Genomic DNA, 57,671 nt, shown 5'->3' on the forward strand with positions numbered 1-57,671 from the left:
AGCTGTCGCCCCCCTCCAAGCTGTCCCCCCCCCCCCCCCCCCCGCTTTGTGCCCCCCCCCCCGGCAACCACACACGCCGGCGGGCGGCCACCCCCGCAGGGATGGCCGCCCGCCGACAGACGTACGCCTTACTGGTTGTACGGACCGTAGTCGTAGTCCTCCAGCGGAACGGCCTGGCCGGAGCCCGTGCCGAACGGCGAGTAGTCGATGTCGTCGTAGCCGACGGCCGAGTACATCGCGGCCTTGGCCTCCTCGGTCGGCTCGACCCGGATGTTGCGGTAGCGGGACAGACCCGTACCGGCCGGGATGAGCTTACCGATGATGACGTTCTCCTTGAGGCCGATCAGGGAGTCGGACTTGGCGTTGATCGCCGCGTCCGTCAGAACCCTGGTCGTCTCCTGGAAGGACGCCGCCGACAGCCACGACTCGGTGGCGAGCGAGGCCTTGGTGATACCCATCAGCTGCGGACGGCCGGAGGCCGGGTGGCCGCCTTCCTGGACCACACGACGGTTCTCGGTCTCGAACTTGCCGCGCTCGACCAGCTCGCCCGGCAGCAGCTCCGCGTCGCCGGACTCGATGATCGTCACCCGGCGGAGCATCTGCCGGATGATGATCTCGATGTGCTTGTCGTGGATCGACACACCCTGCGAGTTGTAGACCTTCTGGACTTCGCCGACCAGGTGGACCTGGACCGCGCGCTGACCGAGGATCCGCAGCACGTCGTGCGGGTTGGTGGCACCCACGGTGAGCTTCTGGCCCACTCCGACGTGGTCGCCCTCGCCCACCAGCAGACGGGCACGCTTCGAGATCGGGAACGCCGTCTCGTCGCTGCCGTCGTCGGGGGTGATGACGATCTTCTTGGTCTTCTCCGTCTCCTCGATGCGGACACGGCCGTCCGCCTCGGAGATCGGGGCGACACCCTTCGGCGTACGAGCCTCGAAGAGCTCGACGACACGGGGCAGACCCTGGGTGATGTCGTCACCGGCCACACCACCGGTGTGGAAGGTACGCATCGTCAGCTGGGTACCGGGCTCACCGATGGACTGGGCGGCGATGATGCCGACCGCCTCACCGATGTCGACCAGCTTGCCGGTGGCCAGCGAGCGGCCGTAGCACATGGCGCAGGTACCGACGGCGGACTCGCAGGTCAGGACCGAGCGGGTCTTGACCTCCTCGATGCCGTGCTTGACCAGCTCGTCGATGAGGACGTCGCCCAGGTCGGTGTTGGCCGGGGCCAGCACCACGCCGTCGACGACGATGTCCTCGGCCAGCGCACGTGCGTACACGCTGGTCTCGACGTTGTCCGCCTTGCGCAGGACGCCGTCGGCGCCGCGCTCGGCGATCGCCAGGCGCAGACCGCGGTCGGTGCCGCAGTCCTCCTCGCGGATGATGACGTCCTGCGAGACGTCGACCAGACGACGGGTGAGGTAACCCGAGTCGGCGGTACGCAGAGCCGTGTCGGCCAGACCCTTACGGGCACCGTGCGTGGAGATGAAGTACTCCAGCACGGACAGGCCCTCACGGAAGGACGCCTTGATGGGACGCGGGATCGTCTCGTTCTTGGCGTTCGACACCAGACCACGCATACCGGCGATCTGACGCATCTGCATCATGTTTCCGCGGGCACCCGAGTCGACCATCATGAAGATGGGGTTCGTCTTCGGGAAGTTCGCGTTCATCGCCTCGGCGACCTCGTTGGTCGCCTTGGTCCAGATCGCGATGAGCTCCTGCGTGCGCTCGTCCTTGGTGATCAGACCGCGCTCGTACTGCTTCTGGACCTTCTCGTCCTGCGCCTCGTAGCCCTTGACGATCTCCTTCTTCGCCTCGGGAACGACGATGTCGGAGATGGCCACGGTGACGCCGGAGCGGGTCGCCCAGAAGAAGCCGGCCGCCTTCAGGTTGTCGAGCGTCGCCGCCACGATGACCTTGGGGTAGCGCTCGGCGAGGTCGTTGACGATCTCGGAGAGCTGCTTCTTGCCGACCTCGTAGTCGACGAACGGGTAGTCCTCGGGCAGCAGCTCGTTGAAGAGCGCGCGGCCCAGGGTCGTCCGCAGCCGGAAGGTGTCACCCTGCTGCCACTCGGGCTCGCCCTCCTCGCGGGCCGGCGGGGTCCAGCCGCGCGGCGGGATGGTGCCCACCGGGAAGCGGATGTCCACGCGGGACTGCAGCGAGAGCTCGCCGGCGTCGAACGCCATGATCGCCTCGGCGACGGACGAGAAGGAGCGCTCCTCGCCCTTGACGTCGCGCAGCTCGCCGTCCGTGGTCAGGAAGAACAGACCGAGGACCATGTCCTGGGTCGGCATCGTGACCGGGCGGCCGTCGGCGGGCTTGAGGATGTTGTTCGAGGACAGCATCAGGATGCGGGCCTCGGCCTGCGCCTCCGCGGAGAGCGGCAGGTGCACGGCCATCTGGTCACCGTCGAAGTCCGCGTTGAACGCGGTGCAGACGAGCGGGTGGATCTGGATGGCCTTGCCCTCGACCAGCTGCGGCTCGAAGGCCTGGATGCCGAGGCGGTGCAGCGTCGGCGCACGGTTCAGCAGAACCGGGTGCTCGGCGATGACCTCTTCCAGGACGTCGTACACGACCGTGCGGCCGCGCTCGACCATCCGCTTGGCGCTCTTGATGTTCTGCGCGTGGTTCAGGTCGACCAGGCGCTTCATCACGAACGGCTTGAAGAGCTCCAGCGCCATGGCCTTCGGCAGACCGCACTGGTGCAGCTTCAGCTGCGGACCGACGACGATGACGGAACGCGCGGAGTAGTCCACACGCTTGCCGAGCAGGTTCTGACGGAATCGGCCCTGCTTGCCCTTCAGCATGTCGCTGAGGGACTTCAGCGGGCGGTTACCGGGACCGGTGACCGGGCGACCACGACGACCGTTGTCGAACAGGGCGTCGACGGCCTCCTGGAGCATGCGCTTCTCGTTGTTCACGATGATCTCGGGGGCGCCGAGGTCGAGAAGCCGCTTCAGGCGGTTGTTGCGGTTGATCACGCGGCGGTACAGGTCGTTCAGGTCGGAGGTCGCGAAGCGGCCACCGTCCAGCTGCACCATCGGACGCAGGTCCGGCGGGATGACCGGCACGCAGTCGAGGACCATGCCCTTGGGGCTGTTGGAGGTCTGCAGGAAGGCAGACACGACCTTCAGCCGCTTCAGCGCACGGGTCTTCTTCTGGCCCTTGCCGGTGCGGATGATCTCGCGGAGGCGCTCGGCCTCCTCGTCCAGGTCGAAGGACTCCAGGCGCTTCTGCAGCGCCGCGGCACCCATCGAACCGTCGAAGTACGTGCCGAAGCGGTCACGCAGCTCGCGGTAGAGGAGCTCGTCGCCCTCCAGGTCCTGGACCTTGAGGTTCTTGAACCGGGTCCACACCTCGTCGAGACGGTCGATCTCGCGCTGCGCACGGTCGCGCAGCTGCTTCATCTCGCGCTCGGCGCCCTCGCGCACCTTGCGGCGCACGTCGGCCTTCGCACCCTCGGCCTCGAGCTCGGCCAGGTCGGTCTCGAGCTTCTTGGCGCGGGCCTCGAGGTCGGCGTCGCGACGGTTCTCGACCTGCTGACGCTCGACGGAGACGTGCGCCTCCAGCGAGGGCAGGTCACGCGTGCGGCGCTCCTCGTCCACGTACGTGATCATGTACGCGGCGAAGTAGATGACCTTCTCGAGGTCCTTCGGGGCCAGGTCGAGCAGGTAGCCCAGGCGCGACGGGACGCCCTTGAAGTACCAGATGTGGGTGACGGGAGCGGCAAGCTCGATGTGACCCATCCGCTCACGACGCACCTTGGCGCGAGTGACCTCGACGCCGCAGCGCTCACAGATGATGCCCTTGAAGCGGACGCGCTTGTACTTGCCGCAGTAGCACTCCCAGTCCCGGGTCGGACCGAAGATCTTCTCGCAGAAGAGTCCGTCCTTCTCGGGCTTGAGCGTGCGGTAGTTGATGGTCTCGGGCTTCTTGACCTCGCCGTGGCTCCACTGACGGATGTCGTCAGCGGTTGCCAGACCGATCCGGAGCTCATCGAAGAAGTTGACGTCGAGCACTATGCGTCAATCCCTCTCAGGGTTGTAAGTCTTAGGGGTCTGAAACGGGGGTCCTGGGGCCGGCCGGGGCTCATCGCTGAGCCCCGGGCCGGACTCCCGTCAGACCTCTTCGACGCTGCTCGGCTCGCGCCGGGACAGGTCGATGCCGAGCTCTTCCGCAGCGCGGAAGACGTCCTCGTCGGTGTCGCGCATCTCGATGGACATGCCGTCCGAGGACAGCACCTCCACGTTGAGGCACAGGGACTGCATCTCCTTGATGAGCACCTTGAAGGACTCGGGGATGCCGGGCTCGGGGATGTTCTCGCCCTTGACGATGGCCTCGTAGACCTTCACGCGGCCGGTCACGTCGTCGGACTTGATGGTCAGCAGCTCCTGGAGGGCGTACGCGGCGCCGTATGCCTCCAGCGCCCACACCTCCATCTCACCGAAGCGCTGGCCACCGAACTGGGCCTTACCACCCAGCGGCTGCTGGGTGATCATCGAGTACGGACCGGTCGACCGGGCGTGGAGCTTGTCGTCGACCAGGTGGTGGAGCTTGAGGATGTACATGTAGCCGACCGAGATCGGCTCCGGGAACGGCTCGCCGGAGCGGCCGTCGAACAGCCTCGCCTTGCCGGACGGGAGCACCATGCGCTCGCCGTCGCGGTTCGGGATGGTGTGCTGCAGCAGACCCGCGAGCTCGTCCTCGCGCGCACCGTCGAAGACGGGGGTCGCGACGTTCGTGCCCGGGTCGACCTGGTCGGCGCCGATGGCCTGCAGGCGCTGCGCCCACTCCTCGCCGAGCCCGGAGACGTCCCAGCCGCGGCTGGCGAGCCAGCCGAGGTGGATCTCCAGGACCTGTCCCGGGTTCATTCGGGACGGGACACCCAGCGGGTTGAGGATGATGTCGACCGGGGTGCCGTCCTCCAGGAACGGCATGTCCTCGATCGGCAGGATCTTGGAGATGACGCCCTTGTTGCCGTGACGGCCGGCGAGCTTGTCACCGTCGGTGATCTTGCGCTTCTGCGCCACGTACACGCGCACCAGCTGGTTCACACCGGGGGGAAGCTCGTCGCCCTCCTCGCGGTCGAAGACGCGGACGCCGATGACCTTGCCGATCTCGCCGTGCGGCACCTTCAGCGAGGTGTCGCGCACCTCGCGCGCCTTCTCACCGAAGATCGCGCGGAGCAGGCGCTCCTCGGGGGTCAGCTCGGTCTCGCCCTTGGGCGTGACCTTGCCGACGAGGATGTCGCCGGCGACGACCTCGGCACCGATACGGATGATGCCGCGCTCGTCGAGGTCGGCGAGGACCTCCTCGGAGACGTTCGGGATGTCCCGGGTGATCTCCTCGGGGCCGAGCTTGGTGTCACGGGCGTCGACCTCGTGCTCCTCGATGTGGATCGAGGAGAGGACGTCGTCCTGCACGAGGCGCTGCGACAGGATGATCGCGTCCTCGTAGTTGTGACCCTCCCACGGCATGAACGCCACGAGCAGGTTCTTGCCGAGCGCCATCTCGCCGTTCTCGGTCGCCGGGCCGTCGGCCAGGACCTGTCCGGCGATGATCCGGGCGCCCTCGTCCACGACAACCTTCTGGTTGACCGAGGTGCCCTGGTTCGAGCGCGAGAACTTCGCGAGGCGGTACGTGGTGTACGTGCCGTCGTCGTTGGCGGTGGTGATGTAGTCCGCGGAGACCTCCTGGACCACACCGTCCTTCTCCGACTTCAGGACGTCACCGGCGTCGACCGCGCAGCGGTACTCCATGCCGGTGCCGACCAGCGGCGCCTCGGACTTGATCAGCGGAACGGCCTGACGCATCATGTTCGCGCCCATGAGGGCACGGTTGGCGTCGTCGTGCTCGAGGAACGGGATCATGGCGGTCGCGACCGACACCATCTGGCGCGGCGAGACGTCCATGTAGTCGACATCGTCGCCCGGGATGTAGTCGATCTCGCCGCCACGGCGGCGGACGAGGACGCGGGACTCCTCGAAGCGCATGTCCTCGGAGAGGATCGCGTTCGCCTGGGCGATGACGAAGCGGTCTTCCTCGTCGGCGGTCAGGTAGTCGACGTCGTCGGTGACGACACCCTCGACGACCTTGCGGTACGGGGTCTCGACGAACCCGAACGCGTTGACCCGGCCGTAGGAGGCGAGCGAGCCGATCAGACCGATGTTCGGGCCTTCGGGGGTCTCGATCGGGCACATGCGGCCGTAGTGCGAGGGGTGCACGTCACGGACCTCGAAGCCGGCCCGCTCACGCGACAGACCACCGGGACCCAGAGCCGAGAGACGACGCTTGTGCGTCAGACCCGACAGCGGGTTGTTCTGGTCCATGAACTGCGAGAGCTGGCTGGTGCCGAAGAACTCCTTGATGGAGGCGACGACCGGCCGGATGTTGATCAGGGTCTGGGGCGTGATCGCCTCGACGTCCTGGGTGGTCATCCGCTCGCGGACGACGCGCTCCATACGAGCCAGACCCGTGCGGACCTGGTTCTGGATGAGCTCGCCGACGTTGCGCAGACGACGGTTGCCGAAGTGGTCGATGTCGTCGGTCTCGACGACGATCGAGGTGCCGTTGTCACCGACGGTCTCGGTCTCACCGGCGTGCAGCTTCACCAGGTACTTGATCGTCGAGATGATGTCCTCGACGGTCAGGACGCCGGCGTCCAGCGGGGCTTCGCCGCCGAGCTTCTTGTTCACCTTGTAGCGGCCGACCTTGGCGAGGTCGTAGCGCTTGGGGTTGAAGTAGAGGTTCTCGAGCAGGGTCTGCGCGGCCTCACGGGTCGGCGGCTCGCCCGGACGCAGCTTGCGGTAGATGTCCAGGAGCGCGTCGTCCTGGCCCTGGGTGTGGTCCTTCTCCAGGGTGGCGCGCATGGACTCGTACTCGCCGAACTCCTCGAGGATCTGCTCGGTCGTCCAGCCGAGAGCCTTCAGGAGAACGGTGACGGACTGCTTGCGCTTGCGGTCGATGCGGACACCGACCATGTCGCGCTTGTCGATCTCCATCTCCAGCCAGGCACCCCGGGAGGGGATCACCTTGGCCGAGAAGATGTCCTTGTCGGACGTCTTGTCGATGGAGGAGTCGAAGTAGACACCCGGCGAGCGGACCAGCTGGGACACCACGACACGCTCGGTGCCGTTGATGACGAAGGTGCCCTTGTTGGTCATGAGCGGGAAGTCGCCCATGAAGACCGTCTGGGACTTGATCTCGCCGGTCTCGTTGTTGGTGAACTCGGCGGTGACGAAGAGCGGGGCCGCGAACGTGAAGTCGCGCTCCTTGCACTCGTCGATGGAGTTCTTGGGAGGCTCGAAGCGGTGGTCGCGGAAGGTCAGCGACATCGACCCGGAGAAGTCCTCGATCGGGGAGATCTCCTCGAAGATCTCCTCCAGACCGGACTTGGTGGGGACGTCCTGTCCGTTGTCCAGAGCCGCCTCGACACGAGCCTTCCACGCGTCGTTGCCGAGCAGCCAGTCGAAGCTCTCGGTTTGCAGCGCAAGAAGGTTCGGAACCTCGAGGGGCTCCTTGATCTTTGCAAAGGAGATGCGCAGCGGGGCGGTGCTGGCGCCGTTGTTCGTATTCGCGGTCGAGGCAGTGCGCGAGGCGGCCAAGAGGGGGTCCTTCCGAGGGCTCGGACTCACTACGCGCGTACCGGTCCCCGGCTGGTGCACCGGGACGGACCTTCCTCATTCGGCCGGAAAAACCAGCTCAGAGGTGATTCGATCATCGGTGCTCAAGCGAGGGCATGCCCCTGGTGACGGGCAGGAGGCAGCTAACAGGCAGCGCAAAGGGTCAGTGTAGCCACTAGGCCCACTGATGTCCAGTGCGGGTTTTTGAAGACCCTCGTTGCTCTCAACCCCTGCTGCAAGCCATGCCCTCGATGCACATCGATACTGCCCTCTTCGCCGCCGATCCATGCCTCGGATCCGGATCGTTGTGACGACGCGTCCTGAGAATTGCGCGCTCCGTGCGGTTCGTCAAGGCCCCCCAGGCCCGAACAAGGTGCTGCCCACGTCACTCGCCGCCCGCCCCGGGGTCCACCGGAGGCACGACGAAGATCACCATACTCGTCGCGACCGGCGGCGCAAGGCAGCCGCTCGGGGACCCCCTGAACGCCGAAGAGCGACCACCCAAGTGGGTGATCGCTCTTCGGTGCGTCGGCGTTACAGCGCTACGTGAGCGGCTGTGTCAGCGCGCGTGAGCCCCTCGCGGGACTCGTGGTGTTACTTGACCTCGACGGAGGCGCCGGCGCCCTTGAGGGACTCGGCGGCCTTCTCGGCGGCGTCCTTGGCGACCTTCTCGAGGACCGGCTTCGGAGCGCCGTCCACGAGGTCCTTGGCCTCCTTCAGACCCAGGGAGGTCAGCTCACGCACGACCTTGATGACCTGGATCTTCTTCTCGCCGGCACCCGTGAGGATGACGTCGAACTCGTCCTGCTCCTCAGCGGCCTCGGCCGGGGCGCCGGCAACCGGGCCACCGGCGACGGCGACCGGGGCGGCGGCGGTGACGTCGAACTTCTCCTCGAAGGCCTTCACGAACTCGGCGAGCTCGATGAGGGTGAGGTTCTCGAACTGCGCGAGCAGCTCTTCCTGGGACAGCTTCGCCATGATGGCGTCCTTCCACTAATTCGGCAGGTGCCGGATGTACTGGTGAGGCGGGCGTACGTTCGGCCCGCTGCGACCGTCGCCCTCAGGCGGCGGTCAATGCGCGAGCCGAATTACTCGGCACCGCCCTGCTCGGCCTGCTTGGCACGAAGCGCCTCCGCGGTGCGGACGAACTTCGAGGGAAGCGCCTGGAAGAGCGCGGCAGTCTGGGACTGCTTGCCCTTCATGGCACCCGCCAGCTTGGCGAGCAGAACCTCGCGGGACTCGAGGTCCGCAAGCTTCTTGATCTCGTCGGCGGACAGCGCCTTGCCGTCAAGGACACCGCCCTTGATGACGAGGTTGGGGTTGTCCTTGGCGAAGTCACGAAGACCCTTCGCCGACGTCACCGGGTCACCGGTGATGAAGGCAACCGCCGTCGGACCGTTGAACAGGTCGTCGAGCTGGTTGATCCCGGCCTCGTTGGCCGCGATCTTGGTCAGCGTGTTCTTCACCACGGCGTACTGGGCGTCTTCACCGAGCGAACGACGCAGCGTCTTGAGCTGCGCCACGGTGAGACCCCGGTACTCGGTCAGCACGGCGGCATTCGAGCTGCGGAACTGGTCCGCGAGCTCGGCTACCGCGGCAGCCTTGTCGGGCCTTGCCATAAGCGTGGCCTCCTTCCGGGTGATGAGGACCGCTCAGAAGAGGCCGACAAAACAAAACGCCCCGGCGCAGGCGCAGGGGCGTGGCTCGACCTTTTGTCCGCAAGCGAACTCCGGGGAGCACATCCACAGTCACCTACGCGGGTCGTCCGCAGTTTCAGCGGATCCTTCGGCCACCGCACTCCCTCACGAGCGCACGGCAACGACCAGCGGTCTTTGGCTTCTCCGGAAGAGTACGCGAACGCATCGCCGTCGAGCAAATCCGCCCGGAAGGCCCCCGTCCGGGCTCCGGTGCCCTCGCTCTCGCGAGGGTCCCGGATCGCCCGGCACGGGTGCCCGGCAGTCGCGTGACCAGGCGCTCAGCCCTCCTGGGCGTCCCGCAGGGTCTCGGCCAGGTCGACGGTGTCCCCGGCGGCCGGCGCGCGCACCGTCACCGGCTTGTTGAAGTCGAGGAAGGTGATCGTCATGTCGAGCGGGCCCTTGTCGGCGGCGCCCCGCATCCGGAACTGCTTGGTGTGCTCGTCCGGGTCGACCCACATGTCCATCGTGAGCTTGTCGATGCCCATGGCCTCGTACTGCTGGAGGCTCTTCTCCCGCGACTTCCGGGTGGCCTTGTCCTCGTCCTTGAGGGAGTCCCGGAACGCGTCGAGGGTGACCGTGCCCTTGTAGTGCGTGGTCTCGACGCCGTCCACCTTCTCGGTGCCGACCTTCTTCACGTCCTTGGAGCCGGTCAGGAAGGTCGATTCCTGTGCCGGGTTCTTCTTGACCTGGTCGTCCATGCCGGAGGCGCCGGCACCGGAGGAGCCGCCGTTCTTGTCCAGGCCACCGAACTTGATCCAGTGCTTGCCGTCCATCTCCTTGGCGGCAGCGGCACCCCCGCCCATGTACAGCGCGCCGTCGACGAACCGGAGCTCCACCTTCCCGGTGTCGGCCCCCGCGTCGAGCGCCGACATCTTCATGCTCATGGCCATCGGCTTCATGCTCATCGACGCCTCGGCCTCGACCCGGCCCTGCTCCGGGACCTTGCCGGTCATCCGGTACCGCAGGGACGTGATGTTCTCGGTGTTCTTCGCGGCCTCGGCCACGGCGGCCGCGGGCGCCATCGACGGCGACCGTCCGGCCTCGCTGTCGCTCTTGGAACAGGCGACGGCGCTCGTGCCGAAGGCGAGGACGGCGAGCGCCACGCCCAGCGTCCGACGTCGTGCGGCTGCGCGTACAGCGGTGTTCATGGTTCCCCCCAGGAAACGTCGAGCAGGTTCACAGCAAGGTCGTGAGCCTATCCCGGCCGCTCACGGCGGTCCCGCGAGTTCTCAGGGGGTCTCGGGGTCGACCAGGTCCGCGAAGTCGACCGTGTCGTCGGCGGGCGGCCGCTCGGGGGTGGCGAAGCGGGTGCCGTAGTCCGCGTAGTACGCCGTGGTCACCAGGGCGCCGGAGGAGGTCTGCCCGCGCTCGGACCGCTTGACCAGCAGGCCCCCGGCGTCGACCCAGATGTCGACCCTCTCCTCGCGGACGCCGGCCCCGGTGAACCACTTCTCGAGGTCGGCGACCTCGGCACGGGTGAGCCCCGGGCGGGGGGCGCCCAGTGCGGCGACGGTCACCGTGCCCGAGTAGTGCGTGGTGCGGGTGCCGCGGACCTGCTCCGTGCCGACCTCGCGGGTGTCGGGAGCCGCCAGCAGCAGTTCGACCGACTGCGCCGGGGTGAAGTTCGCTGAGGCGTCGTAGCCGTACTTGATCCAGTGCCTGCTGCGCCCGGAGACGGTGGCGAACCTGTCGCTCATCCTCGCGTAGTAGGTGTCGGAGACGAAGCGCGCCGGCGTGGACGCGTTGCCCATGTCCCGCATGGTCGCGGCCCAGCTGCCCCCGGTGTACGTGATCGTCAGGGTGCCGGAGAGGCCGTCGGACCAGCCGAGGACGCCCTTGGACCGCGTGGCGACCATGTCTCCCCTGGCCGCCGAGCAGTCGACGCGCGCCGAACCCGCCTCGCGGGTGCGGCTGCGGACCTCGCTCAGCGTTCTGGTGACGGCGGTGCGGGCCGCGGCCTCGCGGGGGTCGTCCGTGCGCGGGGGCTTCTTCCCCGCGGGGTGCGCCGGGCCGCACCCGCTGAGCGCGCCGCTCAGCACACCGATCACGGCCAACGGCAGGCCCGCGCGCCGCAGTACGGTGCTGATCATGTCCCCCCACCCCTGAGCGATGACTGTGATCCGCACGCTAGCGCAGGCCACCGGCACAGATGTCCCGATCGCTTGTCCCGGGGGCCCCGGACCCGGGGACGGAAGACGGACGGGCCCCGCACCTCGAAGGGTGCGGGGCCCGTCCTGGGTTCGCGTGCGCGACGCGGCTACCGGAGTGAGCGGGAGGCTCAGACGGCGGCCGGGTCCTCCTCGACGAGGAGGTTGCGGGTGCGGTTCGGGTCGACGGGAACGCCGGGGCCGATCGTGGTGCTGATCGCGGCCTTCTTGATGTAGCGACCCTTGGCGGCCGACGGCTTCAGACGAAGGATCTCGTCCAGCGCGGCGCCGTAGTTCTCCACCAGCTGGGTGTCGTCGAAGGACGCCTTGCCGATGATGAAGTGCAGGTTCGAGTGCTTGTCGACGCGGAACTCGATCTTGCCGCCCTTGATCTCGGTCACGGCCTTGGCCACGTCCGGGGTCACGGTGCCGGTCTTCGGGTTCGGCATCAGACCACGCGGGCCGAGGACACGGCCCAGGCGGCCGACCTTGCCCATGAGGTCCGGGGTGGCGACGACGGCGTCGAAGTCCAGACGGCCCTTCGCCACCTCGTCGATGAGCTCGTCGGAGCCGACGATGTCGGCGCCCGCGGCGGTCGCGGCCTCGGCACGGTCACCGGTCGCGAAGACCAGGACCCGGGCGGTCTTACCGGTGCCGTGCGGGAGGTTCACGGTGCCACGGACCATCTGGTCGGCCTTGCGCGGGTCGACACCCAGGCGGAAGGCGACCTCGACGGTGCCGTCGAACTTGCTCGTGGAGGTCTCCTTGGCGAGACGGACGGCCTCGAGCGGGGCGTAGAGCTTGTCCCGGTCGATCTTGGCGTCCGCAGCGCGGAGAGACTTGCTGCGCTTGCTCACTACTGCTCCTGTGTTCTCTGAGGAGTCGTGGTCCGGGCCGAGCAGGCCCTTCCACGGTTCAAGACTTACGAGGTGGGGTTCAGCCCTCGACCGTGATGCCCATGGAACGGGCGGTGCCGGCGATGATCTTCGACGCGGCGTCCAGGTCGTTGGCGTTCAGGTCGGGCATCTTCGTGGTGGCGATCTCGCGGACCTGCGCCTGGGTGATCTTGGCGACCTTGGTCTTGTGCGGCTCGCCGGAGCCCTTCTCCACGCCCGCGGCCTTGAGGATCATCTTCGCGGCCGGCGGTGTCTTGGTGATGAAGGTGAAGGAGCGGTCTTCGTAGACCGTGATCTCCACCGGGATCACCCAGCCACGCTGCGACTCGGTCGCGGCGTTGTAGGCCTTGCAGAACTCCATGATGTTGACGCCGTGCTGGCCCAGCGCGGGGCCGACAGGCGGAGCCGGGTTGGCGGCGCCGGCCTGGATCTGGAGCTTGATGAGCCCCGTGACCTTCTTCTTCTTGGGAGGCATTCCGGGTCCTCTTTCGTTTTCGCCTTCCTACGTCCGAGTCGCCCCAGACGGCTGCCCCGACCGGACCAATGATCCGTATGGAGGCATACCGCACAACGATAACGGGTATCTGTGCGCGGCCAAAAACCGAGCAGGTCAGACCGGCTGCGAGCGCCTGTCTGACCTGGTCGGAGGCATCTGTTCCAGAAGGGCTAGTTCTTCTGGATCTGGTCGAAGGAGAGCTCGACCGGGGTCTCGCGGCCGAAGATCTCGACGAGGCCCTTGACCTTCTTCGAGTCGGCGTTGATCTCGTTGATCGTCGCCTGCAGCGTCGCGAACGGGCCGTCGGTGACCGTGACCGAGTCGCCGACCTCGAAGTCCAGCACCTGGACTTCGAGCTTGCGGGCCGGAGCCGGCTTGCCCTCGGCCTCGGCGGCCTCGCGGGCGGCCTTCTCCTCCGCCTCCGGGGCGAGCATCTTGACGATCTCGTCCAGGGTCAGCGGGTACGGGTCGTAGGCGTTGCCCACGAAGCCGGTGACGCCGGGGGTGTTGCGGACGACGCCCCAGGACTCGTTCGTCAGGTCCATGCGCACCAGCACGTAGCCGGGGAGCTTGTTCTGACGGATGGTCTTGCGCTCACCGTTCTTGATCTGCGCGACCTCTTCCTGCGGCACCTCGGCCTGGAAGATGAAGTCCTCGACGTTCAGCGAGACGGCGCGCTGCTCGAGGTTGGTCTTCACGCGGTTCTCGTAACCGGCGTACGTGTGGATGACGTACCACTCGCCGGGCAGGGCGCGGAGTTCCTCGCGCAGAGCGGTGACAGGGTCGACCGGCTCGGCCTCTTCCTCGGCGTCCTCGGTGACGGCCTCGTCGGAGGCGGCGTCGTCCTCGGCGTCCTCGGCGTCCTCGGCGTCCGTGGCGGGCTCGTCGTCCTCGGTGGACTCGTCGGACTCGTCCTCGACGCTCAGAGCCGCTTCCTCGGCGGGCTCGCCCGCCTCGGCGTCGGCAGCCTCGGCCTGGTCCGGGTCCTCGGCGTCCGCCGCCTCAACGATGTCGAGCTCGTCCTCAGCGGACTCGACCGACTCGGTGGCGTCGTTCAGGTTCGGGTCAGACACGGTGGCTGCTTCTTCCTGGATACATGGGGGTGGAACACGCGAAAGGGGCGCCGGTGACGGCGCCCTTCGCTCTTGGCTCAGCCGAAGACGTACTTGGCGGCGTGATCGAGTCCATAGTCAATCACGGTGACCAGACCGATCATGATGATGACGAAGACGATCACTACGGTCGTGTACGTCGTCAGCTGATGGCGGGACGGCCAGACGACCTTGCGGAGCTCCGCGACGATCTGGCGGTAGAAGAGGGCAAGGCGCTTCAGCGGGCCCTTCTTGGCACGCTTGCCGCCCTTGCGGGTCTTCTTGGACTCCGGCGCCTCGTCCTGGGCATCAGGCATGTCGATGGAGCCCACGGCGTCCGTCACTCGTCCTCACCTGATTCCGGGTCGTGGCCGCGCCGCGCCCGGTTGAGCCGCACGGCGGTGCAAAGCAGTACGTACATGCGCACACATCCTGGCGAAGGAGTGTGTAGCAGGGCCGGAGGGACTTGAACCCCCAACCGCTGGTTTTGGAGACCAGTGCTCTACCAATTGAGCTACGACCCTTTGGTTCCCCCAACGTACCGCATCCGCCCGGGTGCTCGGTGTGCACCGGGAGGGCGCGGCCGGTGAAGGCCAACGAGGTGAGAGTGTACGTGCTCGGCGGCCGGTCGTCGAACAGAAAGTGTCCGTACGAGCTTTGTCCGTGGTCGATCCGCGGGTGTTCAGTCTGTGAAACCCGCGTACCCGGGACGTTTCCGGTCTGAAACTATGGGCGCCATGAGCGCTGCAACCCCTCCCACCGAGCGCCGGGTATCCGCCCGGATCGGTGCGATCTCCGAGTCCGCCACCCTCGCCGTGGACGCCAAGGCGAAGGCCCTCAAGGCCGCCGGGCGTCCGGTGATCGGCTTCGGCGCCGGTGAGCCCGACTTCCCGACCCCGGACTACATCGTCGAAGCCGCCGTCGAGGCGTGCAAGAACCCGAAGTACCACCGCTACACGCCGGCGGGCGGTCTGCCCGAGCTGAAGGCCGCGATCGCCGCGAAGACGCTGCGCGACTCCGGCTACGAGCCGGACGTCTCCGAGGTCCTCGTGACCAACGGCGGCAAGCAGGCCATCTACGAGGCCTTCGCCGCGATCCTCGACCCGGGCGACGAGGTCATCGTCCCGGCGCCGTACTGGACGACCTACCCGGAGTCGATCCGGCTCGCCGGTGGCGTGCCGGTCGAGGTGGTCGCCGACGAGACCACCGGCTACCGCGTCTCGGTCGAGCAGCTGGAGGCCGCCCGCACGGAGAAGACCAAGGTCGTCCTCTTCGTCTCGCCCTCGAACCCGACCGGCGCGGTCTACACCGAGGCCGAGACCGAGGCCATCGGCCGCTGGGCCGTCGAGCACGGCCTGTGGGTGCTCACCGACGAGATCTACGAGCACCTGGTCTACGGGGACGCGGTCTCCGTGTCGCTGCCGGCCCTGCTGCCGGAGCTGCGCGACAAGTGCATCGTCGTCAACGGCGTCGCCAAGACCTACGCGATGACCGGCTGGCGCGTGGGCTGGATCATCGGCCCCAAGGACGTCGTCAAGGCCGCGACCAACCTGCAGTCGCACGCCACGTCGAACGTCTCCAACGTGGCCCAGGTCGCCGCGCTGGCCGCCGTGTCGGGCGACCTGGAGGCGGTCGCGAAGATGCGTGAGGCCTTCGACCGGCGCCGCAAGACCATCGTGCGCATGCTGAACGAGATCCACGGCGTGCTCTGCCCGGTGCCCGAGGGTGCTTTCTACGCGTACCCCTCGGTGAAGGCGCTGCTCGGCAAGGAGATCCGCGGCAGGCGCCCGCAGAACACGGTCGATCTCGCCGCGCTCATCCTGGAGGAGGCGGAGGTCGCGGTCGTCCCGGGCGAGGCCTTCGGCACGCCGGGTTACCTGCGTCTGTCGTACGCGCTGGGTGACGACGACCTGGCCGAGGGTGTCTCGCGGATCCAGAAGCTGCTGGCGGAGGCTCGCGACTGACACGGTCGTACGCCGTAAGGGGCGTCGTTCTCCTTTTCGCGCTCCACGCGCGGGTGCGGGCCGTCCTCCTCCGGGAGGGCGGTCCGCTTCTTCGTTCGGGCAAGACCACGATCAGGGAAAACGCTACCGGCGGGGCATTCCCGTACGGCAGGATCCTGGGATGGAGCGTGTACGTGATCTCTCTGAACTGCCCAAGGCCCATCTGCACCTGCACTTCACGGGGTCCATGCGCCCCAGCACGTTGCTCGAGCTGGCCGACAGGCACGGTGTCCGGCTGCCGGACGCGCTGACCGGCGCGGAGCCGCCGCAGCTGCGGGCGACCGACGAGCGGGGCTGGTTCCGTTTCCAGCGGCTGTACGACGCGGCCCGGTCGTGCCTGCAGGATCCCGAGGACATCCGGCGTCTGGTGCGCGAGGCCGCCGAGGAGGACCTGAGGGACGGCTCGGGGTGGCTGGAGATCCAGGTCGACCCGACGTCGTACGCGCCTCGCCTGGGCGGGCTCATCCCGGCCATGGAGGTCATCCTGGACGCGGTGGACTCGGCCGTGCGGGAGACCGGCCTCGGGATGCGGGTCGTGGTGGCCGCGAACCGGATGAAGCACCCGCTGGACGCCCGCACGCTGGCCCGCCTGGCGGTGCGGTACGCGGACCGCGGCATCGTCGGCTTCGGGCTCTCCAACGACGAACGGCGAGGCATGGCGCGGGACTTCGACCGGGCCTTCGCGATCGCGCGCGAGGGCGGGCTGCTGTCGGCGCCGCACGGCGGCGAGCTCGCCGGGCCCTCGTCGGTGCGGGACTGCCTGGACGACCTGCACGCCACGCGGATCGGGCACGGAGTGCGGGCCGCCGACGACCCGCGGCTGATGAAGCGGCTGGCGGACCGCCAGGTGACCTGCGAGGTCTGCCCGGCGTCCAACGTCGCCCTCGGTGTCTACGAGAAGCCCGAGGACGTACCCCTGAGAACTCTGTTCGAAGCCGGGGTCCCGATGGCCCTCGGGGCGGACGACCCGCTCCTGTTCGGCTCGCGTCTCGCCGCCCAGTACGAGATCGCCCGCCGCCACCACGGCTTCAGCGACGCGGAACTGGCCGAGCTGGCCCGGCAGTCCATCCGCGCCTCGGCCGCCCCGGAGGACGTCCGCGCGAAGCTGCTGTCCGGCGTCGACGACTGGCTCGCCTCGTGAGGCCCTTCGGCCCGGTCGGACGGCTCCGTCGCCTCAGAGGCTGACGCCCACCGTCACCGGCTCGTTGACCAGCGTGATCCCGAAGGCGTCACGCACGCCTTCGACGACCTCGCGGGCGAGCGCGAGCAGGTCGTCGGTGGTGGCCCCGCCGCGGTTGGTGAGCGCGAGGGTGTGCTTGGTGGAGATCCGGGCGGGCCCGGTGCCGTAGCCCTTGGTGAAGCCGGCCTTGTCGATCAGCCAGGCCGCGGAGGTCTTGGTGTGGCTGTCCCCGGCCGGGTACGCCGGTGCCATGACGTCGTCGCCGAGCCGCTCCCGCACGCGCGCGTGGAACGCGGCGAACTCCTCGTGGGTGAGGATCGGGTTGGTGAAGAACGATCCGGCCGACCAGGTGTCGTGGTCCTCGGGGTCGAGGACCATCCCCTTGCCCGACCGCAGCTTCAGGACGGTCTCCCGGGCGGCGGCGAGGGGCACGCGGTCGCCCGGCTCGACGCCGAGGGCGCGCGCCGTCTCGGCGTACTTGACCGGCGCGGAGAGCCCGGCCGCGTCCTCGAGCTCGAAGCGGACGCGCAGGACGACGTAGCGCTCGGGGTCCGCCTTGAAGCGGCTGTGGCGGTACGAGAAGGCGCAGTCGGCGTTGGCGAGGGTGACCGTCTCGCGCGTGACGCGGTCGTACGCGACCACCTCGGTGATGGCCGACGACACTTCCTGGCCGTACGCGCCGACGTTCTGGATGGGGGTCGCGCCCGCCGAGCCGGGGATGCCGGCGAGGCACTCGACGCCGGCGAGTCCGGCCTCGACGGTGCGGGCGACCGCGTCCGTCCACACCTCGCCGGCGGCCAGCTCCAGCCGCGTGCCGTCGAGTTCGACGCCGGTCGTGGCGATGCGCAGGGCCGTCCCGGCGAAGCCCTTGTCGCCGATGACCAGGTTCGATCCGCCGCCGATGAGCAGCAGCGGTGTCCCGCTGTCGTCGGCCTCGCGGACGGCGGCGATCACCTCGGCGTCGGTCGTGGCGGTGATCAGCCGGTCGGCGGGGCCGCCGAGCCGGAAGGTGGTCAGGGGGGCGAGCGGAGCGTCGTGGAGTTCCTGCACGGGCTCAAGAGTACGAGAGAGCGGGGGAGCATCCGCCCACCGGTGGGGGCCCGGAGCATGTCCGGCCGCCCCGGGAGCCCCGGTACGGCTGGCACGCCGAAGGGGGCGGTCCGGCCCGTCGGGCCGGACCGCCCCCTTCCGGGCAGTGGACGCTCAGGTCGCGACGGCTTCCCTGGCCGGCTCCCCGGACGGGGCGGGGGTGCCGGGGCCGGCGGGCGGTGCCGCGCGCCGTGCGGACGGGACGGCCAGGGCCGCCATCGCCGCGACGGCCACCACGGCGGCTCCCACCCACAGCGCGGGCCGCAGCCCGTCCACGAAGCTCTGCGCGGACTCGTAACCGCCCTGGGCGGCGAAGATCGAGGACATCACGGCGATGCCGAGGGCGCCGCCGACCTCGCGGAGGGCGTTGTTGGCGCCGGAGGCGATGCCCTGCTCCCCGGGGTGGACGCTGGACATGACCAGGGCCGCGGCCGGGGCGAAGTACAGGGCCATTCCGATGCCGCTGAGGATCAGACCGGGCAGCTGTCCCGAGTAGGAGACGTCGGCGGTGACGACGGCGGCGAGATAGGCGAGCCCGGCGGCCTGCAGGAAGAGCCCGGCGGCGACGACCGGGCGGCCGCCGATGCGGTCGGAGAGGTAACCGGCGATCGGTGCGACGAGCATCGGCATCCCGGTCCAGGGCAGCATCCGCAGTCCGGCCTCGGTGGGCGAGTAGCCGAGGACGCCCTGCATGTACTGGCTGAGCAGGAAGATCGAGCCGAACATCCCGAGGAACATGAGCAGGCTCGCGGCGTTGATCCCGGCGAAGGCGGGCGAGCGGAAGAGCCGCATCGGCAGCATCGGGGCCTTGGCACGGATGCCGTGGTGGACGAATCCGCCCAGCAGCGCGGTGCCCGCGACGAGAGCGAACAGGACGAATCCGCTGGTCCAGCCGTCGACGGGCCCGCGGACCAGCCCGTACACGATTCCGAAGAGGCCGCCGCTGGCGAGGACCGTGCCGGTGATGTCGAGCGGGGCGCCGCTGCCGTACGACTCGGCCAGGCGCAGCCGGGCGAGCGGCAGCAGCGCCAGACCCAGCGGAACGTTCAGCCAGAAGATCCAGTGCCAGGACACGTGTTCGGTGAGACTGCCGCCGATGAGGGGTCCGGAGGCGACGGCGAGGCCGTTCACGGCTCCCCAGATCCCGTACACCATCCCGCGCCTGGCGGCCGGGACCGCGGCCGTCAGCAGGGTCAGCGTCAGCGGCATCATGATCGCGGCTCCGACACCCTGGACCGCGCGGGCGGCGATCAGCGAGTCGATGCCGGGTGCCATGGCCGCGGCGGCGGAGGACGCGGTGAAGACGGTGAGCCCGACGAGGAACAGCCGGCGGCGGCCGAACCGGTCACCGAGCGCCGCGCCGAACATCAGCAGCACGGCGAAGGTGAGCGTGTACGCGCTCACGGTCCATTCGAGGTCGTCCAGCGCTCCCCCGAGGTCCTCGCGGATGGAGGGCAGGGCGGTGGTGACGACGAGGTTGTCCAGGGCCGCCATGAAGCCTGCGACGCTGGTGATGACGAGGGCCCAGGCGGTTCCCCCGCGACGGGCGTTCTGCTGCGACATCTCTCCCCAGAGGATGTTGGATCTTACCGGTTAGTTATTGATGACTAACTTTTCTGTGCAGAAAGGAGCGCCCAGAGCGACCCGTTCGTCTACTTCTCCAGCCGGCCGTTGACCCGCGCCGACGGGTAGATCCCTTCCCAGACCCGGTGCTCCGGCGGGAAGCCCATGGCGTTCAAGCAGTTGATGAGCATCCCGTACGCCATGAAGGCCGTCGTGTCGTCGACGTCGGCGCCGAGCGAGAGATGGACGGTATCCCACAGCCGCATCCAGCCGGCCCGCACCCTCTCCCCGAACTCGCGCTCGCCGGCCTGTTCGGCCGCGGCCACCGCCAGATACATCTGCATCTGCATCATCAGCCGCTCCGGCTGCTCGGCGATGACCCTGCTGTACGCGTTCCCCATGGCCAGCCGGGCCTCTTCGCCGTCGAGTCCCGCGGAGGCCTCCTCGAAGGTGCGGATCGTGTCCTCCACGCACCGCTCGGCGGCCGCGAGGAAGATCGCCTTTTTGCTGGGGAAGAGCCGGAAAAGATACGGCTGCGAGACGCCGACGCGCTTGGCGATCGCCTCCGTCGACGTGCCGTAGTAACCACCGCGGGCGAACTCGCTCGTCGCCGCGCGGATGACGCTCTCGCGCCTCTCCTCCGCGCTCATCCTGACCATGCGAGAAAGTTAGTACTCAATCACTAACTTCGTCAAGAGGGCCGGCGCCCTCTCCGGAACGCCCGCCGACCGACGAGCGTTAATGCAGGCAGGGGGCCAGACACCCGTAAGGGGCGCCCCCCCATGGAGGACGCCCCTTACATCGCGTGGACTCACGGCGGGCCCGGTGCTCGAGCGGCCGACGTCAGGCCGGCGCGGGAGCCCCAGCGTCCGGCGCCAGGGTCGGCACTGGGTCCGGCGCGCGGGGGCCGGGCGGCACTCGGTCCGGCGCGCGGGCTGACGTCCGGCGCTCACACCGGGGCCCTCGCCTGCGTCCGGCGCTTTCGCCAGGATCCGCCGGCGCTCACGCCAGTCGTACGACCGCCCGTGACATCCCGAGCACCTTCTGTCCGGCGCTCATCGCCGTGAGGTCGACGCGGACGGTGTTGTCGTCGAGCTTGGCCGCGACCTTGGCGCTGACCTCGATGGTCGCGCCGTGATCGTCGTTCGGGACGACGACCGGCCTGGTGAAGCGGACGCCGTACTCGACGACCGCGCCCGGGTCGCCCGCCCAGTCGGTGACGACGCGGACGGCCTCGGCCATCGTGAACATGCCGTGCGCGATGACGTCGGGGAGACCGACCTCGACCGCGAACTTCTCGTTCCAGTGGATCGGGTTGAAGTCCCCGGAGGCGCCCGCGTACCGCACGAGCGTGGCACGCGTCACGGGGAAGACCTGGGCCGGCAGCACGGTGCCGACCTCGACGTCCGCGTAAGAGATCTTCGCCGTCATGTCAGCCCTCCTCCGCCGCACGCGCGACGAGCTTCGTGCGAGCCGTCACCACGTGCTCGCCCGTCTCGTCGTGGACCTCGCCGCGGATGTCCACGACGTCGTTGCCCGCGAGGGACTTGATCGACTCGATGGTCGAGGTGACCGTGAGCCGGTCGCCCGCGCGCACCGGCCGGGTGTAGGCGAACTTCTGGTCGCCGTGCACCACGCGGTTCCAGTCGAGGCCCAGTTGGGGGTCCTGGACGACCTGCCCCGCGGCCTTGAAGGTGATCGCGAAGACGAAGGTCGGCGGGGCGATCACATCGGCGTACCCGAGCGCCTTGGCGGCGTCGGGGTCCGTGTACGCGGGGTTGGCGTCCCCCACGGCCTCCGCGAACTCGCGGATCTTCTCCCGGCCGACCTCATAGGGGTCGGTGGGCGGGTAGGACCGCCCCACGAAGGACTGGTCGAGCGCCATGGACTCGGCACCTCCTGGTTTCAGCCGGAACAACGAGTCTCAGCCGAGGCCCACGGGTGGGACGCTCGGCGGGTGAACGACGCGAGGCCGCCCCCGTTGCTGGGGACGGCCTCGTGTACGAGCCTGAAACTATCGCGTTTCGCGGTGCGCGGTGTGCGCGTTGCAACGCGGGCAGTGCTTCTTCATCTCCAGTCGGTCCGGGTTGTTACGCCGGTTCTTCTTGGTGATGTAGTTCCGCTCCTTGCACTCCACGCAGGCCAGCGTGATCTTCGGGCGGACGTCGGTGGCAGCCACAGGAGTGCTCCTTGACGAACGGATGGGACGATTAACGCATAGAAGAGTAGCCGATCGAAGGACCGACCCAACAATCGGCTACTGTCAGTAGCGGTGACCGGACTTGAACCGGTGACACAGCGATTATGAGCCGCTTGCTCTACCGACTGAGCTACACCGCTGAGATGCGATCGGGCCCCGCCTTGCGACGGGAACCTCACACACCAGAGCCCCAATACGGAATCGAACCGTAGACCTTCTCCTTACCATGGAGACGCTCTGCCGACTGAGCTATTGGGGCGAGCGATGAAGACATTACACGGTCGGTCGCCGATCGCCCAAATCCGTTTCGCGGCACCTGCCCCGGGGTGTCTCCCACCCGTCACTCAGGGCGTCTGGCGGCCGTACTCCGGGCGCTCGGCGGGGTGAGTCGCGGCCGTACTCCGGGGGTTCCGCGGCCCCCACGAGCGGCCTCTGAGAAGGGCCGATCGGCTCGGGTACCGCACGGTCGTCGCCGCGAAGGGCGCGCAGTCGTCACCCGGCGATGCTCGTGGGGAGACGGCAGTGACTCCTGAGGCGCGGGAGCCCACGCGGGGCTCTGGAGGCACGTTGGTCCGGGAGTCGGATCGTGTCCTCGTTCGGCCCGGTCGAAGCCTCCCCCTCGGCCCATTCGTCGTATCCGGTCAACACGAGGACCACACCGGTACGACTATTGCGCTCCTCCCGGATACCGGCGGGTCGCGACCCTAGGCTCGACTCACTCTGCGTGACCTTGCGTCCCTGCCGCGCAGACGTCCCCGAGCCCCCAGGAGCGCGATGCACGACAGCCAGCCGCAGCCGCCCCCCTCGTCCTCGTCCTCCTCGGGACATGCCGACGCTGCCGCCCTGCTGCTGTGCGGAGCTCGGCTCACCGACGGCAGGACCGTGGACGTGCGACTCGTCGGCGGACGCATCGAGGCCGTCGGCACCGCGGGAAGCCTCGCTCCGGGCGGAAGTCCCGCCCAGGGCACGCGTGTGGACCTCGACGGCTACCTGCTCCTGCCGGCCCCCGCCGAGGCGCACGCGCACGGCGACACGGCGTTCACGGCCGACGAGGACGGACCGGTCTCGTCCGACTCCGAGCAGGTCCAGCGCCGGGCCACCGAGGCGGCGCTGCTCCAACTCGGGCACGGCGCGACGGCGCTGCGCTCGCACGTGCACGTCGGTGCCGTGCAGGGGCTCGGCGCGCTGACGGCGGTGCTCCGGGCACGCCGGACGCTGCGCGGTCTCACCGAGCTGTCCACGGTCGCGATGCCCCGGCTGCTGACCGGGGTGGCCGGGGCCGACGGTCTCGCGATGCTGCGGGACGCGGTGAAGATGGGCGCTTCGGCGGTGGGCGGCTGCCCGGACACGGACCCGGACCCGACGGGGTACGTGGAGGCGGTGCTGGAGATCGCCTCCGAGCACGGCTGTCCGGTCGACCTGCACACGGACGGCGCCGATCCGGCCCGGCTGGCCCGGCTGGCGGCGATGGCGGGCGGCCTGCGCCCCGGAGTGACCCTCGGCCCGTGCGGCGGCCTCGGGCGGCTGCCCGGCGAGGTGGCGGCGCGCGCGGCGGACCAGCTCGCGGCGGCCGGGGTGACGGTGGTGTGCGTCCCGCAGGGCGGCTGTGGCGGTGTCGACCGGCATGGCACGGCTCCGGTACGGCTGCTGCGGTCGGCCGGTGTGCGGGTCGCGGCGGGCAGCGGCGCCCTGCGCGACGTCTCGAACCCGGTGGGCCGGGGGGACCCGCTGGAGGCGGCGTACCTGCTCGCCTCGCGCTACGGGCTGCGTCCCGAGGACGCCTACGACACGGTCAGTTCCGCCGCCAGGGCCGCCCTCGGCCTGCCCGAGGTGCGCATGGAGGCCGGTTTCCCCGCGGAGCTGCTCGCGGTGCGCGGCGACCGGCTCGCCGGGGCGCTGTCGCTGGCGTACAGCCGGATCGTCGTACACGGCGGGCGCGTGGTGGCGCGGACGAGTGCGGTGCGGGAGTACTGCGGTTCGGCCGTGACGGCGGCGCTGGATCTGCCCCGGCAGGGGCGGGGAGGGCCGTCGTAGCGGTGTCCTCGGCGGGGACGGGGAGGGCCGTCGCAGCGGACCCCCGGCGGGGCAGGGAGGGCCGCGGTCTCCCGGCCGGGCAGGGAGGGCCGTCGCAGCGGTGTCCTCGGCGGGGACGGGGAGGGCCGTCGCAGCGGACCCCCGGCGGGGCAGGGAGGGCTGCGGTCTCCCGGCCGGGCGGGGAGGGCCGTCGCAGCGGTCCCCCGGCGGGGACGGGGAGGGCCGTCGCAGCGGTCCCCGCCGCCCCTGCCGGTGCGCCGGATCGGCGTTCAAGGCCGGCCGGCGGGCGGGTCAGAGCATGCCGCCGCCCAGCATGCCGCCGGCGAAGGGGCTGCCGGGGCCGTGGAGTTCGTCCGCGGGGAGCTCCGTGGCGCCCTTCGGGGCACTCACGTCGCCCGCCTCGCCGAACTTCAGGACCAGGGGCAGCTTCGTGCCGTTCGGCTTGTCGGCGAGGACGGCCAGGTCGACCTTGACCTGCTCGAGGTCACCGTCCTTCAGCTTGAAGTCGACGGCGACCTTCTTGTCCGGGGCGCCCTTGAGGTCCTTGGCCGTGGGGAGTTCGGCACCCGGCGGGAGGTCCCCCTGCAGCGGCCGGAGCCTGTCGAAGAGTTCGGTGAGCAGGTCGCGGAAGCCGGCCTTGGCGACGACGTGTTCGGCACCGTCGCTGCCGCCCTTGTCGCGGAAGGTCACTTCGTCCGTGATGACTCCGCGGACGGCCTTCATGACCTTCTGCTGGGTCTTTGCGTCGACCTCGTCGCCGGACCCCTTCGCGCCCTTGTCCGACTTCTCGAGCTCGCGAGTGTCGACCTTGGCCCACTCGCCTTCCAGGATCTTCTTGAACCCCTTCTCCTCTTCCGGGAGTTCGTCGGCCGTGGGGAAGGGGAAGCCCATTGCGTCGCCGAGGGCCTTCATGTCGGCGCGGTAGTACATGAAGTCGCCGACGACCCTGCACTCGACGAGGACGCCCTTGGAACCCGCGACTCTGACGCTCGTACCGAGGAGATCCTTCTCTCCTGAATCCGCGAGCTTCTTGCGGGACTTGACCGAGACGTCGACGTGCAGCCCGGCGATCAAGTCGGTGAACTCCTCGGGCATCTCCTCGCCCGGTTCGGTGTCGCCCGCCAGCGAGGCCAGCGCCTCAGGGGTCGCGTCCAGGCTCAAGCCGAAGGCGAGCGACTTCTGTTCGCCGAGCCGGTCGACGGCGTGGTCGACCTTCTGTCCGGCGGTGAGATTCTCGACCGTGCCACAGGCGGCCGCCGTGGCGAACAGGACAGCGGCACAGCCGGCCACGGTGACGGTCTTGCGTAGGGCGGTGATGGGGGTCTCCTAACGAGGCCGCACGCCGCCGCACGGCCCCCGGGGCGTCGTACGGCGTGAACAGCGACCTCTGATTCGCAGTGATCACCGCTATGACTCACAAGTCGTCCACAGGGTTGTGCGGCGAACCCGCCCGGCCGGGCGTACGGTCGGAATCATGCGCATTGTCATTGCTGGAGGTCATGGTCAGATCGCGCTGCGGCTGGAGCGCCTGCTCGCCGCGCGCGGCGACGAGGCGGCGGGCATCATCCGCCGCGCGGAGCAGGGCGACGATCTGCGGGAGGCCGGTGCCGAGCCGATCCTGTGCGATCTGGAGACGGCCTCGGTCGAGGAGGTCGCCGGGCACCTGCGGGGCGCGGACGCGGCCGTCTTCGCGGCGGGCGCCGGTCCGGGCAGCACCGTCGCCCGCAAGGACACCGTGGACCGGGCCGCGGCGGTCCTGTTCGCGGACGCGGCGGAGCTGGCGGGTGTACGGCGGTACGTCGTCGTCTCCTCCATGGGCGCGGATGCCGCGCACCAGGGCCACGAAATCTTCGACGCGTACCTGCGCGCCAAGGGCGAGGCCGACGAGTACGTACGCGGCCGGGAGGCCCTGGACTGGACGATCCTGCGTCCCGGCGCCCTGACGGACGACGCGGGGACGGGCCTCGTCCGTCTGGAGGCCTCCACGGGGCGCGGTTCGGTCCCCCGTGAGGATGTCGCGGCGGTGCTGGCGGAGCTGGTGGACACCCCGGCGACGGCCGGCCTCACCCTGGAGCTGATCAGCGGATCGGCACCGGTCTCGGTGGCGGTGAAGTCGGTGGCGGGGAACTAGGAGTCCGGGCCGCGGGAGCTGTGCCCCCGGCCTGGTGTGGCGGGGCAGCCGGTCAGTGGCCGCCGCCCGGGCGGTGGACACTCAGGTCGCCGTAGGCAGACAGAGCGCCGGTCACGTCGCCCGATTGGTGACGCAGCGTGGAGTCCAGGAAGGCGAGAGAGGCAGCGGCGACGACACGCGGGCTCTCGGTGCGGCCCAGGGACCCGACCAGTGAGGGCACCGGGGGCAGGTAGAGAGGGCCGTCCATGAAGGTGATGTGTGCGGCGCCGGGGATGGTGAGCCGGTAGCTCGTCGCGGTGCTGAGCTTGAGGACCTTGCCGAGGCGAGGCAGGTAACGCGGGTCGGTCTCCTCGGTGATGGCCTGGGTCAGCGCGAGCACCGGCTGGTCGAAGGAGCTCGGGGCGGGGTCGTGGGGGTAGCCGTCCAGATCGATGACGGCGTCGAACCGGCGGTCCTGGCGGGCGGCCTGCAGGGCGGCACCGCCCCCCATGGAGTGGCCGGTCGCCGCGACCCGGCCGGTGTCCAGGCGTCCGGTCAGAGAACCCGCGATCTCACCTCGGTCAAGACGGCCCAGCTGGGTGAGGACGAAGCTGAGGTCGGCGGCCCGTATCCCCGACGTCTCGGCGGACCGTTTCTCGTCTTCGTCAGGGTCGCCGGCGGAGGCGATCCTGGTGGTGATCGTCCGGCCGTCGGTGAGGACGACGGCGGCGGAATCGTACGGGTGGTCGAGGGCGGCGACCACATAGCCGTGGCTGGCCAGTTCCTCCGCCCAGGCCGTGTTCTGGGTGCGCACTCCCCCGAGGCCGGCGGAGAACAGCACGACCGGGAACCGTCCGCCCCCGCCGCTCACGGGGGCGTCGAAGACCGCATGGGTGTGGGCGCGCGGGACGCCGTCGACCAGGAAGCCGGGCAGGCCGATGTAGCGCGCGAGTGCGTCGGATACGGTGCGGGCCTCGTCCTCCGTGCGCCCGAGGTACTGGGCCCGTTGCGCGCCCGCGGGACTCCGCTGCGCGGGGTACCAGAGCTGGACCACGACCGTGCGCCGGTCTCCGCGTTCGGCAGTGGCGGTCTCGGGGCGGTGCGGGTCGGTCCACTGCATCACGCGCGTGCCGACCGCGAAGTGGCCCGACGGCTCGGGGAACACGGGTACGGGAAAGGCCCAGGCGGCCGCCGGGCCCACGCTGATCAGGCCTACGCAGGCCAGCGATCCCGGCAACGCCAGCCACCAGCGGGCCCGCCTCGTCGGCCGGCCCGTACGTCGTCGCAGCAGCGGAGACACGGCGAACGGCAACGCGAGGGCAGCGCCTGCCAGTACCGGCAGCATCTGCCAGCGGATCCCCACCGCGCTCAGCACGATCGCGGACAGTACGAAGACCGCTCCCGCCGCGATCGTGACGGGTGGGCGGGCGGCGGGGGGAAGCCAGCGCGCCAGCACCAGCGCGACGGCACCCGCCAAGGCAAGGAGTTCCAGGGGGGACACGTGCAGTCCCGTGATGATCTCGGTCACCCGGTCATCCTCGGCGCGGGGTACGCGCTGCCGCATCGCTCCAGGGTCGCGATCGTGTGCAACCGGAGTCGCATCCGGGGCATGCCGCCAGTACGACCGGAGTCGCATCCAGGGTTCACCGCTTCGACGGACGGGTCGGAAGATCCCCGGCACCGGGCCCGCCGCCTCGACGGACGGGTCAGAAGAGGGGCAGTTGACCGGGGAACCCGGGCACGACGTACCCGTCGAGGGTGGGCTGGGCCGCGCCGAGTTCTGCCGGTCTGCGTGACCCGGGGCACGACACGAGCTCACCGCTCCCCCGGGCTCCGGCCGGGTCGTGCCGCGCGAACCGACCCGCGACGACGGCGATCTCACGACGGCACTCGGGACACTTCCTGCGGCGGGACGACATGCGGTCCAGTGTGCCCGGCGGCCGGCGGAACCGGGCCGCAGGACCGGCCGGGCAGCGGCGGGTCCGGGCGTCCCACGGGAATTCCCGGTCACACCGGGCTCTGCCCCTGAAGGAGTTCGAGAGCATGCTCGCCGGCGGACGGATTTCCGACGCGTACACCCTGGCCGCCTACGGTCTGGCCCGGGCCCGAGGGCTCCTGGACCCCGCCGTCTGACGCTGACGGGCTGCCGCGCGACGCCGGGGGCGCACCATGCCCCGGTGCGGGGGCGGCACGCCGGTCGCTCCCGCGCATGACCAAGGGCCCGTGACCTGCTGTTGAGGCAGGTCACGGGCCCTTGGTTCCCGTGTGGCGGCGCCAGGATTCGAACCTGGGAAGGCTGAGCCGGCAGATTTACAGTCTGCTCCCTTTGGCCGCTCGGGCACACCGCCGGGGTTTGCTGCCGTGAGGACCGCTTTTCGGCGGTGCTCCGTGGCAACGACGTAAACGATACCCGATGCCCGGGGGTGCTTCGCCACCCGATTGATCAGTACTCCGCGGGGAGCGGGTGGCTAGGCTTATGCGGATGCGGCGCGGGGCTGATGCCGGTTCTGCTGCCGCCCTCACGCACCCCGATACAAGGAGCCACAGGACATGGCCGACTCCAGTTTCGACATCGTCTCGAAGGTCGAGCGGCAGGAGGTCGACAACGCCCTCAACCAGGCCGCCAAGGAGATCTCGCAGCGCTACGATTTCAAGAACGTGGGCGCCTCCATCTCCTGGTCCGGCGAGAAGATCCTCATGGAGGCGAACTCCGAGGAGCGGGTCAAGGCCATCCTCGATGTGTTCGAGACCAAGCTGATCAAGCGCGGGATCTCGCTGAAGTCGCTGGACGCCGGTGAGCCCCAGCTCTCCGGCAAGGAGTACAAGATCTTCGCGTCCATCGAGGAGGGCATCTCCCAGGAGAACGCGAAGAAGGTCGCGAAGATCATTCGTGACGAGGGCCCGAAGGGCGTGAAGGCTCAGGTGCAGGGCGACGAGCTCCGCGTCAGCTCCAAGAGCCGGGACGACCTGCAGGCCGTGCAGGCGCTGCTCAAGGGCAAGGACTTCGACTTCGCGCTGCAGTTCGTGAACTACCGGTAGAGCGTTCGGCGCGGGTACGAGCAAGGGTGGGCGCCTCGGGTGCCCGCCCTTCGTGCCGCCGGCCGCGAAGTCAGGGGTGCGCGCTCAGCGCCGCGAGTCCCCGAACAGGATCCGGTAGACCACCAGCAGGACGAACGAGCCGCCGATCGCGGCGGCCCAGGTGGCGCCGTCGTAGAAGTCCTTGGTGATCGGGTGGTCCAGCCAGCGGGCGGATATCCAGCCGCCGGTGAAGGCGCCCGCGACGCCGATGAGGGTCGTCCCGACGAAACCGCCCGGGTCGCGTCCCGGCATCAGGAACTTGGCGATGGCTCCGGCCAGCAGCCCCAGAATGATCCAGCTGATGATGCCCATGCCCTGAACCTGCCTCTCCACGCTGTGCCTGGACTGTGTTCTCGCCTCGGCCAGGCTGGGTTCCCGCGGTCGAGCCGCCGGTCACGCTCATGTTGATGTTCCGTTGCCGGGGAGGACGCCTGCACGGCGTCGGCCGGTTGCACTGATCAGTAGGGTGCGGGTCATGACACGACAGGGGGCCGACGGTCCGGGTGCCGGTGTTGGTGCCGGTGCCGGTGCCGGGCTGCGACGGACGCTCGGTGTCGGGGACGCGGTCGTCATCGGTCTGGGCTCGATGGTGGGTGCCGGAATCTTCGCCGCGCTCGCCCCCGCCGCCCGGGTGGCCGGCTCCGGGCTGCTGATCGGGCTGGCGGTGGCCGCCGTCGTCGCCTACTGCAACGCGATGTCCTCCGCTCGGCTGGCTGCCCTGTACCCCGCCTCGGGCGGTACGTACGTGTACGGACGCGAGCGGCTCGGGGACTTCTGGGGGTATCTCGCGGGCTGGTCGTTCGTGGTCGGGAAGACGGCCTCCTGTGCGGCGATGGCGCTCACCGTGGGCGCGTACGTATGGCCGGGGCAGGCGCACGCGGTGGCGGTCGGTGCCGTGGTCGCGCTGACCGCGGTGAACTACGGCGGGGTGCAGAAGTCGGCCCGGCTGACCCGGGTGATCGTGACGGTGGTCCTCGCGGTCCTCGCTTCCGTGGTGGTCGTCTGTCTCGGCTCCGGTGCCTCCGACACGGGGCGGCTGGACGTCGGGGTCTCCGGCGGGGTGGACGGGGTGCTTCAGGCGGCCGGTCTGCTGTTCTTCGCGTTCGCCGGGTACGCGCGGATCGCGACCCTCGGCGAGGAGGTACGGGATCCGGCGCGCACGATCCCGCGCGCCGTCCCGCTCGCGCTCGGTATCGCGCTGGTGGTGTACGTGGCCGTGGCCGTGTCGGTGCTGACCGTGCTCGGTACGGACGGGTTGGGCTCGGCCTCCGCTCCGCTGGCCGATGCCGTACGGGCGGCGGCGGTGCCGGGGCTCGTGCCGGTGGTGCGGGTGGGTGCCGCGGTGGCCGCGCTCGGGTCGCTCCTCGCGCTGATACTGGGCGTCTCGCGCACGGCGCTGGCCATGGCGCGTGACCGGCACCTCCCGGGTGCCCTGGCCGTCGTCCACCCGCGCTTCCAGGTACCGCACCGGGCGGAGCTGGCCGTGGGTACGGTCGTCGCGGCGCTGGCCGCGACGGTGGACGTGCGGGGTGCCATCGGTTTCTCCTCCTTCGGGGTGCTGGCGTACTACGCGATCGCCAACGCGTCCGCCTGGACGCTCGGTTCGGCTCTCTCCCGGCGGGTCCTGCCGGCGGTGGGGCTCGTCGGGTGCGCGACGCTGGCGTTCGCGCTGCCGGGTGTCTCGGTCGCCGTGGGAACGGCCGTGCTGCTGGCGGGGGCGGCGGCCTACGGAGTGCGGCGGTGGACGGCCTCGCGATAGTCCGTGGGCGCGGACCGGTCAGGGAGCCGGAGCCGTGCGTATGCGGAAGCCGGGCCACGGGGCCATGTCCGCGCCTTCGCTCGCCTCTTCGTACCAGCCGGTGCCGTCCAGCCAGGCGCGCAGCCAGTCCTCGAGGCTTGCCGAGTCCACGTACCAGGCGTCTTCGGCACGGTCGGCGTTCGGCTCGAAGAACAGGACCGTGCCGTCCGGGTCCTGGCAGTCCACGCAGGCGTACATTCCGCAGCCCCAGTGGGATATCGGCAGGACACCCTCGGGCCAGGGCCAGTCGGGGTCCTCGACGCCCTCGGCTCGGTTGGCGACGTACTGCGGGACGACCGCGGGCTCGCCGGACGGCGAACTGTCCAGCAGCGGCAACAGGCCGTACTCCGGGCCGAATCCGCCGTCGCCTATCCGCAGGTAGAGCGCGGCGAGCAGCGCAGGCAGCGGGAAGCCCAGGGCGGACTCCGCACGGGCGATCGCGGACGGGGCCACGGGCTCGGGGAGCGAGGGCCAGCCCCAGGGGCGGGTGTCGCGGGCCTGCTGGGCAACCCGTGCCAGCAGCTGCTCGATTTCGGTCATGGGCTCATGATGCAACGCGCCACTGACAGCCGGGCGGGCCTGTGGACAACCGCGGGCGAGGCACGTTCGGGGCTGTGGACAAAGGCAGTTGCGGGACGACTCGGGCCAGGCTCACCTTCCCTGGCGCGAGGTGCGACGCGCGAGGTGCGGCAGTACGACGGTCGTACCCCCGCACCGGGCGTCAGCGCGTCGCGAACGGCTGGTCCGAGCGGACGATCTCGCGTCCCAGCGGCAGCAGCGACACCGGCAGGAGCTTGAAGCTGGCGATGCCGAACGGGATGCCGATGATCGTGACGCACAGGGCGATGCCGGTCACGATGTGGGCGAGGGCGAGCCACCAGCCCGCGAGGACCAGCCACAGCACGTTGCCCACGCAGGACGGGGCGCCCGCGTCGCGGCGCTCCACCGTCGTATAGCCGAACGGCCACAGGGCGTACACGCCGATCCGGAACGCGGCGATGCCGAAGGGGATGCCGATGACGGTGAGGCAGAGCAGCGCGCCCGCGAGCAGGTACCCGAGGAACAGCCAGAAGCCGCTCAGGACGAGCCAGATGACGTTCAGGAGTGTTTTCACTGGTGGTGACCTGCCATCTTCTCGAGCCGGGCGATGCGCTCCGCCATCGGCGGGTGCGTGGAGAACATCTTGGAGAGTCCCTGGCCCGGACGGAACGGATTCGCGATCATCATGTGGCTGGCGGTCTCGATGCGCGGCTCCGGGGGCAGCGGCAGCTGCTTGGTGCCGGCGTCGAGCTTGCGCAGGGCACTCGCTAGGGCGAGCGGGTCCCCGGTGAGCCGGGAGCCGGAGGCGTCCGCCTCGTACTCCCGGGAGCGGCTGACGGCGAGCTGGATGAGGGACGCTGCGAGCGGGCCGAGGAGCATGATCAGCAGCATGCCGAGGAGTCCGGGGCCGTCGTCGTCGCTCGAGCGGCCGACCGGGATCAGCCAGGCGAAGTTCACCAGGAACATGATCACGGAGGCGAGGGCGCCGGCGACGGACGAGATCAGGATGTCGCGGTTGTACACGTGACTGAGTTCGTGGCCGATGACGCCGCGCAGTTCGCGCTCGTCGAGGATCCGCAGGATGCCGTCGGTGCAGCACACGGCGGCGTTGCGTGGGTTGCGGCCGGTCGCGAACGCGTTCGGCGCCTCGGTGGGCGAGATGTACAGACGGGGCATGGGCTGACGGGCCTGGGTGGAGAGTTCGCGGACCATGCGGTACAGGGCCGGGGCCTCGAATTCGCTGACCGGGCGGGCACGCATCGCGCGTAGCGCCAGTTTGTCGCTGTTCCAGTACGCGTACGCGTTGGTGCCGACGGCGATCACGAGAGCGACGACCAGGCCCACCCGCCCGAAGAAGCTGCCGATGACGATGATGAGTGCGGACAGTCCCCCGAGGAGGACGGCGGTCCTGAGCCCGTTGTGCCGGCGGTGCACGGTACGCCCTCCAAGTGGTGCGGCAGGGGAACCCTTGCTTGCTGATGCTGCTGCGTGCGTCCACTGCTCAGTGGACCCTCCCGTACTGGTCAACGCCAGGCGGGAGGCACTAGTTCCCTTGTGCCCGGGACGGCGGGCGTGGGCCGACCGGGTGACGGGGCGCGGTGGCGCAAGCGCGCGTGGGGGTGTTCAGGGGGCGTCGGCCGGACATGGGTGTGGACGCGGGCATGGAGGCGGGTCCACGCGCGCGTGGCGGGATGAAGAGGCGGTCCCCGGTGGGCGGTCGGTCAGAAGAGGCCGGTGTCCGAGAAGCGCAGGACCACTTGGGGTGCTCCGGAGAGGGCGATCCCGAGGACGGCCGTGAGGGCGATGGCCGCGGTGAGCGGGGCCGGTACCCGGTGCTCGGCGGTTTCGCCCTCGGGGGCGCGGAAGAGCAGCGTCGTCCACTGGAGGTAGTAGAAGAGCGCGATCACCACGTTGACGGCCATGACCACGGCCAGCCAGCCGAGCCCGGCGTCGACGACCGCCGAGAAGACGGTGACCTTGGCGAAGAGGCCGATGATGCCCGGCGGCAGTCCCGCGAGGCACAGCAGGAAGAACCCGAGGAGCAGCGCCGAGAGGGGGCTGGCGGCGTACAGCCCTCGGTAGTCGCTGACGCGGTTCAGGGGGCTCGTACGGGCGACGAGAGCGGCCACGGCGAAGGCGCCCAGGTTCACGGCGGCGTACATCAGGGCGTACGCGACGGTGGAGCCGATGGCCTTCTCGGCGTCCTTGGAGTAGGCGGCCGCCGCGATCGGCACCAGGAGGTAGCCGGCCTGCCCGACGGAGGACCAGGCGAGCAGCCGGACCGCGCTGTACGCGCGCGTGGTGCGCTGGCGCAGGGCGCCGACGTTGCCGATGGTCATGGTCAGGGCGGCCAGTGCCGCGAGTGCGGGGCCCCAGATGTGCGCGTACGACGGGAAGGCGACGACGGTGACGAGGATCAGGCCGGAGAAGCCGACCGCCTTGCCGACGACCGACAGGTAGGCGGCGATGGGCAGAGGTGCGCCCACGTAGGTGTCGGGCACCCAGAAGTGGAAGGGCACCGCGGCCGTCTTGAAGGCGAAGCCGATGAGGGTGAGGACGACGCCGGTCTGGGCGAGGGTGGCGAACTGCCCGTCGACGTGCTGGATCCTGTCCGCGATCTTTGTCAGGTACAGGGTGCCGGTCGTGGCGTAGACGAAGCTGACGCCCAGGAGGCTGACGGCGGTCGCGGTGACCGAGGACAGGAAGAACTTCAGGGCCGCCTCGGAGGACTTGCGGTCGCCGCGTTTGATGCCGACCAGGGCGAAGGCGGGCAGGGAGGCGACTTCCAGGGCGACGATGAGGGTCGCGAGGTCCCGTGAGGCGGGCAGCAGGGCGGCGCCGGCGGCCGAGGAGAGCAGCAGGAACCAGTACTCCCCCTCGGGGAGTTCCTTGTCGGCGTCCTTCAGGGCGGTCACCGAGAGCAGGGCGGCGAGGAGCGCTCCGCCGAGGACCAGGAGCTGGATGACGAGGGTGAACCGGTCCGCGGTGTAGCTGCACACGTCGGCGTCGCCGGTCAGGCAGAAGGTGGCGCGGTCCCCGTCCAGGAGCGGCAGCAGGAGCAGCGCGGACGCGGCGAGGCCGGCCACCGAGAGCCAGCCGAGCAGCGGCTTCCTGGCGTCGCCGACGAAGAGGTCGGCGACGAGCACGACGAGTCCGACGGCCGCGGCGAGGGTGGGCGGCGCGATCGCGAGCCAGTCGACGGACTGGACCAGGGAGCTCATCGGGTGCCTCCTGCGAGCAGTTGCTGCACGGCCGGGTCGGTCAGGCCGAGGAGGGTCCTCGGCCAGAGTCCGGCGATGACGGTGAGGGCGACGAGCGGTGCCCAGGCCGCGAACTCGTAGTTCTGGACGTCGGCGAGCCGCGGGGCGTCCTGCTGGGGCGCGGCTCCCATGCAGACACGGCGGACCACGATGAGCATGTACGCGGCGGTGAGCAGTGTGCCGAAGGCGGCGACCGCCATGAAGGTGAGGAAGGCGGGGCGGCTGAGGCCTTCGGCGGGGTTGAACGCGCCGAAGAGCGCCAGCATCTCGCCCCAGAACCCGGCGAGGCCGGGCAGTCCGAGCGAGGCGACGGCGCCGAAGGCGAGCAGGCCGCCGAGGCGGGGCGCCTTGCCGTAGAGGGCGGCGCCGGTCTCCTGGGCGAGGGTGTCGAGGTCGGTGGTGCCCGTGCGGTCCTTGAGGCCGCCGACCAGGAAGAACAGGAGGCCGGTGATGAGGCCGTGGGCGACGTTGGCGAACAGCGCGCCGTTCACGCCGGTGGGGGTCATCGTCGCGATGCCGAGCAGGACGAAGCCCATGTGGCCGACGGAGGAGTACGCGATGAGGCGCTTGAGGTCGCCCTTGGCGCCCTGCTTGGCGAGGGCGAGGCAGGCCAGCGATCCGTAGATGATGCCGGCCACCGCGAGGGCGGCGAGGTAGGGCGCGAAGGTGTGCATGCCGTCGGGCGCGACGGGGAGCAGGATCCGGACGAATCCGTACGTGCCCATCTTGAGCAGTACGCCCGCCAGCAGGACCGAGCCGACGGTGGGCGCGGCGGTGTGGGCGTCGGGCAGCCAGCTGTGCAGCGGCCACATCGGCGTCTTGACGGCGAGTCCGATCCCGACCGCCAGAACCGCGATGACCTGCACGGATGTGGTCAGTTCGCGGCCGTTGTCAGTGGCGAGTGCCACCATGTCGAATGTGCCCGCCTTGATCCCGATCAGGAGCAGGCCGAGCAGCATGACGACGGAACCGAGCAGCGTGTAGAGGATGAACTTCCAGGCGGCGGCCTGCCGTCCGGCACCGCCCCACCGGGCGATGAGGAAGTACATCGGGATGAGCACCATCTCGAACGCGAGGAAGAACAGCAGCAGATCGAGGACGGCGAAGGTCGCGAGGGTGCCGGACTCGAGGACGAGGACGAGTGCGACGAACGCCTTCGGGGTGGGGCCCGCGGGCATCTTGAAGTAGCTGTACAGCGCGCAGAGGAAGGTCAGCAGCGCGGTCAGGACCAGAAGGGGGAGGGAGATGCCGTCGATGCCGAGGTGGATGCGCACGTCGAGTGCGGGGATCCAGCTGATGTCCGTCGTGGCCTGCATCCGCTGGGCCTTGGCAGGGGTGTCGTGGTCGAAGCCCATTGCCAGGACGATCGCGGCGATGAGGACCACACCGGTGACCAGCACGCCGTGCCGCAGCACGGCCTGTTCGGGCGACTTCCCCTTCAGCCCGGGCGGGGCCGGCAGGAGAGCCGTGGCGGCCCCGATGAGCGGGCCCACGACGATCAATGCGAGAAGGATCTGCATCACGGATTCGCTGATATCGATCACGCCTGCTCACGCTCCCGTGGCGACGAGGAGGACGGCGACCGTCAGGACGACGGTGCCGGCGAGCAGCGCGCTCACATAGGTCTGCACATTGCCGGTCTGGGCGCGCCGTGCGGCCTCGCCGAGCCAGCGGGGAAGGGCGCCCGCACCGCGTACGTAGGTGTCGACGACCTCGCGGTCGAGGAAGCGGACGAGGGTGGCTCCGGCCTGGACGGGGCGGACGAACAGCATCGCGTACACGGCGTCGAGGTGGAAGCCGGCGGCCGCGTGGCGGTGCAGCGGGCCGAGCAGGAGACGGCCCGGGTCCGCCGGGTCCGGGGCGGAGGCGATGTCTCCGTAGGCGGGCGTGTGGCTGGCGATGGCCTCGGCCTCGACCAGTCCGGCGTCGCCTTCGGGGTGGGCCGCGACCGCGCCCAGGGGTACGGGGGCGGCCATGGCGGTGGTGTGCCGCCAGGCGCCGTAGGTGACGAGACCGCCGACGAGGGCGAGTCCGGTGGCCAGGACGGAGGTGGTGAGGACCGGCGTCAGGTCGCGGCCGTCGAACCAGTCGGGCAGCGGGCCGTACGCCAGTCCGAAGGCGAGCGACGGGACGGCGAGCACCCACAGCACCACGGTCATGGTCAGCGGCTGCCCGCCGTGGTCGGGGGCCTCGGTTCCCCGGCCGTTGAAGGCGAGCAGCCACAGGCGGGTCGCGTACGCGGCGGTGAGTACGGCGGTGACCAGGCCGGCGACGAGGACGATCCAGCCCGCGGCGCCGGGGGCGTGCTCGGTGTGTCCGGTGGCGGCGTGCTCGGCCGCCCCGAGGACGGCTTCCTTGGAGAAGAAGCCGCTGAAGGGCGGGATCGCGGCGAGCGCGAGCAGCGCCACGGTCATCGTCCAGTAGGCGTCGGGGATGCGGACGCGCAGGTCCTTCATGCGGGACATGGCGGCCAGCGAGTTGGTGCCGGAGGCGTGGATGATCACGCCGGCGGCGAGGAACAGCAGCGCCTTGAAAGCGCCGTGCGACAGGAGGTGGAAGACGGCGGCCCCGCGGTCGGCGACGGCGAGGGCGCCGGTCAGGTAACCGAGCTGGCCGATCGTCGAGTACGCGAGGACGCGCTTGATGTCGTCCTGGGCGAGGGCGGCGAGTGCCGAGCCGGTCATGGTGACCGCGGCCATCACGGCGAGGACGACCATCGCGGCCGTGGAGGCCTCGAAGACCGGGAGGAGCCGGGCGACGAAGTAGACACCGGCGGCGACCATGGTCGCGGCGTGGATGAGTGCGGAGACGGGCGTGGGGCCGGCCATCGCGTCGGGCAGCCAGGTGTGCAGCGGGAACTGCGCCGACTTGCCCGCCACGCCCGCGAGGAGCAGCACGGCGATCAGGGTCGGGTGGTCGAGTCCGCCGCTCGCGACGGTGCCGAGGATCTTCGTGATGCGGAAGGACCCGGCGTCGGTGGCGAGGGCGAACAGGCCGATCAGGAAGGGGACGTCGCCGAGCTTGGTGACCAGGAAGGCCTTGAGGGAGGCGGCGCGCGCCTCGGGGGTCTCCCAGTAGTGGCCGACCAGGAAGTACGAGCAGATGCCCATGATCTCCCAGCCGACCAGCAGCATGATCAGGTCGCCGGAGTAGACGACGAGCAGCATCGCGGAGGTGAAGAGGGAGACGAGGGCGGCGTACGAGGGGTAGCGGGGGTCGTCGCGCAGGTAGCCCGTCGAGTAGATCTGCACGCAGGACGCGACGAGGCCGACCAGCACGGCGACGAGGGCGGCGAAGCCGTCGATGTCCAGGGCGAGCTCTATGGGGACCGAGCCGGTGGGCGTGAGTTCGGTGACGGCTTCCACGGCCCGGTCGCCGCCCTGGCGCGCGGCGACCAGCACGGCGACGACGAGCGCCGCGAGGGTCGGGAGCACGGCGAGGGGGCGTACGAAACCGGGGGCCGTCCGGCCGAGGAGCAGACCGGTCGCGGCACCCAGGAACGGGAGGAGGGGGACGAGGACGGCGAGGGTGGTCGTGGTCACGCGGTGGCCTCAGCCTTCTCGGCCGTGGTCGGCGCGGCGGTTTCGGGGCCGTCGCCGTCGGGGCCGTCGCCGGTCTCGGCGGTGTCGCGGAGCTTGTCGATGTCGGAGGTGCCGCGGTTGCGGTACACGGCGAGGACGATCGCCAGTCCGATGCCGATCTCGGCGGCGGCGACGGCGATGACGAACAGGGTCAGTGCCTGGCCGGAGTGCAGGGTGTCGCGGGCGGCCTTGGAGAGCCAGACGTCGAAGGCGACGAGGTTCAGGTTGACGGCGTTGAGCATCAGCTCGACGGACATCAGGACCAGGATCGCGTTGCGGCGCGCGAGGACTCCGTACAGGCCCGTGCAGAAGAGGAGAGCGGAGAGCACGGCGGGATAGGCGAGGTGCATCAGCGGTTCCCTTCCTTGCCGAAGGGCTGCTCGCCGGCCGTCGTCGGGCCGGGGGCCGGGCGGCTCGGGGGGAGTGTGCCGGAGGGCCGGGGCGCGCCGGGCTTCGGGCGGGCCGAAAGCGCCTCTTCGGCGGCGGTCTTGCGGGAGAGCACGATCGCGCCGACGAGGGCGGCGAGCAGCAGGACGGAGAGGGCCTCGAAGGGGAGCACCCAGTTCTGGAAGAGGCTCTCGCCGGTCGTTTCCGTGGACCCCTCGGCGGCGCCGTCCAGGTCCATCCAGGTGGTGCGGAAGGCGTCGACGACGACCCAGACCAGGGCGCCGGCCGCGGCGACGGCCACGGCCAGGGCGGCCCAGCGGTTGCCGGAGTCGGCGTCCGGTGAGCGGCCGATGGGGGCCCTGGTGAGCATCAGACCGAACAGGAGCAGGACGACGACCGACCCGACGTAGATGAGGACCTGCACCCAGGCGATGAACTCGGCCGTGAGGAGGAGGTATTCGACGGCGAGGCCGCCGAGCGCGACCACCAGCCAGAGGGCGGCGTGCACCAGCTGCCGGGTGGTGACGGTCACGATCGCGGCGCCCAAGGTGACGAGGCCGACGAGGAGGAACGCGATCTCGACGCCGGTCGGCGAGAGGAAACCGTGGCTGCCGGCGGCGGTCGTGGCGCGTGCTGTGGCGGCGGCGGTGGCTGCTGCGAGGCTCACGACTGGGCCTCCCCGGGGTCGGTGGGTCCGGCCGTCCGGTCGGGGGCGGCTCGGTCGGCCTGCGGGGCCTGCCCGGTCGGCCCGGTCGGCCCGGTCGGCTCGGTCGGCTCGGTCGGCTCGGTCGGCTGAGCCTGCCCGGCGGGTCCGGCCTGCCCGGCGGGTCCGGCCTGCCCGGCCTGCCCGGCCTGCTCGGCCTGCTCGGCCTGCTCGGCCTGCTCGGCGGCGAGTTTGTCGGCGGTCTTGCGGGCCGCGGTGATCTCCTTCGGTTCCTCGGCGGCGGGGTCGAGGGCGGGCGGGGCCGGGACCGTCCACATCCACTCGCGGAGTTTGTCGCGTTCGTGGGTGAGTTCGTGGATGTCGGTCTCGGCGTACTCGAACTCCGGGGACCAGAACAGCGCGTCGAAAGGACAGACCTCGATGCAGATGCCGCAGTACATGCACAGGGCGAAGTCGATGGCGAAGCGGTCGAGGACGTTGCGGCTGCGCTCACGGCCGCCGGGGGCGGCGGGCGGGACCGTCTCCTTGTGGGAGTCGATGTAGATGCACCAGTCCGGGCACTCGCGGGCGCACAGCATGCAGACCGTGCAGTTCTCCTCGAAGAGGCCGATGACGCCGCGGGTGCGGGGCGGGAGTTCGGGCTGGGCGTCCGGGTACTGCTCGGTGACGGTCTTCTTCGTCATCGTGCGGAGGGTGACGGCGAGGCCCTTGGCGAGGCCGGCGCCGGGAATGGGGGCCACTAGGAGATCACCACCTTGACGACGCCGGTGAGGGCGATCTGGGCGAGGGCGAGCGGGACGAGGAGGGTCCAGGCGAGCTTCTGGAGCTGGTCCTCGCGGAGACGGGGGTAGGTGACGCGCAGCCAGATGACGACGAAGGCGAGGATCGCGGTCTTCAGCAGGGTCCAGATCCAGCCGAGTCCGTCGGCACCCCACGGGCCGTGCCAGCCGCCCAGGAAGAGGACGGTGGTCAGGCCGCACAGGACGACGATCCCGGCGTACTCGGCGAGGAGGAACAGCGCGAAGCGCAGGCCGGTGTACTCGGTGTACGCGCCGAAGATGATCTCCGAGTCGGCGACGGGCATGTCGAAGGGCGGGCGCTGGAGTTCGGCGAGACCGGCGACGAAGAAGACGACCGCGCCGACGATCTGCCAGGGCAGCCACCACCATTCGAAGGCGTCGACGATGCCGGGGAGCGAGACGGTGCCCGCCGCCATCGCGACGGAGGCCGCGGCGAGCAGCATGGGCAGTTCGTACGCGAGGAGCTGGGCCGCCGTGCGCAGACCGCCGAGCAGGGAGAACTTGTTGGCCGACGCCCAGCCCGCCATGAGTGAACCGAGGACGCCCACGCCCATGACGGCCAGGACGAAGAAGATGCCCGCGTCGACGACCTCGCCGACGGCTCCTTCTCCCGGGCCGACCGGGATGGCCAGGAGGACGAGGAGGTAAGGGAGGAGGGCGACGGCGGGCGCGAGCTGGAAGATGCGGCGGTCCGCCCCGGCCGGGACGACGTCTTCCTTCTGGGCGAACTTCACGCCGTCGGCGACCAGTTGGGCCCAGCCGTGGAAGCCGCCGGCGTACATCGGGCCCAGGCGGCCCTGCATGTGGGCCATCACCTTGTGCTCGGTCTGACCCACGATGAGCGGGAAGGTCAGGAACACGACGAAGACGACGAGGAGTCGCAGGGCGACGTCGAGAGCGTCGTTCACTGCGTGCCTCCTGCGGGGTCGTCCTTGGCGGGGGTTGCTCGACGGGGGGACTCCGAACCGGGTTCGGAGTCGGGCTCGGTACGTGCGCCGGAGTCGGGCTCGTCACCGGTACGTGCGCCGGGTTCAGCCTTCGGGCCGCACTCGGGCGTCGGCTCCGGTTCCGGCCTCGTGTCCGACGCCGGTTCCGGTTCCGGCTTCGGACCCGGCTCGGACTCCGACTTCGGACTCTGCTCCGGTTCCGGCTTCGGACCCGGTTCGGACTCGGCGTCCGTCCCGGCGCCGGCGTCGGCGTCTTTGTCGGCGCCGGACGGACGGTCCGGCTCATCCTGGGGCCGGACCCCGGCCGGCGTCGCAGCCTCGGCGCCGGGGCCGGTACCGGCGCTGGCGCCGGGCTCGGTACCGGCCTCGGTACCGCCACCCGCGTCGCCGAAGGCCGGTCGGGCGTGGTGCCACGGGGCGTCCGCGCTGCGCGGGGCTCTCGCGGGCCTCGGCGCGGCAGGGGGTGACGGCGGCGTCCCCTCCCCGGGGAGCTTCCCCGCGTCCCCGGGGTGCTTCCCCGCGTCCGCGGCCGGATCCGCGGCGGCCGGACCACCGGCACCCGCCGGACCAGCGGCACCCACCGCACCACCGGCACCCGCCGGACCCGGACCACCCGCACCCGCGGCCGAATCCCCGGCACCGGCCGTTCCGGCGGCCGGACCAGCCGGAGCCTGCTGGCTCGCCGACCCGGCGCTCGCGCTGCGTGCCCTCCGTGGCGCGGGCGAAGGCCCGGCGGTGGAGGGCGTCGGGGCCGCGGCGGACTGGCTCGCCGAGCCCTCGTCCGTCGTGCGGGTGCGGCGGGCCGGCCGGTCGCCCGCCGCGCGGGCGGCGCCCCGGGCGGGGCGGGCCGGGGCGGGCGGGAGCTGGCCCTTGAGGGGGCCCCACTCGTTCGGGTCGGGGACGCCGGGCGGCAGCATCTGGCGTCGCTTGGGGCCGCCGTGGTCCGACTCCCCGGGCTCCTTCGCGCCGGGCCAGGCCTTGGCGACCCGCGCGGCGAGCACGAAGTCCTTGCGCAGGGGGTGGCCCTCGAAGCCCTCGGGGAGCAGGAGCGGGTCCAGTCCGGGGTGGCCCTCGAAGTCCACGCCGAACATTTCGTGGGTCTCGCGCTCGTGCCAGCCGGCGCCCGCGTAGACGGCGACCGCGGACGGCAGGACCGGCGCGGTGTGCGGGACGGTCGTACGGACGAGCAGGCGGCGTACCGGGGACAGCGCCACGACGTGGGCCGAGACGCGGAAGCCCGTGCCGGGTTCGTCGACGGCGCTGAGCCAGTCGAAGTACGTGCACCCCAGCGTGTCGCGGGCCGTCCGGAGGGCGGCGGTCCAGGACGCGGGCGGTACGTCGACGGTGAGGAGCGCGTACGACTCCTCGGCCGTGGTGTCGGGGCCGAACAGGTCCTCGACGGGGGCGGGGAGCCAGCCGACGGTCATCGGGATCGGCCCTCCCCCGCGGCCGGCGGCCGCACCGGACCGCTCTGGAGCGCGGCCGTGGAGGGACGGTCCGTGCCGTACCGCTCGCTCAGCGACTCGCGGGCGATCTTCTCCTGGAGCTTCAGGATCCCCTGGAGCAGGGCCTCGGGTCGCGGCGGGCACCCGGGGACGTACACGTCGACGGGGATGATCTGGTCGACGCCCTTCGTCACGGAGTAAGAGTCCCAGTACGGGCCGCCGCAGTTGGAGCAGGCGCCGAAGGAGATGACGTACTTGGGCTCGGGCATCTGTTCGTACAGGCGTTTGACGGCCGGGGCCATCTTGTCGGTGACCGTGCCGGAGACGACCATCAGGTCGGCCTGGCGGGGGCCGGGCGCGAAGGGGATCACGCCGAGGCGGATGAAGTCATGCCGGGCCATCGACGCGGCGATGAACTCGATCGCGCAGCAGGCGAGGCCGAAGTTGAAGACCCACAGGCTGTAGCGGCGGCCCCAGTTGAGGACCACCTTCATCGGCTCGGGAGCCAGCCGGGCGAGGGCGCCCAGCCTCTTCGGCTCGGGCAGCAGTACCGGCTGGGCCGGCTCCGGGGTCACGTCCATGTGAGGACGCCCTTCTTGTATGCGTACAGCAGGCCCACGGCGAGGAAGCCGAGGAAGAGGAACATCTCCACGAGCGTCGCCGCGCCGAAGCCGGGACGGGCGAAGACGGTCGCCCACGGGAACAGGAAGATCGAGTCCACCGCGAAGATCACGTACAGGAAGGCATACACGTAGTAGCGGACCTGGGTGTGGGCCCAGCCCTCGCCCACGGGGTCGACGCCGCACTCGTACGTCAGGAGTTTTTCGGGGGTCGGCACGATGGGCCGCAGCAGTCGTCCGGCGCCGAACGCGACGGCGACGAACAGCACGCCGACGAGAAGGAGCAGTCCGACGACCGAATAGGACTGGAAATAGTCCGACGCGACCACGGTCGCGGTCTCCACGCCCCCGGTCCCGGCGGCAACGGTCGGTTCCGGCACGTCCGCCCCTCGCTCTCTGACCTCGTGGTCCTTCGTGAACCTCGCGTTCGACGATCTGTACGCACGGGAGTCTAGGGCCTGCTAAAGAACCGGTAAGCAGCCCGTCACGCCTTGGCATGGGCAGGACGGCTCCCGGGGAACCGCCGGGGGTGGGGTTTTCCCCCGTGGATCGTGGCGGCCCACCTCATGGCGCCGGGGCTCGCGGCCGGGCACGCTGGCGCATATGACCGAACGCATCACGACCACCGGCGCCCCGGACGGGCGGACGTCCGACGACGGGCTGCTGCCGCCCGCACGCCTCGCCCTGCACCGGCAGACGTGGAAGGAGATCGCGCATCTCCTGGCCAATCTGCCGGTCTCGATCCTCGGCTTCACGTACGTCGTGACCGTGATGTCGGTCGCCGCGGGCCTCACCGTGACGGTCGTCGGGCTGCCGCTGCTGGCGGGCGGGCTGATGGGCGCGCGACTGCTGGGCCGGGCCGAGCGGGCGCGGGCACGGGCGCTGCTCGGTGTGCGGATCGACGAGCCGAGCCCCCTGCCGATCGCGGGGTCCGGGTTCTTCGGCCGGCTCTGGTCGGCGCTGAAGGACCCGGTGGGCTGGCGGACGACGCTGTACGAGTTCATCCGGCTGCCCTGGGGCATCGCGACGTTCGCGATCACGGTGGTCTCCTTCTTCGTGCTGTGGCCGGTGCTGCCGTTCATCACGCGGGCGCTGACCAATGTCGACCGGGCGATGGTGCGCGGGCTGCTGTCCCCGTCGGACGAGCTGGAGCGGCGCATCGCCGAACTGGAGTCGGACCGCGGGGTGGTGGTCGACACGGCGGCGGCCGACCTGCGGCGCATCGAGCGCGATCTGCACGACGGGGCGCAGGCCCGGCTGGTCAACCTCGCGATGGGGCTGGGCCTGGCGAAGGAGAAGCTGCTGGAGGGGCAGGCCGACGAGAGTGTCGCGGTGATGGTCGAGGAGGCGCACGGCGAGGTGAAGCTGGCCCTGCAGGAGCTGCGCGACCTGGCCCGCGGGATCCATCCGGCGGTGCTGACGGACCGCGGCCTGGACGCGGCGCTGTCCTCGATCGCCTCGCGGTGCACGGTGCCGGTGAAGGTGACGGCCGGCCTGATGGAGCGGCCGGCCGCGGCCATCGAGGGCATCGCCTACTTCACGGTCTCCGAGCTGCTGCAGAACGTGAGCAAGCACAGCGCGGCGCGTTCGGCGTCGGTCGACGTGTGGCGGGCGGACGAGCGGCTGCTGATCCAGGTGTGGGACGACGGGCGCGGCGGGGCCCGCCTCGACGGCGGTACGGGCATGGCGGGCCTCGCGGACCGGCTGGGCGCGGTGGACGGGCTGTTCCTCGTCGACTCGCCCGAGGGCGGTCCGACCACGGTCACGGCCGAGCTGCCGTGGCGCGACCGGGAGCCCGGCGCGTACCGGGGGTGACCACGCCCCGCCCGCGGACGTGACCGCGGTGACCGCGCCCGTCGATGAAGCGGCCGCGGAAACCGCCGCCGCCTGCCCGCGCACGGGCCCCGGCGGTGACCGCCCGCGCCGCCGAGACCCCGTCACCGCCAGGGCCGAGGTGGGGAAAACCCCCGGTCCAAGACGCCGATGGCCTCCATGGCCTGCGGACCCGCGGCCGAGCAGGCTGGAGGTACGACAGGGACAGAGCCCCTCAGCCCACTGACCGGACGAGCAGAACCGGACGAGTAGAAACGGACGAAGCCGATGGCCACGGACTACGGACAGGGATACGGACCGCACAGCGGGCCCGGATTCCACGGGGCGGGTACCGAGGGCCGGCCGCATCGGCTTCCGGTGGCGCTGCGGGCCCCCGTCGAGGCGCGCAGCTGGCGCGAGTTCGGGTATCTGATGCTGAGCCTGCCGATCGCGATCGCCGGCTTCGTCTGGACGGTCACGATGGTCTCGCTCGGCGCGGGCCTGCTGATCACCTTCCTGGGTGTCCCGGTGCTGGCGGCGGCGCTGGCCGGGGGCCGCGGGTTCGGGGCGCTCGAGCGGGCCCGGGCGCGGGCGCTGCTCGGCCTGGAGATCGCCGACCCCGAGCCGCTGCGCCGAGGCGGCAAGGGGCCGATGGCGGCGATGGGGGCGCTGCTGAGGAGCGGCACGTCCTGGCGGCACCTGCTGTACACGCTGCTGCACTTCCCGTGGGCGGTCTTCGCGTTCTCGGTGGCGCTGTCGTTCTGGGCGTACGGGTGGGCGATGCTCACGTACCCGCTGTGGTTCTGGCTCTTCCCGCTGTACGGCGGGCAGGGCGGGCTCCAGCTCTACGGGGACGAGGGGCACCGCGTCTATCTGGACAACCCGTTCGAGATCGGGGTGACGGCGCTGGTGGGGCTGCTGTTCACACTGGCCACGCCCTGGATCGTGCGGGCGCTGACGACCGTGGACCGGCTGATGGTGCTGGGGCTGCTGGGCCCGTCGAAGCTGGCGACCCGGGTGGTGGAGCTGGAGTCGGACCGGGGCGTGGTCGTGGACACGGCCGCGGCGGACCTGCGGCGCATCGAGCGCGACCTGCACGACGGGGCGCAGGCCCGGCTGGTGGCGCTGGCCATGGATCTGGGGCTGGCCAAGGAGAAGCTGTCCGAGGACCCGCGGGAGGCGGCACGGATGGTGGGCGAGGCGCACGGCGAGGTGAAGACGGCGCTCCAGGAGCTGCGGGATCTGGCGCGCGGCATCCACCCGGCGGTGCTGACGGACCGCGGGCTGGACGCGGCGCTGTCGGCGGTCGCCTCGCGGTGCACGGTGCCGGTGCGGGTGGAGGTGGACCTGCCGTCCCGGCCGGCCCCGGCGATCGAGGGGATCGCGTACTTCACGGTTTCGGAGCTGCTGCAGAACATCAGCAAGCACGCGCGGGCGACCGGGGCCACGGTCGACGTGTGGCGGGTGGAGAACCGGCTGATGCTCCAGGTCTCGGACAACGGCGTGGGCGGCGCGGAGCTGTCCGCGGGGTCGGGGCTCGCGGGGCTCGCGGAGCGGCTCGACGCGGTGGACGGGATCCTGGTGGTCGACTCGCCCGCGGGCGGGCCGACCCGCGTCACGGCGGAGCTGCCCTGGCGGGGACAGCGGCTCTCCTGACCGGCACTCCCGTCGCCGGGCTCACGGCGCCGAGGCACCAGGTGCCCGGTGGCGTCCCGGCGGGCGGACAGCACGGCAGGCCCGGCATCGACGCCGGGCCTGCCGTCGTTCCCCTGTGCCGGGCCGGCGTCGGTACCGGGATCCGGCCAGGTTCGGCCGGGCCTGCCGTCGTTCGCCCGGGCCGGGCCGGGCCGGCGTCGGTACCGGGATCCGGTCCCGGATTCGAACGGCACAGGGCGGCCCTCTCCCTGTTCCGGGTGCGGATTCGGGTGGCTCGGGCGCGGCCCGGTTCGAATGCTGGAATGCTGGGGCTGTCGTACGAGGGACGGACGGGCCGGGGCGCGAGACGACCGGCGTGTGCGGGGTGGAGAGAACCGGCGTGGGCCGGGCACAGGCTGTGGGGGGCCGAAGAATCGTGGAGGACAAGGTGCGGGTGGTCATCGCCGAGGATTCAGTGCTGCTCAGGGAGGGCCTGACCCGGTTGCTGACCGACCGCGGGCACGACGTGGTGGCCGGTGTGGGTGACGCGGAGGCGCTGATCAGGACGATCACCGAGTTCGCGGACCGGGGCGAGCTGCCCGACGTGGTGGTGGCCGACGTGCGGATGCCGCCGACGCACACCGACGAGGGCGTCCGGGCGGCCGTGCAGCTGCGCAAGCAGTATCCGGGGCTCGGCGTGCTGGTGCTGTCCCAGTACGTGGAGGAGCAGTACGCCACCGAGCTGCTGGCCGGTTCCAGCCGTGGTGTGGGCTATCTGCTCAAGGACCGGGTAGCCGAGGTGCGCGAGTTCGTGGACGCGGTGGTGCGGGTGGCCCGAGGGGGCACCGCGCTGGACCCGGAGGTGGTGGCACAGCTGCTCGGGCGCAGCCGCAGGCAGGACGTGCTCGCGGGGCTCACGCCGAGGGAGAGGGAGGTCCTGGGGCTGATGGCGGAGGGGCGCACCAATTCGGCCGTCGCGCGGCAGCTGGTGGTCAGCGACGGCGCCGTGGAGAAGCACGTCAGCAACATCTTCCTGAAGCTCGGGCTGTCGCCGAGCGACGGCGATCACCGGCGTGTGCTCGCGGTCCTCACCTATCTGAACTCCTGACCGGCTGACACTGTGTCAGTTGTCCAGCGCCGGTCGAGCCGGCGGGTGTGCAGTACGAAGCCGGGCGTCCGCGACCCGCACGAGCACGAGAACCGAAGGACGGCAGGGAACTTCCTCACGTAGAGCGCCGGGGGGCGAGCAGACCATGGCACAACAGGGCGTCCGGGAATTCCGGAGTCGAGTCCATCATGCGAATGGCCGAGGGAAGGCGACCCTTACAGACGTAGGGTTGATCCTGGGAGGGTCGGCGGGACGACCGTTCCCAGACAGCCGCCCCGAGGGAGGTCCGGTTCAGTGACCAGCCAGGTCAGCAGTCCAGCGGAACAGGCCGACGAAACCGTCGTAGGAGAGCAGCGCAAACCGGCGGGCGCCAAGGACGTACGCCGTCTCGATCGCGTCATCATCCGCTTCGCGGGCGACTCCGGTGACGGTATGCAGCTCACCGGTGACCGCTTCACCTCGGAGACGGCGTCCTTCGGCAACGACCTGTCGACGCTGCCGAACTTCCCGGCCGAGATCCGCGCCCCCGCAGGGACGCTGCCGGGCGTCTCGTCCTTCCAGCTGCACTTCGCCGACCACGACATCCTGACCCCCGGCGACGCGCCGAACGTGCTGGTGGCGATGAACCCGGCCGCGCTGAAGGCGAACATCGCCGACGTGCCGCGCGGCGCGGAGATCATCGTCAACACCGACGAGTTCACCAAGCGGGCGATGGCCAAGGTCGGCTACGCGACGAGTCCGCTCGAGGACGGCTCCCTGGACGGTTACAGCGTCCACCCCGTCCCGCTGACGACGCTCACGGTCGAGGCGCTCAAGGAGTTCGACCTGTCCCGCAAGGAGGCCGAGCGCTCGAAGAACATGTTCGCGCTGGGCCTGCTGAGCTGGATGTACCACCGGCCGACCGAGGGCACGGAGAAGTTCCTCAGGACCAAGTTCGCGAAGAAGCCCGAGATCGCCGCGGCCAACATCGCCGCGTACCACGCGGGCTGGAACTTCGGCGAGACCACCGAGGACTTCGCGGTCTCCTACGAGGTCGCCCCGGCGGCGCAGGCGTTCCCGACGGGCACCTACCGGAACATCTCCGGGAACCTGGCGCTGTCGTACGGGCTGATCGCGGCCTCGCACCAGGCGGACCTGCCTTTGTACCTGGGCTCGTACCCGATCACGCCCGCCTCGGACATCCTGCACGAGCTGAGCCGGCACAAGAACTTCGGGGTGCGCACCTTCCAGGCCGAGGACGAGATCGCGGGCATCGGCGCGGCGCTGGGGGCGGCCTTCGGCGGTTCGCTGGCGGTGACCACGACGTCCGGGCCGGGGGTGGCGCTGAAGTCCGAGACGATCGGGCTGGCCGTCTCCCTCGAACTGCCGCTGCTGGTCGTGGACATCCAGCGCGGTGGCCCCTCGACGGGGCTGCCGACCAAGACCGAGCAGGCCGACCTGCTCCAGGCGATGTACGGGCGCAACGGCGAGGCCCCGGTGCCCGTCGTCGCCCCGAGGACGCCCGCCGACTGCTTCGACGCCGCCATCGAGGCCGCCCGGATCGCGCTGACCTACCGCACCCCGGTCTTCCTGCTCTCCGACGGCTACCTCGCCAACGGCAGCGAACCCTGGCGCATCCCCGACACCGACGAACTGCCCGACCTGCGCGTGCAGTTCACGCAGGGGCCGAACCACACCCTGGACGACGGCACCGAGGTGTTCTGGCCCTACAAGCGTGACCCGCAGACCCTCGCCCGGCCCTGGGCGGTCCCCGGCACGCCCGGTCTTGAGCACCGCATCGGCGGCATCGAGAAGCAGGACGGCTCGGGCAACATCTCCTACGACCCGGCCAACCACGAGTTCATGGTCCGCACCCGGCAGGCCAAGATCGACGGCATCGACGTCCCCGACCTCGACGTCGACGACCCCGGTGACAGCGCCGACACCCTGGTGCTGGGCTGGGGTTCGACCTACGGGCCCATCACCGCCGCGGTCCGGCGCCTGCGCACCGCCGGTGAGAGCATCGCCCAGGCCCACCTGCGCCACCTCAACCCGTTCCCGCGGAATCTCGGCACCGTCCTGCGGCGTTACGACAACGTGGTGGTCCCCGAGATGAACCTCGGTCAGCTCGCCACGCTCGTCCGGGCGAAGTACCTGGTCGACGCGGACTCGTACACCCAGGTGAACGGCATGCCGTTCAAGGCCGAACAGCTCGCCACGGCGCTCAAGGAGGCCATCGATGGCTGAGACGTCCACGGAAGGCTCGGGCACGATCGAGGCGCTTTCCCTCGTGCCGAAGGCCGAGGCCAGGCAGTCCATGAAGGACTTCAAGTCCGATCAGGAAGTGCGCTGGTGCCCGGGCTGCGGCGACTACGCGATCCTGGCCGCCGTGCAGGGCTTCATGCCCGAGCTCGGCCTGGCCAAGGAGAACATCGTCTTCGTCTCCGGCATCGGCTGCTCCTCGCGTTTCCCGTACTACATGAACACCTACGGGATGCACTCCATCCACGGCCGCGCCCCCGCCATCGCCACCGGGCTCGCCTCCTCCCGCCAGGACCTCAGTGTCTGGGTCGTCACCGGCGACGGCGACGCGCTGTCCATCGGCGGCAACCACCTCATCCACGCCCTGCGCCGCAACGTCAACCTCAAGATCCTGCTGTTCAACAACCGGATCTACGGACTCACCAAGGGCCAGTACTCGCCCACCTCCGAGGTCGGCAAGATCACCAAGTCGACCCCGATGGGCTCGCTCGACGCGCCCTTCAACCCCGTCTCCCTCGCCATCGGCGCGGAGGCGTCCTTCGTGGCACGGACCGTGGACTCCGACCGCAAGCACCTCACCGAGGTGCTGCGCCAGGCCGCCGCCCACCCCGGCACGGCGCTGGTGGAGATCTACCAGAACTGCAACATCTTCAACGACGGCGCCTTCGAAGCCCTCAAGGACAAGCAGCAGGCCGAGGAAGCGGTGATCCGCCTGGAGCACGGCAAGCCGGTCCGCTTCGGCGCGGACGGCGCGAAGGGCGTCGTACGGGACCGGCTCACCGGTGACCTCCGCGTCGTCACCGTCACCCCCGAGAACGAGTCGATGGTCCTGGTCCACGACGCGCACGCGCCGTCCCCGACCACGGCCTTCGCGCTCTCCCGCCTCGCCGACCCCGACACCCTGCACCACACCCCCATCGGGGTGCTGCGTTCCGTGGACCGGCCGGTCTACGACACGCTGATGGCCGAGCAGCTCGAGACCGCCGTCGAGCAGAACGGCAAGGGCGACCTGTCGGCGCTGCTGGCGGGCGGCGACACCTGGACGGTCGTCGGCTGATCCACGCGGTGCGGTACGTCCCAGCAGGCCCGGGCCCTCAGGTCCGGGCCTGCTCGTTCCCCCGGCCGCCCGTCCCGGCCCGGGCTTCGTCGTACGCCCGGCGCGCGTCGAGGACCGCGTCCATGCGGCGCTCGGTCCACCCGGCCAGGGCGGCCACCTGCTCGGCGGCCTCGCGGCCGAGGGCGGTGAGCGAGTAGTCGACGCGCGGGGGGATCACGGGCTTGGCGTCCCGGTGCACCAGACCGTCGCGCTCCAGGGTCTGCAGGGTCTGGGTGAGCATCTTCTCGCTGACGCGGCCGATGGCCCGGCGCAGCTCGCTGAAGCGGTACGGGCGCTCGCGCAGCGCGATGAGGACGAGGACGCCCCACCGGCTGGTGACGTGCTCCAGGACGAGGCGGTAGGGGCACATCGCCTCACCATCCGCCCTCGGTTCACTTACGGCCATGCCAGTACCTTACTTCAAAGTGGGTACTTTCACTTAGTTAGTGCACCTCCTAGGGTTAGCGGAGTACCCACCCCACAAGGAGTTGTTTCCGCATGAGCATCGTCGTCACCGGAGCCACCGGCCGCCTCGGCCGTCTCGTCATCGACGGGCTGCTGGAAAAGATCCCGGCCGCCGAGGTCGTCGCCGTCGTCCGCGACAAGGGGAAGGCCGCCGGCCTGGCCGCCCGCGGCGTCGAGCTGCGCGTGGCCGACTACAACGCCCCCGAGACCCTGGCGGGCGTCTTCGCCGCGGGCGACAGGGTGCTGCTGATCTCCGGCAGCGAGGTCGGGCAGCGCGTCGCCCAGCACCGGGCCGTGATCGACGCCGCGAAGGGGGCGGGGGTCGCGCTGCTGGCGTACACCGGCGTCCTGGGCGGCCCGGACGCCGACTTCCGGCTGGCCGCCGAGCACAAGGTGACCGAGCAGGCGATCCTCGACTCCGGGCTGCCGTACACCTTCCTGCGCAACGGCTGGTACCACGAGAACTACACCGAGAACCTGGCCCCCGTCCTGGCGCACGGTGCCGTCGTGCAGAGCGCCGGCGACGGCCGGATCGCCTCGGCCTCGCGCGCCGACTACGCGGCCGCGGCCGTCGCCGTACTGACCGGCGAGGGACACGAGAACAAGACGTACGAACTCAGCGGCGACACCGCCTGGAGCTACGCGGAGTACGCGGCCGAGCTGAGCCGGCAGACCGGCAGGGACATCACGTACGACAACGTGTCCGCCGAGACGCACCAGGGCATTCTCACCGGCGCCGGGCTGCCCGAGCCCTTCGCCGCGATCCTCGTGGACGTGGACCGCGCCATCGGGCACGGGCTGCTCGCCCGCACCGGCGGTGACCTGGCCCGCCTGACCGGACGCCCGGCCACGCCGGTCGCGGACGCCATCGCGGCGGCCCTCAAGGCCTGACGGGCACGGCGCCCGCGCCACCCTCCGGCGCTCCCGGCCCTGTCATGACCGTATGGCGATACGGGCATGACAGGCGAGGGTGCCCGGCGCTACCGTCGGGGAGGCTGCACGGAGGCAGCCGCGCAAGAGGGAGGTGCCGGTGACCGGGCAGTCGAGGGGCGAGCAGCGGACGGGCCTGTTCAACGGTTTCGCGGCGTACGGCATGTGGGGCCTCGTCCCCCTCTTCTGGCCGCTGCTGAAGCCCGCGGGGGCGGCCGAGATCCTGGCCCACCGGATGGTGTGGTCCCTCGCCGCGGTCGGGGTCGCGCTGCTGGTGATGCGGCGCTGGGCCTGGCTCGGCGAACTGCTGCGGCAGCCCCGCAGGCTCGGCCTGGTCGCGGTCGCCGCGACGGTCATCACCGTCAACTGGGGCGTCTACATCTGGGCGGTGAACGCCGGCCACGTGGTGGAATCCTCGCTCGGCTACTTCATCAACCCGCTCGTCACCATCGCGCTGGGCGTCCTGGTCCTCAAGGAGCGGATGCGGCCGGCGCAGTGGGCCGCGGTCGGCATCGCCCTCGTGGCGGTGCTGGTGCTGACCGTCGGATACGGCCGCCCGCCCTGGATCTCGCTCTGCCTCGCCTTCTCCTTCGGGACGTACGGCCTGGTGAAGAAGAAGGTCGACCTCGGGGGCATCGAGTCCCTGGCCGCGGAGACGGCGATCCAGTTCCTGCCCGCGCTGGCCTATCTGGCGTGGCTGGGCGCCCGCGGCGACGCGACGTTCGCGACGCAGGGCACCGGGCACGCGGCGCTCCTCGCCTCGACCGGCATCGTGACCGCGATCCCTCTCGTCTGCTTCGGCGCGGCCGCGATCCGGGTCCCCCTGTCCACCCTGGGCCTGCTGCAGTACCTGGCGCCCGTCTTCCAGTTCCTGCTCGGCATCCTCTACTTCCACGAGGCCATGCCGCCCGAGCGCTGGGCCGGCTTCGCGCTGGTCTGGGTCGCGCTGTCGCTGCTCACCTTCGACGCGCTGCGCACCGCACGCCGGTCGGCGCGCGCGAGGGCCGCGATCCACGCCCGCGGGAACGCCGTCACGCCGGAGACGGTCGACGTCACCGAGCCGTCTCCGGTATACGAACGTCCGTGACCGAATAACGCTCTTGACGCTCAGTCAGTCCCAGCTTCACCATCCAGGCACCCCATTCACCGTGGAGTCCCCGGACGCCGCACGCTCCCCTCGTGGCGCCCCGTGGGATCTCCCTGGAATTCGGAGCCCCCCACATGAAGCTCTCCATTCCCGGGCGTGCCTCGGCGGCCTCGGTCGTCGCCGTCACCTCGCTGCTCGTCGGCGGATCCATAGCCGGGGCGGCCCCCGCCCCCGTGGCAGCGGCCGCCGCACCCGACATCCCCGTGGCCGGCGTCAAGGCCCACCTCACCCAGCTCCAGTCCATCGCCACCGCCAACGGCGGCAACCGCGCGCACGGCCGTACCGGCTACAAGGCGTCCCTCGACTACGTCAAGGCCAAGCTGGACGCGGCCGGCTTCACCACGACCGTCCAGCAGTTCACCTCCGGCGGCCGCACGGGCTACAACCTGATCGCCGACTGGCCCGGCGGCGACACCGGCCGGGTCGTCATGGCCGGGTCCCACCTGGACAGCGTGACGTCGGGCCCCGGCATCAACGACAACGGGTCCGGCTCGGCGGCCGTCCTGGAGACCGCGCTCGCCGTCGCCCGCACGAACTACCAGCCCACGAAGCACCTGCGGTTCGCCTGGTGGGGCGCCGAGGAGCTGGGCATGGTCGGCTCGCGGTACTACGTCAACAGCCTCTCCACCACGAACCGTTCGAGGATCAGCGGCTACCTGAACTTCGACATGATCGGCTCGCCGAACCCCGGGTACTTCGTCTATGACGACGACCCCGCCATAGAGAAGACCTTCAAGACCTACTTCACGGGGATCGGCGTCCCCACGGAGATCGAGACCGAGGGCGACGGCCGCTCGGACCACGCGCCCTTCAAGAACGCGGGCATTCCGGTCGGCGGCCTCTTCAGCGGCGCCGACTACATCAAGACCTCCGCGCAGGCCACGAAGTGGGGCGGCACGGCGGGCCGGGCGTTCGACGCCTGCTACCACTCGTCCTGCGACACGTCGTCGAACATCAACGACACGGCGCTGAACCGGCACTCGGACGCGCTGGCGTACGCGGTGTGGGAGTTGTCCGCGTAGGCACTCCGCGTGCGGCCTCCGGGCCGCCGGGGCGAGTCGCGCGCGGAGCGCGGGCGTGGGCCGGCCGGCCCGCGCCCGCGCTTCACCGCGCGGGGCCGCGGACGGGCGGACTCACCGGGCCGGGGGCCGCGGACCGCGGGTGTACGGGTTGTCCGGCAGGGAGCGGGCGCGCTCCGCGAGACGGCCCATGCGGCTACGGGCGCTCTCCAGTTGTTCCAGGTCGTCCGCGGCGGGGCCCTCGTCGGCCGTGAGCTCCGTCCACACGCCGAGCAGATCGCGTCCGAGGTGCAGGCCCTGCAGGGGGTCGCGGACGGCCCGCCAGGCCGCGGCGGCGCTCTGCACGTTGCCGTACGCGGCGCCCGGGTCGCCCTGCCGCCTGCGGAGCCGCGCCAGGTCGAGGGACAGGTGGAACGACCGGAGCGGATCACCCGCCAAGTACGCGATGTACGAGGTCAGTTCGCGCAGTTTCAGCACCTCGGGGTGGTCCGGTCCCCAGGTCGCCGAGGCCTCCGCGACGGTGCGCTCGGCCAGACCGGCGGCGTCCTCTATCCGGCCCTGCCGCACGGCCTCGTTGATCCGCGTCACGGACGCGGCGAACGGGGACGGCGGCGTCGCGTCCGCCGTACCGGCCTCCGTGGCGGGCGCCAGTACCGCTTCGGCCACGGCGTCGAACCCCCGGGCGGGCGTGGGCTTGGGATCGTGCTCCGGCTCGGGCTCCAGGGCGGGCAGGCGCGCGGGGGCCGGGCGGGGCCCTGGGTTCCGGCGGAAGTCGGGCGCCCGGCGGGGCTCGGGGGCCGCGGCGGGTGCGGGGTCCTGCGGGGGCACCGGGGTTCCGCCGGGAGTCGGGGTCGCCTGCCACCCGGGGGCGGGCCGGGGCTCGGGTTCGGTCTCCGTCTCCACCATCGGGATGAGCCCGGAGGAGGGGATCACCTTCCACTCGGGCGCGAAGTAGGGCTCGTTCTCCCGCTCGAAGGGGGTGAGGGGGGCGGTGCCGGGGGCAGGGGCGCTGTCCGGTTCCCGGGACAGCGGCGGGGCGGACGGGGCCTTCGGGCCGGGCGCGGGGGCCGGGCCGAACTCGCCCGTCGGCGCGGAGACGGTACCCGGGGCCGGCACCGGGCTGTCATCTCCGGCCGGTCCCGGCTCGGCGGCCTCCGGCAGCGGCTGCGCGGGGCCCGGCGCTCCCGGGACGGGACGGACGGCGCCCGCGGCGGACTCCGGGAGCGCCCGCAGGACGTAGGTCGCCACGGTCCCGCCGGCCTCCGAAGCCGACGCCGGTTCCGGCTCGGGCTCGGGCTCGGGCTCGGGCGACTCGGGGGCCGCGGGCGCGGACGACGCCTGGGGCTCTGGTTCGGGTACGGCCCGCAGCGGGAACGTCGGTGCGTTCGTGACGCTCGCGGCGGGGGCGGGCTCCGGGGTCTCCCGATCGGCGGCGAGAGGCGGGACCGTTGGGCTCGCCGGGCGCTTGCCGGGCACCCCGGGCGCGGGCGGTATGAGGTCACCGGGGACGGGGCCCGCGGACGGAGGCGGGGGCGGAGGCGGAGAGGACGGTACGGGTGGGGCCGGGATCCGGGATTCGTCCGACCCGGAGGGAACCGGGGCCGGCGTCGCGGCCGACGGGGACGGCTCGGAGGGGCTCGACCCGGCCGGCCTGGACGGAGCCGATGCCCTCGGCGCGAGGGTGCCCGGCGCCGGTGAGGCGAGGGTGCGTCCGCCGGTGCCCGGGGCCTGCGGGGCAGACGTCGCCGCAGACGCGGGCGCACCCGGCGCGAGCGCTCCCGACACCGGCTCCGCAAGCGCCCGCAGGAGGTGGGTCGCCTTGTCCCTGGTGGGGGACTTCGGGGCGGACCCGGGGGCGCCGGGCGCGCCGGCCTCCGGCGGAGCGGGAGCTGACGGGGGCGCGGGGTGCGGCGCGGGCGCGGGGTTGGACCGGGGCGCGGGCGGGGGGCTGGACGCGGGCGCGGGGCTCGGCACCGGCGCGGGGTGCGGGGCGGGCGTGGGGCTGGACGCGAGTCCGGAGTCCGGCGCCGACGCGGGCGCGGGCGCCGAAGCGGCAGTTCGCGCGGGCACCGCACTCCGGTCGCCCCCGGTGCCGGACGCAGGGCCGAAACCCGGCGTGCGGGCGGCGCCCGGCGTGGCCGCAGGGGCCTGTGCGGGTACTCGGGGTACTCCGGGTATCGCGGGTGCCGCGGTTGCCGGGGCGGGCGGCGGGGGCCCCAGACGGACCGGGTTGCCCGCGTACTCGCTGGAGCCGTCGACGTACACCTGGAGCGGGACGACGTACCCGATGGTCTCGTCGTGGACCATGGTGAGCACGGGATGGCCCGTGGCGAGGGCGATGCGGTGGAGGTAGTTCAGCACGGCGTCCTGGACGGTCTCGCCGGGGCTCGCGACGACCGGCATCCCGCCGACCGTCGCGCCCGGAACCCCGGCCACGGCACTCCCGGACACCGCCACGGCACCCGCGGGCACCGCCTCCGCGCCGCCCCCACCGGAGACGCCCCCGTCGGTCCGTACGGTCACGCGGACCTCGATCGGCGTCACGCCCGCGCCGGACCTCGCCCCCGGAACCGACGTCGCGGGCGCCTGCCGTCCCCGCTTGAGTTCCCGCTTGTGTTCGCGGCTGAATCGAGACATCGGTTCCCTCACTCGGGTCGGTCAGTGGAGGAAGGGGTGGCGGACGGGGCGGGCGAGGGCGCGGACGGCGGGGTCGCTGCCTCCGCCGGCGTCACCTCCGTCACGCGCCTCGGCTTGCCCGTACCCGAACGCACCAGTTTCAAAAAGCCGCCGGCCCGCCGGCCGGTCCGGGCGGCGGACGGGCCCGGCACCCGCGCGTCCGCGGCCGGCCCCATGTTCGTACGCATCAACGCCCCCCTTCTCACCCTCACTTGGGCCCCGGCGCGACCTGCGGAAGAATCCGTTTCGCCCGCCGCGGGCCCTCTGCCCGACTGGACGCCGGTC

At 70.9% G+C, this 57,671-nt stretch carries 49 protein-coding genes and 4 tRNA genes; 14 read left to right on the forward strand and 39 right to left on the reverse strand.

The features are described 5' to 3' along the window. Positions 1-128: 128 nt before the first annotated feature. The 11 genes from AC069T_RS01480 to AC069T_RS01530 all read right to left on the reverse strand — a co-directional run bounded on the left by AC069T_RS01480 (position 129) and on the right by AC069T_RS01530 (position 14,482). Positions 129-4,028, reverse strand: a complete 3,900-nt coding sequence (locus AC069T_RS01480) for a DNA-directed RNA polymerase subunit beta' (protein ID WP_478780746.1) — start codon at positions 4,026-4,028, stop codon at positions 129-131. Between the two features lie 99 nt (positions 4,029-4,127). After that, entirely contained in the window at positions 4,128-7,613 is a 3,486-nt protein-coding gene (gene rpoB, locus AC069T_RS01485; RefSeq protein WP_478780747.1) for a DNA-directed RNA polymerase subunit beta, read from the reverse strand. 612 nt (positions 7,614-8,225) lie between these two features. Beyond that, entirely contained in the window at positions 8,226-8,609 is a 384-nt protein-coding gene (gene rplL / locus AC069T_RS01490; protein WP_478780748.1) for a 50S ribosomal protein L7/L12, read from the reverse strand. A 110-nt stretch (positions 8,610-8,719) separates the two neighbouring features. Beyond that, a complete protein-coding gene (rplJ, locus tag AC069T_RS01495) occupies positions 8,720-9,250 on the reverse strand; it encodes a 50S ribosomal protein L10 (RefSeq protein WP_358852973.1) in 531 nt (176 codons plus the stop codon). A gap of 356 nt (positions 9,251-9,606) precedes the next feature. Beyond that, on the reverse strand, positions 9,607-10,476 hold the full coding sequence (locus AC069T_RS01500; RefSeq protein WP_478780749.1) for an SCO4651 family lipoprotein: 870 nt from the start codon (positions 10,474-10,476) through the stop codon (positions 9,607-9,609). 81 nt (positions 10,477-10,557) lie between these two features. After that, positions 10,558-11,418 (reverse strand): SCO4651 family lipoprotein, encoded by an 861-nt coding sequence (locus tag AC069T_RS01505; protein ID WP_478780750.1) that lies wholly within the window; start codon positions 11,416-11,418, stop codon positions 10,558-10,560. A gap of 188 nt (positions 11,419-11,606) precedes the next feature. Next, complete coding sequence (gene rplA / locus AC069T_RS01510) at positions 11,607-12,332, reverse strand: 50S ribosomal protein L1 (RefSeq protein ID WP_358852976.1); 726 nt, start codon at positions 12,330-12,332, stop codon at positions 11,607-11,609. Between the two features lie 79 nt (positions 12,333-12,411). Continuing rightward, positions 12,412-12,846 carry a 50S ribosomal protein L11 gene (gene rplK / locus AC069T_RS01515; RefSeq protein ID WP_030359033.1) on the reverse strand — a complete coding sequence of 145 codons (435 nt, stop codon included), beginning with the start codon at positions 12,844-12,846 and terminating at the stop codon, positions 12,412-12,414. Between the two features lie 191 nt (positions 12,847-13,037). Continuing rightward, entirely contained in the window at positions 13,038-13,940 is a 903-nt protein-coding gene (nusG, locus tag AC069T_RS01520) for a transcription termination/antitermination protein NusG (RefSeq protein ID WP_478780751.1), read from the reverse strand. 77 nt (positions 13,941-14,017) lie between these two features. After that, positions 14,018-14,302, reverse strand: a complete 285-nt coding sequence (gene secE, locus AC069T_RS01525) for a preprotein translocase subunit SecE (protein WP_478780752.1) — start codon at positions 14,300-14,302, stop codon at positions 14,018-14,020. A 107-nt stretch (positions 14,303-14,409) separates the two neighbouring features. After that, positions 14,410-14,482 (reverse strand) — tRNA-Trp (locus AC069T_RS01530). A gap of 213 nt (positions 14,483-14,695) precedes the next feature. Between AC069T_RS01530 and AC069T_RS01535 the strand changes: the two genes are divergently transcribed. Beyond that, a complete protein-coding gene (locus tag AC069T_RS01535) occupies positions 14,696-15,922 on the forward strand; it encodes a pyridoxal phosphate-dependent aminotransferase (protein WP_478780753.1) in 1,227 nt (408 codons plus the stop codon). 160 nt (positions 15,923-16,082) lie between these two features. Continuing rightward, on the forward strand, positions 16,083-17,102 hold the full coding sequence (locus AC069T_RS01540; protein WP_478780754.1) for an adenosine deaminase: 1,020 nt from the start codon (positions 16,083-16,085) through the stop codon (positions 17,100-17,102). A gap of 33 nt (positions 17,103-17,135) precedes the next feature. Here the strand turns inward: AC069T_RS01540 and AC069T_RS01545 are convergent, their stop codons facing one another. The 8 genes from AC069T_RS01545 to AC069T_RS01580 all read right to left on the reverse strand — a co-directional run bounded on the left by AC069T_RS01545 (position 17,136) and on the right by AC069T_RS01580 (position 22,252). After that, positions 17,136-18,191 carry a UDP-N-acetylmuramate dehydrogenase gene (locus AC069T_RS01545; protein ID WP_478780755.1) on the reverse strand — a complete coding sequence of 352 codons (1,056 nt, stop codon included), beginning with the start codon at positions 18,189-18,191 and terminating at the stop codon, positions 17,136-17,138. Positions 18,192-18,344: 153 nt separating this feature from the next. Next, positions 18,345-19,793, reverse strand: a complete 1,449-nt coding sequence (locus AC069T_RS01550; protein ID WP_478780756.1) for an MFS transporter — start codon at positions 19,791-19,793, stop codon at positions 18,345-18,347. Positions 19,794-19,882: 89 nt separating this feature from the next. Beyond that, positions 19,883-20,452 carry a TetR/AcrR family transcriptional regulator gene (locus AC069T_RS01555; protein WP_478780757.1) on the reverse strand — a complete coding sequence of 190 codons (570 nt, stop codon included), beginning with the start codon at positions 20,450-20,452 and terminating at the stop codon, positions 19,883-19,885. A gap of 343 nt (positions 20,453-20,795) precedes the next feature. After that, the gene (locus AC069T_RS01560; protein WP_478780758.1) at positions 20,796-21,224 is read right to left on the reverse strand and encodes a MaoC family dehydratase; all 429 of its coding nucleotides are present in this window, start codon (positions 21,222-21,224) and stop codon (positions 20,796-20,798) included. Position 21,225: 1 nt separating this feature from the next. After that, complete coding sequence (locus tag AC069T_RS01565) at positions 21,226-21,678, reverse strand: FAS1-like dehydratase domain-containing protein (protein ID WP_478780759.1); 453 nt, start codon at positions 21,676-21,678, stop codon at positions 21,226-21,228. 129 nt (positions 21,679-21,807) lie between these two features. Continuing rightward, complete coding sequence (gene rpmG / locus AC069T_RS01570; protein ID WP_003948671.1) at positions 21,808-21,972, reverse strand: 50S ribosomal protein L33; 165 nt, start codon at positions 21,970-21,972, stop codon at positions 21,808-21,810. Positions 21,973-22,060: 88 nt separating this feature from the next. Further along, positions 22,061-22,133: transfer RNA gene (locus AC069T_RS01575), tRNA-Met, on the reverse strand. 46 nt (positions 22,134-22,179) lie between these two features. Then, positions 22,180-22,252 (reverse strand) — tRNA-Thr (locus AC069T_RS01580). Between the two features lie 515 nt (positions 22,253-22,767). Between AC069T_RS01580 and AC069T_RS01585 the strand changes: the two genes are divergently transcribed. Continuing rightward, positions 22,768-24,027, forward strand: a complete 1,260-nt coding sequence (locus AC069T_RS01585; RefSeq protein WP_478780760.1) for an amidohydrolase family protein — start codon at positions 22,768-22,770, stop codon at positions 24,025-24,027. A gap of 291 nt (positions 24,028-24,318) precedes the next feature. Here AC069T_RS01585 and AC069T_RS01590 read toward each other — a convergent pair whose 3' ends face one another. Next, entirely contained in the window at positions 24,319-25,317 is a 999-nt protein-coding gene (locus tag AC069T_RS01590; protein ID WP_478780761.1) for a hypothetical protein, read from the reverse strand. Positions 25,318-25,501: 184 nt separating this feature from the next. Between AC069T_RS01590 and AC069T_RS01595 the strand changes: the two genes are divergently transcribed. After that, on the forward strand, positions 25,502-26,158 hold the full coding sequence (locus tag AC069T_RS01595) for an NAD(P)H-binding protein (protein ID WP_478780762.1): 657 nt from the start codon (positions 25,502-25,504) through the stop codon (positions 26,156-26,158). Between the two features lie 52 nt (positions 26,159-26,210). On the opposite strand, the gene AC069T_RS01600 is transcribed toward AC069T_RS01595, so the two are convergent. The 3 genes from AC069T_RS01600 to AC069T_RS01610 form a co-directional block, all read right to left on the reverse strand. Then, complete coding sequence (locus AC069T_RS01600; RefSeq protein ID WP_478780763.1) at positions 26,211-27,701, reverse strand: alpha/beta hydrolase family protein; 1,491 nt, start codon at positions 27,699-27,701, stop codon at positions 26,211-26,213. A gap of 142 nt (positions 27,702-27,843) precedes the next feature. Beyond that, positions 27,844-28,056 carry a hypothetical protein gene (locus tag AC069T_RS01605; RefSeq protein ID WP_476753480.1) on the reverse strand — a complete coding sequence of 71 codons (213 nt, stop codon included), beginning with the start codon at positions 28,054-28,056 and terminating at the stop codon, positions 27,844-27,846. Positions 28,057-28,403: 347 nt separating this feature from the next. Beyond that, positions 28,404-28,485: transfer RNA gene (locus tag AC069T_RS01610), tRNA-Tyr, on the reverse strand. 202 nt (positions 28,486-28,687) lie between these two features. Here AC069T_RS01610 and AC069T_RS01615 point away from each other — a divergent pair. Beyond that, positions 28,688-29,176 (forward strand): YajQ family cyclic di-GMP-binding protein, encoded by a 489-nt coding sequence (locus AC069T_RS01615; RefSeq protein WP_355789823.1) that lies wholly within the window; start codon positions 28,688-28,690, stop codon positions 29,174-29,176. Positions 29,177-29,260: 84 nt separating this feature from the next. Here AC069T_RS01615 and AC069T_RS01620 read toward each other — a convergent pair whose 3' ends face one another. Further along, the gene (locus AC069T_RS01620) at positions 29,261-29,527 is read right to left on the reverse strand and encodes a GlsB/YeaQ/YmgE family stress response membrane protein (RefSeq protein WP_478780764.1); all 267 of its coding nucleotides are present in this window, start codon (positions 29,525-29,527) and stop codon (positions 29,261-29,263) included. A gap of 163 nt (positions 29,528-29,690) precedes the next feature. On the opposite strand from AC069T_RS01620, the gene AC069T_RS01625 reads away from it, so the two are divergent. Continuing rightward, a complete protein-coding gene (locus AC069T_RS01625; protein ID WP_478780765.1) occupies positions 29,691-30,974 on the forward strand; it encodes an APC family permease in 1,284 nt (427 codons plus the stop codon). Positions 30,975-30,992: 18 nt separating this feature from the next. Here AC069T_RS01625 and AC069T_RS01630 read toward each other — a convergent pair whose 3' ends face one another. The 13 genes from AC069T_RS01630 to AC069T_RS01690 all read right to left on the reverse strand — a co-directional run bounded on the left by AC069T_RS01630 (position 30,993) and on the right by AC069T_RS01690 (position 43,637). Beyond that, entirely contained in the window at positions 30,993-31,553 is a 561-nt protein-coding gene (locus AC069T_RS01630; RefSeq protein WP_478780766.1) for an SMI1/KNR4 family protein, read from the reverse strand. A 181-nt stretch (positions 31,554-31,734) separates the two neighbouring features. After that, a complete protein-coding gene (locus AC069T_RS01635; protein WP_478780767.1) occupies positions 31,735-32,127 on the reverse strand; it encodes a YccF domain-containing protein in 393 nt (130 codons plus the stop codon). Beyond that, a complete protein-coding gene (htpX, locus tag AC069T_RS01640; RefSeq protein WP_478780768.1) occupies positions 32,124-32,987 on the reverse strand; it encodes a zinc metalloprotease HtpX in 864 nt (287 codons plus the stop codon). Before htpX ends, AC069T_RS01635 begins: the two co-directional genes overlap by 4 nt. A 287-nt stretch (positions 32,988-33,274) precedes the next feature. Further along, complete coding sequence (locus AC069T_RS01645; protein WP_478780769.1) at positions 33,275-34,774, reverse strand: NADH-quinone oxidoreductase subunit N; 1,500 nt, start codon at positions 34,772-34,774, stop codon at positions 33,275-33,277. Further along, positions 34,771-36,357, reverse strand: a complete 1,587-nt coding sequence (locus tag AC069T_RS01650; protein ID WP_478780770.1) for an NADH-quinone oxidoreductase subunit M — start codon at positions 36,355-36,357, stop codon at positions 34,771-34,773. The genes AC069T_RS01645 and AC069T_RS01650 overlap by 4 nt, the downstream gene beginning before the upstream one ends. Positions 36,358-36,363: 6 nt before the next feature. Then, a complete protein-coding gene (locus AC069T_RS01655; RefSeq protein WP_478780771.1) occupies positions 36,364-38,355 on the reverse strand; it encodes an NADH-quinone oxidoreductase subunit 5 family protein in 1,992 nt (663 codons plus the stop codon). After that, positions 38,352-38,744 carry an NADH-quinone oxidoreductase subunit NuoK gene (gene nuoK, locus AC069T_RS01660; RefSeq protein ID WP_478780772.1) on the reverse strand — a complete coding sequence of 131 codons (393 nt, stop codon included), beginning with the start codon at positions 38,742-38,744 and terminating at the stop codon, positions 38,352-38,354. Before nuoK ends, AC069T_RS01655 begins: the two co-directional genes overlap by 4 nt. Continuing rightward, positions 38,744-39,448 (reverse strand): NADH-quinone oxidoreductase subunit J family protein, encoded by a 705-nt coding sequence (locus AC069T_RS01665; protein WP_478780773.1) that lies wholly within the window; start codon positions 39,446-39,448, stop codon positions 38,744-38,746. Before AC069T_RS01665 ends, nuoK begins: the two co-directional genes overlap by 1 nt. After that, positions 39,445-40,185 carry a NuoI/complex I 23 kDa subunit family protein gene (locus AC069T_RS01670; RefSeq protein ID WP_478780774.1) on the reverse strand — a complete coding sequence of 247 codons (741 nt, stop codon included), beginning with the start codon at positions 40,183-40,185 and terminating at the stop codon, positions 39,445-39,447. Before AC069T_RS01670 ends, AC069T_RS01665 begins: the two co-directional genes overlap by 4 nt. Beyond that, positions 40,185-41,153 carry a complex I subunit 1/NuoH family protein gene (locus AC069T_RS01675; RefSeq protein WP_478780775.1) on the reverse strand — a complete coding sequence of 323 codons (969 nt, stop codon included), beginning with the start codon at positions 41,151-41,153 and terminating at the stop codon, positions 40,185-40,187. The genes AC069T_RS01670 and AC069T_RS01675 overlap by 1 nt, the downstream gene beginning before the upstream one ends. Next, on the reverse strand, positions 41,150-42,619 hold the full coding sequence (locus tag AC069T_RS01680) for an NADH-quinone oxidoreductase subunit C (RefSeq protein WP_478780776.1): 1,470 nt from the start codon (positions 42,617-42,619) through the stop codon (positions 41,150-41,152). The genes AC069T_RS01675 and AC069T_RS01680 overlap by 4 nt, the downstream gene beginning before the upstream one ends. Then, positions 42,616-43,218, reverse strand: a complete 603-nt coding sequence (locus tag AC069T_RS01685) for an NADH-quinone oxidoreductase subunit B (protein WP_358850934.1) — start codon at positions 43,216-43,218, stop codon at positions 42,616-42,618. Before AC069T_RS01685 ends, AC069T_RS01680 begins: the two co-directional genes overlap by 4 nt. Beyond that, positions 43,209-43,637, reverse strand: coding sequence for an NADH-quinone oxidoreductase subunit A (locus AC069T_RS01690; RefSeq protein WP_478780777.1), 429 nt, complete (start codon positions 43,635-43,637; stop codon positions 43,209-43,211). Before AC069T_RS01690 ends, AC069T_RS01685 begins: the two co-directional genes overlap by 10 nt. A gap of 223 nt (positions 43,638-43,860) precedes the next feature. Here AC069T_RS01690 and AC069T_RS01695 point away from each other — a divergent pair, with 223 nt between their 5' ends. The 5 genes from AC069T_RS01695 (at position 43,861) to AC069T_RS01715 (ending at position 51,110) form a co-directional block, all read left to right on the forward strand. After that, the gene (locus AC069T_RS01695; RefSeq protein ID WP_478780778.1) at positions 43,861-45,072 is read left to right on the forward strand and encodes a sensor histidine kinase; all 1,212 of its coding nucleotides are present in this window, start codon (positions 43,861-43,863) and stop codon (positions 45,070-45,072) included. A 285-nt stretch (positions 45,073-45,357) separates the two neighbouring features. After that, positions 45,358-46,725 (forward strand): sensor histidine kinase, encoded by a 1,368-nt coding sequence (locus tag AC069T_RS01700; protein WP_478780779.1) that lies wholly within the window; start codon positions 45,358-45,360, stop codon positions 46,723-46,725. Between the two features lie 427 nt (positions 46,726-47,152). Continuing rightward, entirely contained in the window at positions 47,153-47,812 is a 660-nt protein-coding gene (locus AC069T_RS01705) for a response regulator (protein WP_478780840.1), read from the forward strand. 294 nt (positions 47,813-48,106) lie between these two features. Next, positions 48,107-50,038 (forward strand): 2-oxoacid:acceptor oxidoreductase subunit alpha, encoded by a 1,932-nt coding sequence (locus tag AC069T_RS01710; RefSeq protein WP_478780780.1) that lies wholly within the window; start codon positions 48,107-48,109, stop codon positions 50,036-50,038. Continuing rightward, positions 50,031-51,110, forward strand: coding sequence for a 2-oxoacid:ferredoxin oxidoreductase subunit beta (locus AC069T_RS01715; RefSeq protein WP_478780781.1), 1,080 nt, complete (start codon positions 50,031-50,033; stop codon positions 51,108-51,110). Before AC069T_RS01710 ends, AC069T_RS01715 begins: the two co-directional genes overlap by 8 nt. A 37-nt stretch (positions 51,111-51,147) precedes the next feature. Here the strand turns inward: AC069T_RS01715 and AC069T_RS01720 are convergent, their stop codons facing one another. Continuing rightward, positions 51,148-51,555 carry a winged helix-turn-helix transcriptional regulator gene (locus tag AC069T_RS01720; protein WP_478780782.1) on the reverse strand — a complete coding sequence of 136 codons (408 nt, stop codon included), beginning with the start codon at positions 51,553-51,555 and terminating at the stop codon, positions 51,148-51,150. A gap of 92 nt (positions 51,556-51,647) precedes the next feature. Between AC069T_RS01720 and AC069T_RS01725 the strand changes: the two genes are divergently transcribed. The 3 genes from AC069T_RS01725 (at position 51,648) to AC069T_RS01735 (ending at position 54,713) form a co-directional block, all read left to right on the forward strand. Then, positions 51,648-52,505, forward strand: coding sequence for an SDR family oxidoreductase (locus AC069T_RS01725; RefSeq protein ID WP_478780783.1), 858 nt, complete (start codon positions 51,648-51,650; stop codon positions 52,503-52,505). Positions 52,506-52,644: 139 nt separating this feature from the next. Beyond that, positions 52,645-53,631: an EamA family transporter RarD gene (gene rarD / locus AC069T_RS01730; RefSeq protein ID WP_478780784.1), complete on the forward strand. Its 987-nt coding sequence runs from the start codon at positions 52,645-52,647 to the stop codon at positions 53,629-53,631. Between the two features lie 134 nt (positions 53,632-53,765). Further along, complete coding sequence (locus AC069T_RS01735) at positions 53,766-54,713, forward strand: M28 family metallopeptidase (protein ID WP_478780785.1); 948 nt, start codon at positions 53,766-53,768, stop codon at positions 54,711-54,713. Between the two features lie 111 nt (positions 54,714-54,824). Here AC069T_RS01735 and AC069T_RS01740 read toward each other — a convergent pair whose 3' ends face one another. Then, positions 54,825-57,347: a hypothetical protein gene (locus tag AC069T_RS01740; RefSeq protein WP_478780786.1), complete on the reverse strand. Its 2,523-nt coding sequence runs from the start codon at positions 57,345-57,347 to the stop codon at positions 54,825-54,827. Positions 57,348-57,671: the final 324 nt, after the last annotated feature.

The sequence above is a fragment of the Streptomyces sp. NPDC043867 genome (genome assembly GCF_056435845.1).

Bases quoted from the DNA above. Each gene is read 5' to 3' on its own strand.
- rplL (WP_478780748.1), bottom strand. From the start codon at position 8,609: ATGGCGAAGCTGTCCCAGGAAGAGCTGCTCGCGCAGTTCGAGAACCTC.
- rplJ (WP_358852973.1), bottom strand. From the start codon at position 9,250: ATGGCAAGGCCCGACAAGGCTGCCGCGGTAGCCGAGCTCGCGGACCAG.
- AC069T_RS01500 (WP_478780749.1), bottom strand. From the start codon at position 10,476: ATGAACACCGCTGTACGCGCAGCCGCACGACGTCGGACGCTGGGCGTG.
- AC069T_RS01505 (WP_478780750.1), bottom strand. From the start codon at position 11,418: ATGATCAGCACCGTACTGCGGCGCGCGGGCCTGCCGTTGGCCGTGATC.
- rplK (WP_030359033.1), bottom strand. From the start codon at position 12,846: ATGCCTCCCAAGAAGAAGAAGGTCACGGGGCTCATCAAGCTCCAGATC.
- AC069T_RS01535 (WP_478780753.1), top strand. From the start codon at position 14,696: ATGAGCGCTGCAACCCCTCCCACCGAGCGCCGGGTATCCGCCCGGATC.
- AC069T_RS01540 (WP_478780754.1), top strand. From the start codon at position 16,083: ATGGAGCGTGTACGTGATCTCTCTGAACTGCCCAAGGCCCATCTGCAC.
- AC069T_RS01550 (WP_478780756.1), bottom strand. From the start codon at position 19,793: ATGTCGCAGCAGAACGCCCGTCGCGGGGGAACCGCCTGGGCCCTCGTC.
- AC069T_RS01555 (WP_478780757.1), bottom strand. From the start codon at position 20,452: ATGGTCAGGATGAGCGCGGAGGAGAGGCGCGAGAGCGTCATCCGCGCG.
- AC069T_RS01560 (WP_478780758.1), bottom strand. From the start codon at position 21,224: ATGACGGCGAAGATCTCTTACGCGGACGTCGAGGTCGGCACCGTGCTG.
- AC069T_RS01565 (WP_478780759.1), bottom strand. From the start codon at position 21,678: ATGGCGCTCGACCAGTCCTTCGTGGGGCGGTCCTACCCGCCCACCGAC.
- AC069T_RS01585 (WP_478780760.1), top strand. From the start codon at position 22,768: ATGCACGACAGCCAGCCGCAGCCGCCCCCCTCGTCCTCGTCCTCCTCG.
- AC069T_RS01595 (WP_478780762.1), top strand. From the start codon at position 25,502: ATGCGCATTGTCATTGCTGGAGGTCATGGTCAGATCGCGCTGCGGCTG.
- AC069T_RS01600 (WP_478780763.1), bottom strand. From the start codon at position 27,701: ATGCGGCAGCGCGTACCCCGCGCCGAGGATGACCGGGTGACCGAGATC.
- AC069T_RS01605 (WP_476753480.1), bottom strand. From the start codon at position 28,056: ATGTCGTCCCGCCGCAGGAAGTGTCCCGAGTGCCGTCGTGAGATCGCC.
- AC069T_RS01615 (WP_355789823.1), top strand. From the start codon at position 28,688: ATGGCCGACTCCAGTTTCGACATCGTCTCGAAGGTCGAGCGGCAGGAG.
- AC069T_RS01620 (WP_478780764.1), bottom strand. From the start codon at position 29,527: ATGGGCATCATCAGCTGGATCATTCTGGGGCTGCTGGCCGGAGCCATC.
- AC069T_RS01625 (WP_478780765.1), top strand. From the start codon at position 29,691: ATGACACGACAGGGGGCCGACGGTCCGGGTGCCGGTGTTGGTGCCGGT.
- AC069T_RS01630 (WP_478780766.1), bottom strand. From the start codon at position 31,553: ATGACCGAAATCGAGCAGCTGCTGGCACGGGTTGCCCAGCAGGCCCGC.
- AC069T_RS01645 (WP_478780769.1), bottom strand. From the start codon at position 34,774: ATGAGCTCCCTGGTCCAGTCCGTCGACTGGCTCGCGATCGCGCCGCCC.
- nuoK (WP_478780772.1), bottom strand. From the start codon at position 38,744: ATGCACCTCGCCTATCCCGCCGTGCTCTCCGCTCTCCTCTTCTGCACG.
- AC069T_RS01680 (WP_478780776.1), bottom strand. From the start codon at position 42,619: ATGACCGTCGGCTGGCTCCCCGCCCCCGTCGAGGACCTGTTCGGCCCC.
- AC069T_RS01685 (WP_358850934.1), bottom strand. From the start codon at position 43,218: ATGGACGTGACCCCGGAGCCGGCCCAGCCGGTACTGCTGCCCGAGCCG.
- AC069T_RS01695 (WP_478780778.1), top strand. From the start codon at position 43,861: ATGACCGAACGCATCACGACCACCGGCGCCCCGGACGGGCGGACGTCC.
- AC069T_RS01700 (WP_478780779.1), top strand. From the start codon at position 45,358: ATGGCCACGGACTACGGACAGGGATACGGACCGCACAGCGGGCCCGGA.
- AC069T_RS01715 (WP_478780781.1), top strand. From the start codon at position 50,031: ATGGCTGAGACGTCCACGGAAGGCTCGGGCACGATCGAGGCGCTTTCC.
- AC069T_RS01720 (WP_478780782.1), bottom strand. From the start codon at position 51,555: ATGGCCGTAAGTGAACCGAGGGCGGATGGTGAGGCGATGTGCCCCTAC.
- AC069T_RS01725 (WP_478780783.1), top strand. From the start codon at position 51,648: ATGAGCATCGTCGTCACCGGAGCCACCGGCCGCCTCGGCCGTCTCGTC.
- AC069T_RS01735 (WP_478780785.1), top strand. From the start codon at position 53,766: ATGAAGCTCTCCATTCCCGGGCGTGCCTCGGCGGCCTCGGTCGTCGCC.
- AC069T_RS01740 (WP_478780786.1), bottom strand. From the start codon at position 57,347: ATGTCTCGATTCAGCCGCGAACACAAGCGGGAACTCAAGCGGGGACGG.